Raw genomic sequence first — 57,671 nt, forward strand, 5'->3', positions numbered from 1 at the left:
ATCCAAACACATTCCCGACTAAGGAAGTGAGTACGTTAACCACCGATCCTTCTTCAAACAAATCAATCGGGTAGGCGACAAAAGCATAGAAGGCCGTATCGTCTCCTGGGACATCTTCAATGGCATAGGCGCGGCCTTTGTAATAGTCGAGATCGGTAAGCAAATCCGTCCATACCGTTGTCCATGTTCCTGTCGACGATTCCGCTGCTACGGCTGCGGCGGCTTCTTCTCTTGGTACTCCCGGTTGCGGTTCAATTTTGAAGCATGCGAGAAGGTCAGTGGCTGCGGGAATATATTCAGGCATCCAATAGGTTTCTCGATAATCCTTTACACCGGCTTGATAACTTTTCGCCATAACTATTTCCTTTCAGGTTCTGGGAGACAGGTTTCGCCATCCATTTCGTTGTTGTTTACATTCTTGTTTAAATTAATTCCCAAGTGAAATAGCAACTATTTATACCAATGATAAGTTTATTTATTACAGAGGTTCTGGTGGGTTTTGTTCAGTGCACCTTTCGGATAAGCGATTGTTTTAAATGATTAAATTATGATTGTTGCTTTCAATGAAAAGAGCTTTGCAACTGTAGGGTTAATGGGTTTAGTTTGTTGATTTTAAAAGGTCAAAGTGGTTATTGGTGGTGGTTATAAATAGTTCTTATTGTTGTGCGGCTTATTACTTATTGGTCTGCACTTACCTTTGCCTTTAACGTTGGATGAATCGATATATTTAAATGACCTTTAACTAGCAATAGTTTAATCACCAAAACAACAGATAAAAACAAAGGTCAGATTTATTTTTATTTTTTAATTACAGCGAGCAAGGAGATATATATGGCTTTGATCAGCTTAAGGCAATTACTCGATCACGCGGCAGAATACAGTTACGGCGTGCCAGCTTTTAATGTGAACAATATGGAGCAAGTACACGCCATTATGCAGGCTGCAGCCGCATGCGATAGCCCGGTCATTTTGCAGGCGTCGGCAGGGGCGAGAAGTTATGCGGGCGCCGGATTTCTTCGTCATCTTATGTTGGCTGCGGTTGAACAATGGCCAACGATTCCCGTTGTTGTTCATCAAGATCACGGCGCTTCTTTGGGCATTTGCCTTCAATCCATTCAGCAGGGTTTCACCTCAGTCATGATGGATGGGTCGCTATTGGAAGACATGAAAACTCCCGCAAGCTATGAATATAACGCTGACGTAACACGGAGAGTTGTTGAAATGTCCCACGCTGGTGGCGTTTCCGTGGAAGGAGAGTTGGGGTGTCTTGGCTCCCTAGAAACGGGCACGGCGGGTGAAGAAGATGGCTCCGGCGCTGAAGGCGTTCTCAACCATGAACAATTACTGACCGATCCCGAAGAGGCCGCAATGTTTGTTCGCCAGACTGGTGTTGATGCACTGGCGATCGCCATTGGTACTAGTCATGGCGCTTACAAATTTAGTCGTCCGCCAACAGGCGATATTTTAGCCATTGATCGGATTAAAGCGATACACGCCGTTATTCCCAACACGCACCTTGTCATGCACGGTTCATCGTCTGTTCCACAAGATTGGTTGGAAATCATCAATGAATTTGGCGGTGAAATGGGCGAAACCTATGGTGTTCCCGTGGCTGAAATTGTGGAAGGCATTAAACACGGTGTGCGGAAAGTGAACATTGATACTGATCTTCGAATGGCCAGTACTGGCGCGGTTCGTCGTTTTCTCGCCGAAAATCCAAGCAACTTTGACCCGAGAAAGTTTCTAGTCGCCGCCACAAAAGCGATGGAAGTGCTTTGTCATGAACGTTATGAAGCATTTGGTTGCGCAGGAATGGCATCGAAAATCACGTCAGTGGATCTCGAGGTCATGGCTTCAAGGTATGCAACGGGCGAACTCGACCCGCATTTTCATTGATCCATCAATGCATCCTGAAACAGCCAGTGTACCAAGGAGTGAAGCCATGTCAGTTAAACATCCGATCGTTGCCGTAACAGGATCTTCCGGTGCTGGAACATCCACGGTTAAGAATGCGATGGAACAAATTTTCCGTCGAAACCGATTCAACGCCGCCATTATAGAAGGCGACAGCTACCATCGATACGACAGAGTCGAAATGCGCGAACGTCTGAGACGTGCTTACGAAAAAGGTAAGAACTTGAGCCACTTCGGCTCAGATGGAAACGATTTTGAAGAACTAGAAAAAACCTTTAAGGCGTATTCAGAGTCTGGTTCTGCGCTGCGCCGTTACTACATTCACAATGAAGAAGAGTCACAAGCCCATAGCCAGAAAGTCGGCACCTTTACGCCTTGGAGTCCGATCCCCGAAGGGTCAGATTTACTTTTCTATGAAGGTCTTCATGGGGGTGTTGTCACTGAAAAAAGCAATGTCGCCCGTTATGTGGATCTGCTCATCGGGGTAGTGCCGATCGTGAATTTGGAGTGGATACAAAAAATTCACAGAGACACGCATGTTCGTGGCTACAGCCGTGAAGCGGTGACCGACACAATACTGCGCCGCATGCATGACTATGTGCATTTTATCACGCCGCAATTTTCTCTCACCGATGTCAATTTTCAACGTGTCCCCATGGTCGATACATCGAATCCTTTTATCGCACGAGACATACCGACGCTGGATGAAAGCATGGTGGTCATTCGATTCAGAGATCCGAAAAAAACAGGCGTGGATTTCACGCACTTGCTGAACATGGTTAACGGTTCATTTATGTCACGCCGAAACAACATTGTGGTTCCTGGCGGAAAGATGGGGCTGGCGATGGAATTGATCATGCAGCCATTGATTGAAGAGCTTGTGTTCAATGGATCAAATCGCGTGAGTGTCGCGACAACCCACGACAGATTTGCCAAGCGCGAACCTGCAGTTTAAGGAGCTGACCATGAGAAAAAGCATGACATTCACGCGCTTTATCATTGAAGAGCAACGAAGAATTCCTGAATCAACGGGGGAGTTTACCTTGCTGCTCAGTGCCATTGTCACTGCCTGCAAAGAAATCTCTGATGACGTGAATCGCGGGCAATTGATCAATGTTCTTGGCAGCGCAGAAACAGAAAACGTGCAGGGCGAAACGCAAAAGAAGCTCGACATCATTTCGAACGAGATCATGTTGCGCGCATTGGAATGGTCAGGGCACTTATCGGGTATGGCCTCGGAAGAAATGGAAGATGTGTATCCAATTCCATCTCGATTTCCAACAGGCAAGTATCTATTGGTGTTTGACCCGCTCGATGGCTCATCAAACACAGAAGTTAACGTTTCGATTGGTACCATCTTTTCAATATTGCGTTGCCCTGAAAATATTTCATCACCGACGGAAGAGCATTTTCTTCAACCCGGTGTTCGTCAGGTTTGTGCCGGTTATGTGCTTTATGGGCCTGCCACCAATTTGGTGCTGACAACCGGGCAAGGCGTTAATGGGTTCACGCTTGATCAAGACATCGGTGAATTCATTCTGACTCATCCCAAACTCAAAATCCCAGAATCGACCAGCGAGTTTGCTATCAATATGTCTAACCAACGCCACTGGGAACCCGCAGTTAAAAGGTACATTGATGAACTGGTTGCAGGAAAAGACGGCCCGCGAGAGCAAGATTTCAACACCCGCTGGGTCGCATCGATGGTGGCGGAAGTACATAGAATCCTCATGCGTGGCGGCATCTTTCTTTATCCTCGCGACAACAGAGAGAACGTCACAGAAGGAAGGTTGCGACTGCTTTATGAAGCCAACCCGATGAGCTTCATTATTGAACAGGCGGGTGGTTGTTCATCAACGGGTCGAGAACGCGTTATGGGAGTTTGTCCTGACAAACTCCATCAACGTATTCCCGTTGTATTGGGCGCGAAAAACGAAGTTGAACGTGTGCAGCGTTATCATGCTGAAATGGATCATGAAAGTGATGGCACTCCGCCATATCGACAAATCGCCAACTAACGTCGGCCTCGATCAAGTGATGCCTGATATCTCAAATTACGGGAGCCGAAATGATGACAGCGCAAAGGCAAGAAAAGGCCGAGCAGAGTAGGGAACATGTCGAACAGTTGATGGGTGTGCCACTAGGCACTGTTTGGACAATCCTTCGTGAACTGATCAGCCAAGCATCAAAAGACATCATGCTCCCCAAGTTTGGGTTACACCAATATCAACATGACGTTTCAGTAAAAGCAGATAAATCACTGGTGACCCTGGCAGACAAACAAATGCAGCATCATGTCATGGAAGCACTGTCGCGATACTTTCCATTGATCCCAATATTGGGTGAGGAACATTCTGAATCGGAACAGCATTCAGTGATTTCACAATTGGATAATGCCGCATGGGTACTGGATCCTATTGATGGCACGGGAAACTTTGCCGCCGGTATTCCGTATTTTTGTACGTCGCTTGCGTTGGTCGTCAAAGGCGAGGTGGTGCTGGGTATTGTTCACGACCCATGTAGAGATGAAACGTTTTTTGCGTTCAAAGGATACGGAGCGCATTTAAATGGTGAGCCATTGGCAGCGCAGAAGAATCCAGAGGACTTACTTTCTGACACCATGGCATTGGTCGACTTTAAACGATTACCGTCAGATTTGGTGGCAACACTGGTGACAGATCCGCCATACCGTTCGCAACGAAGTTTCGGCGCTAGTGCACTGGATTGGTGTTGGATTGCTACAAGCCGATGTCAGATCTACCTTCATGGCAGTCAAATGTTATGGGACTACGCAGCCGGTAAATTGATTTTGGAAGAAGCTGGCGGTGAGTCATCAACATTTGAAGAGAGCGAACCTCAAACCTTGAGTTTGATGCCACGTTCAGTCGTCGCAGCATGTGATCCACAGCGCTATAAAGCGTGGAAGGATTGGCTGCAAAGCCATCAAAACGCCTAACGTTTACACGAATGTGGTTGTGCATTGCCAAACAGAGATGATGAAAGGTCATCGTTGTATGTTATTAAAACAAATAGTGGTCATATTCATAGCAATGACTAAGCTAAAAGAATGATTGTGACGCCGTAACTTTTTATTTGTGTTGTGAATTCAGCATGATGCACCTGCGAATTGAGAACATTGAATGCGTGTAGACGCGTTGTTTTTGGGATGCATAGAGGGTTTAAGGTCGTGACTCTTAACGAATAGCTTGGGGTCTTGCTTAGTGAAGCTGATTCATGGTTCATAGATAAACACTTGGAAACGTCATTAAAATGCGAGAAGCGATCATCCGGCGTAGCTCAATCGCAAAGTTTATGTTCATGCTCCATGTTGTTTGAGCTAACCATGGAATCTATGAACGACATGGAGGTAGAACGGTACATAGTCGGCGCCCGTTTTATTTGTCGTGCGTTGTTATGGTTTCCGTGTTGTTGGCATCACGATGGGCACGTATCAATGCGTTTACGTGTACTGGCGTTCGGTTGTGGCCAAAGGAACAAGGTTGGGATCCTTCAACCAGAGAATATTGATGGATGGCAGAAATTGTCGCGGTAACAGCAAGCGACAAAATCGCCGAGCTATCGGCGATGCTCTAAAGATAATTGGTAGAGCCTGAAGAAGTTAATTGGAACTGTATTCCAATAGACTTCTTAAAGAACTAGTAATTATCTACTTTATGGTAAATAACCAATTACGTTCAATAGACTGATTTCAATGAAGAATGAGGGTAGTTAGAGACATGAAGGGCTGACATTTCATTCTCCTACATATCTTATTTAACATAATATACATAATGCGCACTGTGACATAGGGATTTAACAATACTTCATGATATTCCGATATTTAAGATTTGAAATTCTAACTATTTGTATTTATTGGCTATTACTGACTTCACTATGATTTATGTCACGCTTATTGGCCCACTTGTATCAATGGCTCAATACGGAGTTAATTTGCAATTGCTAATACTCTATGGCTTAAATTTGTTTAGCCGATTAAAAACACAATAATCAATCGGTAATAACATTTGTCAGTTGGCTAGAAATCAGAGGTAAGTCACATGGTACATGAGTCATTCTATTCACTTTATTGGCGGTCATTCGATTCAATCGATGAAGGCGCGGCCTATTTTCACGTTAAAAGGGTTACGATTTTGCGTTGGTTAAGTGGTGATTTCCACATTAACCCAATGGCTGAAAAGTTACTGTTAATCAGATCTCGGGGCTATCTACCTAACGATATGAACTGGGAAGGATTCAAAATCAACGAACATCGGGCCGTGATTATCACCCCTGAAGGCCGAGAATTTGCCCCTCGTGAATTGGATTGTTTTCCTATCTGGAAAGCCGAATATTACGCGTTGAGGGAAAAGTTCGGTCGTATTGAAGCCCCACCGCATAAACCCGCGGTAAATCCGATCGAACACTATCGCGGTGGACGACGGCAAAAAGCGGCGCCTTGGATACCTTCTAGAGATAAGTGATGTCAAAAAGCCCGTGCAATTCAACGGGCTTATTTGACAGCTTAGATATATAAGCCACAATGTGAATTTGTGATGTATATTAACAATTTAACATTATGCTCATTACTTACCCGTCTTTTTGTCCAAATAGTGTTGGAGCATTCCTCAAGCCAATATAGTATTTCAAATGGCAAATTTGCCTTATTATTTGGACTTTAAAATGCAGCTTTCCATTATCCCCAATACGCTCGAAGGATTTAATTTAAACGAGCTGACAACCATTCAGATTGATGAGCAGTTTTACTTTATTGGTGAAGAAGTAACCGCGGCTCTCGATTATGCAGATCGTAAGACGCCTATCGAAAGGTTAGACAACGAGGACAAATTACTTTCACCTTATCCCATCCGTGGGCACATGTATGTGCTTATCAGTGAAGCCGCTCTTTACCAGTTAGTATTTACAAGTCAAAAACCAAATGCTAGAAAGTTTCAGCGCTGGGTTACTAGTGAAGTTCTACCTGAAATTCGCAAGAATGGTTTTTATGGCAAGGTAAAACTGCCCGGCTTCGTTAATCGTTTCAACTTGAACTACGGTCGCGGTACTCCCGGTTATTTTTCTGTAATCAGCGAGCTATTTATCAGATTGTACGGTTCACTTGAAATGCTTGGCTATGCAATACCAGACCAAGCAAAAAATGGTAAAGATATTCGTCCCGACATTAGTGTAGGTAAGCTTTTTACTAGCTATCTAAAAGAGCATTACCCTGAGCACGTCGATAACTATAAGATGTATAGCCACTTATTTGGGAATGATCATTGTCGAGATGCAAAAGAGTATCCTAACGAAATGCTTCCAATATTCATTAAGTTTGTTGACCACGTTTGGGTTCCAAATAAAGCAGTTGAGTATTTCAAAGAAAAAGACCCTGTCGCTCTTGAATACCTGCCAAAACTACTAAGGTAGTCAATAAAAACAAGGGGTTAAATGTCCCCTACTTTCATTACCACTACTTTACATTTCTCTCAAGCTTTCTAATTCGGTCTTCTTGGTCTTCTTGAACTAACCTAATCCACCTCACATCTGTCTTTATAGCAGCGATCGTTGCAAGGCTTGAAGCGAGTCCGGTACCCAGCGATATCGCCAATGTTTCCATTATACCCACCCTACTTCCCCTTAAATTTGAACGCGAAGAATTCAAGCAGGTAACGCACCATTGACCGAAACCCAAACGTATCAACCACCACCGCGCCGACCACATACCAATAATATTCAGGCACGTTTTTTAATGCGTTAAAGCCCGCCTCTACATAGCTTGCATAATCAGGTATGAATGACAGCATCAAGGGCACGAAGACGACGAGCATAATAAATTCATCTTTCAAGCCGCGTTCTTTAATGCTCACCATGTCCAAATCAGCGGCCTTTTCATCCCCTGATTGTAAACGAGTCACCTTTGCGTCATGGCGGGCCTGCTCTAAATCATCTTTGCGTTTTAAAGCGTTGGCTTTATTGAGGCCGTGCTGCTTATAGGCGGACACGCCGCCATTTATCAAACTCAATAGCGCCGTGATCATGGATAAACCGTCCTGTCTAGTTCGACGTGTGGCCCATCTTTGAAGCTCACCCAATCACCGCCCCACTTTATCGCGATGCCCAACTCAAGCGCGGCTTGCTTAAAGGCTAATGATACTTGGGTGTAATAACTAAAACCCCATGTCACTTTCCCGTTTTCGTCGTAAACAACAAAATCTATGGCGTGGCCTGTTTGGTGGCGGCTTTTCTTCGAATACCCGTCTAGCTGGCTGGCTTTCTTTTTAAACAGTGCGTTTTGTTCTTCTGCCGTGCGTACGCCTGACGTGATGCCAAAATCAAACTGCGTTAATTGAATGGCTCGCTCAACGACGCGCACTAGGTCAGTGTGTACACCGCTCATTCGGTTTTTGCTGCGCGACGATAGATAGAAACGCTTTGCGGGTGTGGCTTGTGGTGTGGTTTCTTTCATGGCGTTGTTATCCTGAAAAAATAGCGATGACAAAAATGATTGTGTGTTGCTTGATGTGGGTTCAGGGCCAACCGTAGAAACGGGATCATTCTTCGCCCGCTGTATGGCCCAAAGTAAAACAGCGCCGCCGCCAACAATTAATGTGGTAGCGATTAGCTGCGCTTTCATCCTTCAAAATCCGGTAAGTTTTCTACTAATATTGCCCGCGCTTGATGGCGTTTTAGGCCAACTGCGCTAGGTACTGCCGTTCCTGTTTCTAGCTTACGAGTAATATAGAAATCAGTTTCCGCCAAATAACGTTTAGCAGCTGCTAGCCGCGAAACTGCTTTCAATTCTTCTTGAATGACGGAATCCAACACAAACTGACTACCACTCCAAACATACAAATGCGGGCTTTGTTGTATTTCATCGGTTAGCTCAACATCGAGAGAAATTAAATCAGGGTTAGTTTGAGGTGCATTGATTGAGATAATACGCCCTGTAACTTTTTCAATTTGAATGTGCATTACCTGACCTCTTTAAGCAGTGCGCGGGTTTTAAAAACGACTTTCATATCTACATCTAAACTCGTGACACGTAATACGTGAGCCCCTTTGGGTGTCACCAGCGTGAATTGTGGCGTGTTGTAGTACAATTGATGGCTATAAATCACTGAGTCGGTATATAGGCTATCGGAGATTAACACCCCGTTTTCGTCAAAAAATCGAACATTTACGCTTAAGTCTTCGACTGGTTTATCGACGTTGTACAGGCTAAACATGTAGTAGCCTTGTATGATTTCGACTGCCCCGCTTAAGGTGAATTCAACCCAGCGCCGCTCACCTTGTATATAAACAAACTCCCCCGACGAATGAGAAATGGTATCGAGTTCATAATTGGCGCTTTTGGTCGGGTTATTGATAGACAACATTAGACAAGCTCCCCCACATAAATCACGTCACCAATTGCCCCCGTCAAGGTCACTGTTTCGCGTGTGTTTATCGTGGTATCGCCACCCGCCCGAAGACGCAACACGCCTTGTATCACAACGTTTTCGCTGTTTTCGTCTGCCGCTTGCAGCACCAACGAACGGCGGTTTTCATCACTGTTAATAGTGAGTGTGTTTGATTCGAACGTGAGCGCCCCGCTCTCAATGGCCCGCAATGAAACGGGGACACTGTTTCGCGTTTCGACCACTCCCGACACCGTGACGGGTTCAAGCACTTCCGACACCTTAACGGGCGAGTCGATACTCGCAATACCAATGGTGTTTGCCCCGTTGATTTTTTGGGCGCGTGTGATCACCGGAATGTCTGTCACTTGAAACTCTATGGCCACGGTTTCACCGTGGTGATTGGCGATGGTTAACGTGTCGTAGTCGGACACATCGACCGTATCACCGCGCTCAATTTCAACAGGGCGCAAACTATCGCTTTGCAGTGTGACCGAGTCGGTCGCCTCTCGAATGATGAGATAGCGCCCATTTTGGCCCGCACTTACATCAACAGATTGGCCCTGTGAAAGCGTGTGTTTTTGTCTCATTTGCTGCCCCTCATCAAATAGGCCAGTGTGATAAATGTGCCAACAATTCCGACCATCAGAGAAACGTTTTTCAATAAATCATTATTGCTTTCTGTGTCGCCTGTTTGCTCCCGCGCTTTTGCGCCGTCTGCTAGGGCGATAGCCGATTTTGTGGTTTCGGTTTGTTGGCTGGCAATCGCTTTGATGGTGTCGATTGCGTGTTGACTATTTGCGGTGCTTTCTTCCATTGAGGCCGCGCCAAATGCTAAGGCGTTCTCTAATGTACCGTTGCTAAAGTCGAAAGCTTTATCAACTGTTGCGGCGGAGGCTTTAAGCGAATTAGTGAGCGCATCCTCGCCAAATTCAAACGCCCTATTGAATGTTTTTGTTGATGCTTCTAATGAATCCTTAACCGCTCCCTCATTGGCCTTTAACGCCAAACCGCTAAGGTGAAACGCTTCATCCGCCATGCCGCTTGCCACTTTTAATGCGCCGTGGTCGGTTACTGTGAGGTTAATATCTGACTCATTAACCCCTGAAATCATCACGCCGAGATTGTCACCGCTCGCCGCAGCGCTGCCGCTAACATTTGTCGTTTGTGTGATCGTTTGGCTGCTACTTGATGACGAGCTTTTTCCGCCCATATCCAAAAACCTTATTTGTAAAATGTGTTCATTGGGTTTTGTCTCTATTTCTCGAACGGGTAAGCCCAATTTTCGGGCAATGAATCGACACGCCCCGCGCTTTTTAAAATGCGCCCTGATTGAATCGTGCTTGAGATATTGAGCGTGTTGTATTGCCGCCATTGTGCCCGCTGCCATGTCGCCAGCTAATCCGACGACGACCAACTCTAAATCACCATTTTTTAGGCGTTCAGAGCGCAACAACATGTAAGTATTTTCAATACGAAATACATTTTCGTTGCCTGCGTTTATTTCACTCTCAACGTGAGCGCAGTGCTCACCGAGTGCATTTTCTAATTTTGGCCTAGCTTCCGCCCATGTAACGGGCAACAAATTACTTTTTCGAGAAAACATACAGCGCGGCGAGAACCATCGCGACAATCCCCCACCACGGCAAGCCCGTCGAGCTTCCCAACGAGATTGAGCCACCGTGAAAACCGCTACTATTAGTGGTGTATGACGTATTGCCAGACGTCGCGGGGCCCGCTTCACCTCCGGTTAAACCGCCGCCACCCGTTAACGATGTCAAACTACCGAGCATTTACACTGCCCCTTTATTTTTGAGTATCAAATAGCCCACGATTAATAGGGCAAGAACCGTGGCGGTTTTTTTCATACCGTCACTGATGCCCACCCCAAAAATACTGCCAAGCCCCAACCCGCCCAAACCAACTAAAAGTAATGGCATCGTCAACCCTTTTGACTAAAAGCAAACAACATGATCACCACTAACAACACCACGCCGCCACCAACGGCAAACAGCATGGTGTTATCTTTGGGTGCGACTGCCGTCGCCCCTTGAGGTGTGGTGACAGTGTTGCCGTGATTATCATAAACAGGGTGCGACGGTTGCTGTGTGGTATTGGGGTTCGCAGAGTTGTTGTAGCCAAAGGCGGCATTCAACCCGCCGAGACTTTCCCCGACAGACTCCAACCCCCCTGCACCTACATTCACGACGTCATCAAGAAAATCAACGCCGCTACTCCACACACTTGATGCGCCGTCTAGAACATCATCAAACCAACTCATACAATCCCCTTATTGGCCTTTGTTAGGAAAGACGATTTCAGGGCGCACGACTTTTACGGACTCCACCAAAATAGGAATTGACCCCGCCACGTCGTTTGTTGTGACCGAGAATTTCAATTCAGAGTTATGGTAGGTAGGAAAAAGCTCATCAACAGAGAAGCCGCGAACAATCGGATCAAAGTGGAAATATCCGTCTTGCGGGACGCGGTCATTTCTCATCGCGTTAGATTCTGCAATGAAGGTAGACGCTTCATATTCTTTGATGAAATCGCGGCTAATTTCCAAGTTACTGATCTGATCGTGTGCAAAGTGCATTCGACGAATGGCGATCAATTCACTTGATACAAGGTTGGTGAATTCGTTTACGCCTTGGGAGTTCGCGGGCATGGTTTGCGGTTTTAGCATCGGCACAACCAAACGAACAGGCTGCGCGTTAGATACATGCGCATGCACTTGAACGGTTAACGGTTCCGCGCCATCTGCCTTAGAGATAAATTGCACATCTAGGTGGATATTGTCGCCCTTTTCAGTAACAAGCGCGGTATAACGAACGCCGTTTTTGGTGCGGGCTGTAATATCGCTAAACGGGATAACAAAATAACGCTCAGTGTGTACGCGTCTTTTGTAACGCTCTAACATGCGCATTTCTTCACCCGTCAGAACGTAAATTTCTTCACCATTCAAATTCACCGATGCGCGGGTAATATCTGACGGGGCCGCATTCGTTTCTAGAATGAGTTCGTGATAGGTCGGGCCAATTGGGATTGGTAGCGTACCTTTTTGACCCCAAGACGCGCCCACCATTGAATTGAGTTTGATTGGTTTAATCATGACGACCCCTTAAAACCAGCTAGTATCGCCGTTGAGTTGCTTTTTCACCTGCTCAAGCGCAGACACATTGTTGATCGCAGCCATAACGATCAGCGCTAGCGCGACAGTCATTAGCATCGTTTTATGCTCTTTTTTCATACATCCTCGGTTTTTATATCAGGCGTATCGCCGTGTTTATTAACAAACCGAAACATGCGGGATAAATTGACAAAGAGATAGGCGGGTTAACCTATAGGTTGAACGGGTAACCTATAGGTTAAAATTGACTTGTCGCGGCTTTTTTTACCCCTGTTACACAATGAAGTGCCCCGCGTTCCGCGTTGCCGATACCGTCACTAATTAAGATATATTCGGCAATGGGTTTGCCTATCCGTTGCTTATTCATCTTTGCGGAAACTAATGACGCCACTTCATCGACGAGCAACGAGCGACGATCAGCGACCCACTTTGCATCATTGGTCGAGTTCATTGCTCCCACCCACCATGTGCTAGATTGGTCAGTGACGGTTTTGGGTACTTCTTGCCCTTTTTGAAATACGCTATGCACCACCAAACCAAATTGACGCCCGCCGCGCAGCAGCTCCCCCGCACGACCTTTTAATTTTCCCGATGTTTCCGCGCAAGATGCCAATTCTTCAATAATGGTGTGCAATGCGGGGGCATTTCCATTGCCCAAAGCCCACACAACAGAGGCGAAAAATTCCAATTCTTCAGAGGTTGCCCCCGACCTGGGCACATACGCCAATTTAAAAGGCGCTCCCTTTCGGCGCATCTGGGCCAGTGCTTTTAAAAACATGGCGCGTGACGATGTCGAATGACACATTTGCCCTTGAAACTTTTGTTCCGCATAGTTTCGATAAGGATCAAAAAACACCGCTTGCGCCCCCTTTGGAACAAGACCCATTAATTTCACGGCGGAGGTTTTCCCGCCGCCAGTGCCCGCCAAATATATAACGTGTTGCGCGTCTAATGCGGGATTGGAGTTAATAGGGTTAGGCAGCGACGGCAGCGAGGCTTTTTTCATTCTCTCTTTCCCATTTCTCTTGTTTCAACTCGACTAAATGCTGTTTTGAACCAAACACCAAACCAACGACGGCAAACACGAGCGTTGCCTCATGGACATAACCGCCAAACAGCTTCATTAATTCGCCGTCATTTTTATCTAGTACGGGCTGCGCAGCCTCAATCACGGCTGTTTTTCCCTGCTCATCAAAGCGAAATCTAACGCCCGCTAGTTGGCTCGTCACTTGCTCAACGAATGTAAAAGCCACATCTAGAAGCCCTCCAACAGCATCGCTACTGATTGCGCCCTCTTTGGGCTTGTCAGCTTCTATTGTTTCAATAGGCTTGGTTTCTTCATTTTTTAACTCATCAATGAACGGATCGAAATTACCCCACGGATCGCCGCTGTTAATGTCGGTTTGTTCAGTTTCATCCTGTTGCATGATTTACGCCCTCACTGTCGGCTTGTTCGGTTTCGGTTACTTTCGGTTTCTTAAACAGCATCGACAAGGCCAATACGATAAACAACAAACCGCCCGCAATGGCGAGTAACCGCCTTTTGTCGGTTGGGCGCTTTACTGGTTTGGTTTCGTCTAGCTGTGTTACTGGTTTTTGTTCGGTTTCAAATGCGGTTGATTCGGTTAACGGTTCGGTTAATAGTTCGGTTTCAATCGTTACACTTTCAGCGCTTTCAACCAATAACGGCGGGCTTTTCAGCGGTTTCACGTCTGCTTTTGATTCCGCTATATTTGCCTCAATGAATTGATGTATTTTTTTACTGATCGCACTGTTGCCGCATTCTGGGCAACGGTAATACATCAAACCCAAATTACGGCTATTTTTCGGCGGCTCACCTGTCGCGATAAGTTGCCCCTCACCGCATTGGTGGGCGGTTGCCGTTGATGCGCAAACAGGGCACGACAAGTGCCCTTTTACTGGATTTTCAAATTTTGGCATTGGTATCATCTTCATCAATGATGGTTAAAAGCTGCGCTCTGTCCGTTTCAATTCGACCACGAAGTTTTTGACGCGCAACGCCATTAAGCTTGTCTAGCTGCTCGATTTTCTCAAACAAATTAGCGGGCAAGCCCAACGCCTCAAGCGAAAAACTCCCTGTCATCATCATTGGCGCCACACGCTTGATCACATCTTTTGTATCAATGTTTTTCAGTTGGTCTACTTCCCGTTTGACTGAATTTGTGAGCATTTCTGCCGCATCCAGCGCGGCAATGTCGCGGTCACAATTTTCTAGTGATAGTGATTTCATTACTCACCCTTTCGATAAAATACGTTTGCACTGATATTGCACATAGTTAATGGCGCACCGTCTTTTACAAGCGTGTGCGCTTCCCCTTCACTAATTCGATAGAATCCGTGGTTTTCTAGGTGTTCATCAAAATAAGGTTGCTGAATATCAGGCGCAAAAAAACACACCTGTACTTTCCCTAACATGACGGTTTTATAAGGCCGCGCCTCTTCTCTTAGCTCAATTGCAATGGTCATTTAACTAAATCCTCATCGTCTGATTGCATGTATTCACGCAGTTCGCGCAACTCTTTTCTTACTTGTTTTAGCTCTGAATTGACGCCCTTAACCCACACGAGCAACAAGCGAAACGGCGACAACATACTCGCTAAATCATTTCGCGTTTTTGCTTGCCCAACTGCGCCGTCGATTTCATTCGTGATCTGCTCTAGTTTGCTTTTCGCCATAACTGTTTAGCTCCAGAAGTTCGGGAGTCCATCCCGTTTCATTTAACCAATCGATTCGAGACTCATGGATCAATTGGTTTTCGGTAAACCGTTCCGAAATATCACCGTATTTCGCTTTAATCTCTTGCCGCAGTGCCTCACATTCTTCTATGTCGTGACTGTTCATTACCCACCCACGATGCCCCACGGCCCATACTAGGAAACGGTCTAATTTTTCCTTAGCTCCATCACCGTCAAAATGCACTAGCGGGTGGTCTTTACTCACCATGCGCCCGCAATCATTTAATTTTTTGTCGGTCGCCTTCATCAACTCATCACAAGCCGATAAACGACTTTTTAATTTTCCGATGCGGCGTTCTATTTCGGATTCGGTGAGTTTTGTGGACTTACGGGTGATTTGAAGGGCTTTGGCACTGCCCGCAATTTTCTTTTTGGTCTTGCTGCGCAACTTCATAATGGGCATTCGCCATTTATCTAGTCTGTTGCGATATTCCGCGATAATTGCGCCCATGCAATCGGCATCAAAGGACGCTAAACATTCAAACGCGGGGGCGCGGCTGCACTGCGCAATCCCGTACCGGTTACCCCTGATTAATCCTTGCTCGCCGTTGTCACCTTTTGCCGCATAGCCCACCGCTTTAATGATGTAGCTCCCAGCGGCGCGGCTGTATTTCATGCGTTGAAGGTTGGCGAAACCATGCCCCCAAAGTGACTCAAGACGGGAGGCCCACGACCGAAATAATGGTTTATCAACTTTCCAATTCAATAAAACGTGAACGTGCGGGTTGGGTTCGCCGTCTTCATTAACCGGACACTCAGCGACCCATATGTAATGAAAATCACCTGTTTGCGGTTCGATGGTTTGCGTTTGATCGCCAATTGGACAAAAGGCGCGGCCTGACTCGGGATCATTCTCAGTTGAATAGTGATTGTGTGACCCTCTTTGATACATTTTTTTGGCACCATCGAGAAATCTGGAAACTTCACGGCCCACTGTGGTTTCTGGGGTTTCTTCATCCCCAGCAAAAAGCCTAGCGCGGCTTGCCGAGTCAAACGTCAGGGTTAAAAACGTCGTAAATCCGCCGTGCAGCGTGGCAACATAAGCTGCGCTTTCGAAAATTTTTCTAACGGCTTTTTGAGTCAGGTTTTCAGTGAGTCGAGCGCCCGACATTGGCGCAGGGGCATCTTGGGGGCGTGGCTGAACGAAAATACCAGCGCGATATTTTCCCGACCACGATTGGTGCAATATCCGGAAACTGCGCCCGCGTTCTGATAATTGATGCTTTCGATAGTGCTTGTAAGCGTCGTGGTGCGTCTCGGGCGGTTGGTCTGCAAAACTGAGGCCGATGGTTCCGCCGTTGGCTTTGTGTTGAAGGTGCTTAGCCTGATTTGCAATCAGGGTACGCCTTTCGTCTTCTTTCGACGGTGTCGGACTTTTGCACCCTTTGACAAGCCTAGTCTTTCCGTCGCTTTGCTCCGCCGCTGCGCGGGCTAGTTTGGTGGTTTCCATCGTTAGGCCGAAGCGATCACAATGAAGTGAATGCGCACGGCGTAACTTTGCGTTTTCATCATCAAACCATGATTGATGTGTTTCACCTTTGGGCGGAACACTTAAACGCTTAGATAAAACATCGCCGGAAACTAAAGTTCCGGCGATGAATCGAATGTCTTTAATGGTCAAAGTATCAGGGGCTTTCGCCCCTTCTACCATGACGCGTGGGGTGTCTGGGTTTAAGGCGTCCAACAGCGTAACCCCATGATTTGTATTTTCATTAGGGCAAATCTTGTTGCAGTCAAAACGCTTTCAGCAAAATCTATTGATCCTGTATCGCCGCTTTTAATGGCGATATCTAAATCAAGTTTGTTTGTGTTTAATTCGTTGTTGAGTAATAGAGCGGCCTCGCCAAGCGCGTTAGCTTCCGAAAAATATAGAGCTGACTTAATCATGCGCCCACACCTCGTGCTAACAGCGCACGTTTGGCGGCGATTTGAAAGCGGCGGCTGTATCGAAGGTCAGGACAACCAAACTTGCGATCAGGGTCTTTTTTAAGCCCCAAGTCAGCGCGAATTTTATCGATCCATTTTTGATGGTCTGTTTCGTGGTTCATATCTGCATCCCCATGCGATTAATGTCTCAGGGAAAGCGTATATCAACCGTTTGGCAGTATTCAACCGCGTGGCACTATGGCGATGATCATTTTGTCGCGCTAGAATTAACAAACTGAGCAATACAAGAGGGGATGGCATGAGTTACGTTACTGAGCTAATGGACAACGTTAAAGCAGCATGCAAACTGCCTTCCGACTATGCCCTAGCAAAAAAACTAGACGTTACCCCCGCCGCTGTATCAAAATGGCGTTTACACCGCTCATTTCCCGACTGGGACTCAGTTTTTAAGATGGCGGATTTGCTCCAACTCGACGATCAAAATGTCGTGTGCAAAATGCTAGAAGAAAAGAACGAAAACCCCCGCGTAATCAATGCCTTACGACAAGCCGAAGCTTCCTAAAAAACAGTTACCAGTTTATACATAATGCGCACTATGATTGTTGGAACTCTTTAGTAGTGTCATATCTGAGCCCATTAGAAATGTCATGCTCAACTAAGCCTTGGATCTTTTTCTCAGCAGAGTTTTGAGATGCGGCAGATATTTTAGGACTGAATGAGCGCCAGGTTCAACGATTGATGAATCGGCATCATGCTCGAAATAACCAGTTGCCTACCAATCTCGGTAAATTGGTTTTGAAGTTAGTTCGAGAAATATATTTGGACTTCTCCCCAACATTGGCAAAAGAGAAATTCAACAACCTACATCAATTATTAGTGACTGGTTTGGCTTAGTTTCTTTGAGGCTTGGTCGTCTCGCTGTCCGAAGAGTCAAAACCACAATCATTCGCCATAAATTGAAGTACTACAGAGCTTACACTGGGGTGGCTCTTTATGTAGCTTTTGATCTTGGATGTCCTGTTTTTAAATTTTCTCGCATGTTGTCTGATTCTTTAACGAACAACGCGTAGAGCGCACTATACTCCTTCAAAATATCGATCAGTTCGTTTAGGTCTTGTGGATCGCTAGGCGTAACAACATAAAGGTTACCTGATTTAACGCCATGAATATTTAATGAAGCATCCCAGAAAAATTCATATTTTGACAGCTTTTCCATAAGATCACTCAAACAGCCTAGCTTTGCTCCATCAAGTTCTACTTCATAACAATATGCCCAATTGAAAGTATTTAATTGGACATCCTCATTGTGTTGTTCACCGTCTTTATTCTCATAGGTTATTATGTAGTGGCCTTTTTCGGGAAGCGACGTATCTACTCTGGGATACTGTATAGCGCGGGAAAGCTCAAAGGATGAGCTAATATTTGTTCTCAATTCGACAACATCAGAATGCAAAGACATTGAAAGGATAGTAATAGCGACGCCTGATTTTAGCCAACGTTGTAATTCTATTTTACTATTAAAATGGTTAGTCCTAGCCATTAAAACCCCATTTGAACTTAAAAGCCCCTTTTAGAACGGGCTTTCGTAACCAAAGATTTTCACCCCCTAAAGGCGAGCTTATAGACTTCACAAAGCTTTAACCCGCACCGACACATCCACTCCCCGACTGTCTACTTGCTCAATCTCCTGCCAACCCAATTTTGCGTATAAGCCGCCGTCGAGTTGTTCGGTTTGAAGATGCAGTTGCTTCACACCTAAATGACGCGCCGAGGTGACGATTTGTTGAACCAAAGCACTGGCGATGTGTTGTCCGCGATATGGAGCATCAACATATACGCCCCCTATCCAATGTTCTTTATCTGGGTAGATACTCATTTCATGAAAGCGTAAGTGTGCAGCGCCAACGGGTGTTGTTCCATCCATGGCGATAACCAGGAGCGGAATTTTATCGATGTTTAAGTAGTCGCCGAGTTTTTGTGTGAAGTCTTCAAGCGACGCATTAGCAAGCGTGCCCCACTCGTTAAAGTACCAATTGGCGAGCGTTGGGATGAGTTCGGGTTTGTCTGCGAGAAAGACAAATTCTATGGGTTTAGTCATTTGCCACCGTCCAAGTCAGCGAGTTGGCGCTTGGATTTGATCCAAGAATACAGGCCATAGAAAATACCGCCGAGCGGCCAAATGATGATGGAAGTAGAAAGTGCCGCAATGAAACTTTGCTCTGTAAGCAGAGAGTTGATTAACGCATAGATAAACGCTGTCGGTAACCCCCAAAGCAACAAACCGAAAACGACGACATGCTTTGGGAGCCCCATTGCGATTTTTCTTTCAAGCTTTTCCCTATCTTGATGATTGGCCATGGCTACTTTTCTATTGATGCAAAAGACATTTATGCCTTGTGATGTTCCTCGTGAATAGTGGCTGCCACTATGGTTGCGAGTTCGGTCACAGACATTGAGGTGCTGTCGATTTCGAGGTCATATTGCAGGTGCAATGGCGATGTGGCGAATCCGTGTCTGACTTCGTCGATGGTGCGATCTTCACGCGAGCGTGTGCGACGTTCTAGCTCTGCCAATTCACAGTTCACGCCAACATAGAATCGTTCATGTTGCTCAAATGCCAGATCCATTTGCAGCGCACGGGTTGGCGTGGAAATCACGGCGTCAAAGATGACGCTGTTACCGGCTGTGACCAGGGCATCGACACACGCGAACGCCCCTTTCATCAAGGCATCAACGTCGACCGATTGCCAATCATTTTCTTGATTGCATCGCGTTAACACTGACGAAGGTAACGCATAAACCAGCGTGTCGATGGAGATGTATAACCAATTTTCTGGGAGTAACGTTTCTTGTAAAGCTTTCGAGAGCGTTGTTTTCCCCGCCCCAGATGGACCATCAAGTACAATAAGATTTGGGCGCATAGAATAGACTCGTTATTATGTTTTTAGTTGTATATATGATTTGCTCCTAACTGTTTATTTGAAAGAAATTACGCTTTAATCGCCGAAAAAGTGCGACTCATATCCATAATGTTTCACATGTGAGTCACTATTTGTGTGACTCAGGTCACTTTGTAGATTGGTATTCTTGGTAGGCATTGGCGGTGTTATCACCACAGTGATTATGTCGAAACGGCCAGTAAATAAAGAGAGTTTTTAAGGAATTATTTCAATCAAACATATAAGTTATAGTGCATTAAGAGGGTGTGTGTTTATAACCAATAAGTCTTATTTTGTTCATTGCTGGTAAACAATACAGGCAGATCACCTATATCCGCAGCGTCAATATCGACAATTGGTTTTGCGGTGACAATGTACCTTAATGGGCCGTTGAATGTAATAGAATCAAATGGATAACAGGTCACTAAGGTTAGCCTATTATCGGATGTGTTCTCTACCCATTGAACTTCTGACTCATGAGCAATGGCGACATTTGAAACTCGGTAGGTTCTTTGTAACCCTTCCTGAGTTTCTAGCTGTAACTCATCTCCTATTTTCGTTTGTGCCAACGATGAAAAGTGCGTGTCGTTGTGCCCGAAAATCACCACGTTACCCTTTTCATGCGGACGAGCCGTATTCATTTGTAACGTTGGACCGAACGCTAAGTTTCGCGCATTGGCACCGGCGAGCACCCATAAAGGCTCGTCTCCATTCATCGCTAAGGTCGCTGCAGGAAACGTATCCGCCCACGGCCATGGTGCTTGATTCTTCCCTGTCTCTTGCTGATTATCCCATGCATGAACAATAAGGAACTGTGCCAAATGTGCTTTCGCTTTAATGTACAAACCATTCGCCATCAGGATGCTGCCGCATAGAAATACGCTAGCAAGCATCAGTTTCCATAGGTTATTCGGCCAGATCCGAGCAAGAATAGTGTTCATCCTTATACTCCTACGTCATCGAATTGATGATTCGTGTTTCGACGCAACGGTGAAAGCAGCATCACCACCAAGCTTGCTAACATCATCAATACGCCCCCCCATAGAAGTACATCACTCCCAAGCCCACTTTGTAGCATCACGCCATTGTTTTTGGGTAAATGAGGGCGCACTTGGTGCGCTTTTGCTTTTTGCTCTAACGGGCGGCTTGGCGTTTTATCTATCGCCACCAGAGACGTGTGCTTGGTCACGATGTGATGAGTCAGCCCAAGATCGGTAATTTGATCTTCTTTTTCTTCTGCGCTAAGCAATGGGTTCAATGAAAGGCTTTCGATTTGTTGACGCGCCCACAACACGTTAAGGCCAGAGGCTTTAGCGTCTTCGTTTTTAGGGAGATCGATTTGGTATTCCCACGAATCTTGGTTGAGCAGTCCGTGCAAGTTCAGCGTTTCTGCTCCCTCGGGGATTTTGAATGCTTGAACAAGCGGCTGGGTTTGATACAAATCCGGGATAGGATTTGGCCAAGCATCAACCGGGCTTTCATCCTGCCATGTTATCGCGATATCTTGCATGATGGGTGCAGATAGCTTCTCAAATAGTGGCTTTAGCGCACTTTTCACTTCGGTGATATTACTGATAAACGTGTAAGTGCCCTTTCCACTGATGGCAGCTCGCTGCATCAAAGCGCTGTTTGGTGCAGAACCAATCCCTACGGTAAACAAGCGACGACTACCCAAATCTTGTTGAATGTAGCCATAAAGTTCATCTTCATTACCAATAGCACCGTCTGTGATGAACACCAGTTGATTAATGTGCTCTGGCATGGGTTCGGAGGCAAAAGCTAGCCCTAGCGCGGGGAGCATTTCCGTGCCGCCGTCGGCTTCGATCCCTTTAACCACTCGTGTCACCTTGGCAATGTTGGTGCTCGTTGCTTGTAACGGACTTGGCGATAGCACTTCTGCACTTTCATTGAAGACAATCAGATTAAAATAGTCTGACGGTTCCAAGGTATTCAGCGCATAAACAACAGCTTGTTTGGCTTGCTCCATCGATTCACCGTACATGGAGCCAGATACGTCCAAGATAAGGGTGATGTTCTGCGGCAATGTATTCACGTGTTGAGATTGCGGTGGCATTGCCATTAACAGCCCGTAGCGCTGACCTCTGTCTTCTTGCACAAACATGGCTGCAACAGGCATCGCCGTTGCCTTTGGTCTCCAAGTAAGAACGAAATCCTGATTGGCTATCTGCATGTCACTCAACGAGACAAAATAGCGGCTTTCCGATTGCTTATCGATGTTAAGCGAAGCGTTAGGACTATGAACACCTTCAATAGGCAGCCCCATATTGATGTCAGCATCCAATGTAAAATCAATGGCATCTTCTAGCATGGGGTCTCGATACTCTGTCGTGATTTCATTGGCATCTGACACTTGTTTGGTTGCTACCGCCCAACCATTTTGTAGCTCAGCCAACGGTTCTTGATTAACGCTACGCTCATCCGTTGCTGCTTCAAGTTGTGTTGCGTTTTCAGGTAAGCCTGGAATATAACGTTGAGTGAACGTGGTGGGAAAACGCAAGCTGAACTCGCCATCTTCGTAATGCACGGTTTCTTGATATTCGATTTCCACCACAATGGTTTCATTGGGGGCAATGTTGGCCACGTGCGTAGAAAACAAGTTAGTACGATGCTGCTCGATCAATGACGCTTTCTTGCCTTCGATTGCCGCTTGATTAAATGTTTTCCTCGCGTCTTGTTTCTTTTGGATTTCACCTTCAATGATGCGCTCGCCTACGCGAATGATAAGGTGGTCCACCGCTGCGTTTTGCGGCAAAGGAAAAAGGTATCGGGCGTGAACCCAATCGTCAGTCGGATTGGTGAAGTGCTGTTCTACTTTCACTCGATTCACCAATCCATTTATCACCATACTGGCATTGGTGGCGAGCTGTGGCGCTTGCGTCCACATTGAAGCCTCTGAACCTTCCATTTGTATATACAGACCACCTTCTTCTTCATTGGCAAGCACGACGCTTGGAAGAAGCAATATAAACAGCGCAGTCAGAAGCCAGTCAGAAAGTGGCGCTCTAAAGGTTAGCCTTGATAGTTTTACGGATAGCATCGCTGTGTCCTCACTCTTTTTGATAGACACAATTACATCAAATCAATCTGTCACTCACGGGGTGACATTCAGGCAAATAAAGACCAAATGTGGCAATATTGTGGCAATACAAACCTTAAAGTTATAGTGCTTTAACCCATATAAATATGAGTAAATAACTGAGCTACCGAGGTCTAAAGCATGGGTGGGAAACGAGCAAGAGTATTGATGAGAAGTGGCTGTCTTTATTCACCTTTCTATCAGTTCTATTCAAACTTAAAGGTATTTCCCCGAGAATTTTCTAACCCATGTGCTTCATTAGTCACTTGGTTGAAAAATAAGAGTAATTTACATGCCAGTCTTAACGACCAGTTCGGTATATCCCGTGTCAGCATCAAACTCTCGAGCAAATTGGTAAGACGGGAATACCAGAAGGCACACTTCGGCGGTGTGACTCACGATGGTGCCATCAAGCAAGTGTCCGCCCCATGCTCGCCCTTCTTCATCAGCCACTGAAATGTGCAGGTGAAGATGCTCAGGCGTTAATGTGCCAGACAATGACAGTATTTCGAAGCAAGCGTTCTTTTGGAAAACGGTAGTACTGTCTGCGAGGCGCATATTGAGAGACGATAAACAACCAACAACGGAAACAACGCATCCGGCTTGAATCTGATTAGCTTTAACGGCATCGAAGATGGATTGTTTTAAGTCAGCCCCTCGCGTTAATCGGAATGCGATGGGCTGAACGGATGATGACAGGATCACTTGAAAGACTTGTGAGGAAAAATGTTGCGAATGCGCTGCTGCACTTTGGAATCAATACCCTTTGAGAAAACCAACTTGGCAGGCTTGAAGCGATTACGGTAAACCTTCACCGTGCCATCAATCGGGGTTCGCTTGTTGATTTCAGTACAATCATGCAAGAAACCCTGAGGGATTTTACCTTTGGTTTTAACTAAGGTGCCGTTTTTGAACGAAATGAGAATGATTGGGCGGTCAATGGCGATAAACACAAACAACGCGATAAAACTACCCGCCAGAAAGTACTCCATGGATGTCACCTTACATATCTAACAAACTGCTTAAATCTTTCTTCAACGCATCCACTTTCTTGTTTGCGTTTTGTGACCGGTTTGCCTCTCCGATCAAATACTCAATGGTATCTGATAATGTGGCATCAAGTTCTTGCGCCTTGATTGACAGCTTTTCCCACACGCGGAAATCCAAGTCGATAGACTTTTTACGGGTATGTTCTTGTTCTGCATTGAAATGGCGCTTTCGCTTCGCGCGGATAGCTTGCTTGAGCTTGATATCAAGCTCTGGAGACATATGCTCACCAATCCATTCAATGACTTTGGTTGGCTCATGTTCGAGTGCAAGAAGCGATTTAACTGCTGCGTCGACTTCGCTGGTATCCACATAACGGGACACATTGAAGCCTTCTTTATGCTTCTTGACCAGATAGCTCCATTTCCATCCAGCTTCTAGATTTTCAAGTTGTTGATATTTCATATTTTTAATTATTTATTGTTGAGAGCGAAAATTATGTGAAATACAGTGACAGCGTAACAGTAGATTACTTTTTAATCAAATACTGCGTCGGTTATCTTATTGATATTTTCGTCGGCTAGCTCACAAAGTCAGCGAAGGACTACCCTAAACTTCGATTTAGTTTCTCGAATCATGACAAGCGCTTATCTTCGCTACTTTGCCGAGTGTTATTCATCTATAATGCCTCCATCGCAAACCCCCAAAGGTAGAAACCCAGACGTATGCAAGAAGTTACCTGGCAGTCCGTTGTTCCTCAGTTCTCTCACGTAGAGCAGCACATAGAAAACTATGCTTCGCTAGACGCCATTGCGCCCAGCGCCCTACAACCTCGACTGAAAGACAGCATTCAACGAACTGTTCACGAGTCGCGTTTCCCTCGCCTTTTGCTCGTCACTGCGCCTGATGTTCACGACTACTTTACCTTGGTAGAGAAAATGGTTGTTGACCACCTACCTCGCCCTGATATGCCCGTTGTTTTGGCAGAGAATTTTAATGAAACTCAACTGTTTGGCGCAGTTTATCCTAACCAGCAAGATGTGACAACGTCACATACTGTACGAGGTCTTCTTCATCAAGCCAACGGCGGTGTGCTGGTTATCTCGCTAACAGGTATCATTAGCCAACCTAATATTTGGAATCGCCTTAAGAGCGTTATCTCGACGAATACGCTTCATTGGCACTGTGCGAAAGCTGACACCTACTGCGATCTGCCCGCCCCTGAAGACGTTTCAGTGAGTGTGATCGTGATTGGTGACCGAAGCCTGATGGCTGATTTTGAATCTGGTGAGCCTGAATTGCACGGAATCAGCAGCTATTGCGAATACGAGCAAGATTTCCACGTTAATGCCGACAACATTGATGATTACTTGTCCGTGGTTAAAGGCTTTCAGCAGCAATTCGATGTGAAACCGCTAACCAATGGCGCAGTAAAGCGCTTCATGCAAGCCGGTGCGCGTTTTGCGGAAGATCAGGATCGTCTGCCTCTTTGCCCATTGTGGATTCAAACCATTTTGAGAGAAGCGGATTACCAATCGAACGAAGATGTGATTTCTGAATCCGATCTCGATGCGGCTATCTCTGCCAAATACTTCCGCGAATCCTATCTGCCCCTTCGCGCTGTTGATGACATCCATAAAGGTCAGGTCTTTATTGATACTGAAGGCGAACACATCGGTCAGGTCAACGGTTTAACCGTGATTGAAATGCCAGGCCATCCAATGGCTTATGGTGAACCTGCCCGCATTTCATGTGTGGTTCACTTTGGCGATGGCGACATTGCCGATGTTGAGCGCAAAGCAGAATTGGGCGGTAATATTCACGCGAAAGGCATGATGATCATGCAAGCCTTTGTTAGCGCCGCTTTGGATTTAGACGAGCCTTTGCCTTATTCGGCGTCGATTGTATTTGAGCAATCTTATTGCGAAGTCGACGGCGACAGCGCATCACTCGCCGAATTGTGTGCTTTTGTCAGTGCCCTTGCTCAGCAACCTATCAATCAAAGTATTGCGATCACCGGTGCTGTTGACCAATTTGGTCGCGTACAAGCGGTTGGCGGGATCAATGAGAAGATTGAAGGCTTCTACCACATCTGTGAGCACCGTGGCTTATCTGGCGAGCAAGGCGTTATCTTACCGATGACAAACCTTAACGCTCTGTGCCTCAGCAAAGACGTTACCGAAGCAATCCGTGATGGCAAGTTCCATATTTGGGCAGTCGAAAATGTCGAAGAAGCTTTCCCTCTTATCACCGGCATGCCATTTAGCGGCGAAGAAGGCGATGAAGAAACGGAAACCTTGTTGGATAAAATCGCGTTAAGAATCGATATGTTCCATCATGGTGAGCATCGTCACATATCACTAATTAATAGGTTAAAAAACTTATTCACCAAACACTGATCAGAGTTGTCTAGCGTACACGTGTACGCTAAAGTGCCTTTAACTTATTTAGGAGCTATGTAACGCCAATGAAACCGAACTCTTATGACCGTAATGACCTGATTGCCTCTAGCCAAGGTGAACTTTTTGGCCCTGGACGTCCTCAACTTCCAGCACCAAACATGCTGATGATGGATCGCATCTCAAACATCACCGACGAAGGTGGTGATTTTGGCAAAGGCTTCATCGTTGCGGAATTGGACATTACACCAAACCTTTGGTTCTTCGATTGCCACTTCCCTGGTGACCCAGTGATGCCAGGTTGTTTAGGTCTTGATGCTATGTGGCAACTCGTAGGCTTCTTCCTTGGTTGGATGGATGGCGAAGGTAAAGGCCGTGCACTAGGTGTAGGTGAAGTGAAGTTCACTGGTCAAATTCTGCCGACAGCTAAAAAAGTGACTTACGAAATTCAAATGAAGCGTGTTATCAACCGTAAATTGGTGATGGGCGTTGCAGATGGTCGCGTACTCGTAGATGGTAAAGAAATCTATGTCGCAAAAGATTTGAAAGTAGGTCTATTCAAAGACACCTCTTCTTTCTAATCTCCTTGCCATAATCGTCTTAAACCGCCCTCGTGGCGGTTTTTTTGTATCATCCAACCTCCCTTTCATTTTGCTACCGTTCATCTCACACGGTGTCTTATAGCCCTCGAAACAGGGACTCCCTCTACATGGTTAGGTATACCCATGATACTTTTTTCACAATGCCATTCAATTTAATTAGTTATAGTGCGTTAAGGGTTTAAATAAAAGCCCCGATAACGGGGCTGTCAAATGTGCATTAAAAGAAAAGTATTATTTCATCGACGACGCTTTTGTATCTCTGCCATCACGCCAACCTCCTAGCCATTGGCTGCGTGCGTCCGTGGCTTGATAAGGACATGTCTCAGAGGATCGACCGCTTACACCAGCTTGGTAGCCTTTCGCTTGTGCTCGCTCTAAACGATCTCGCTTCTGTCTTTTCATATTTCCGCCCTCTTATCCTTCGATAAACGATTCTTTACGGTACGGCTTCACTAACGTTACTCATTTGTGAATCGCACCATTTAAGAGTCAGGCATGGTCAATAAATAATCAAGTATGAACTAGCTCATCCAACAAAAATTTGTGAGGATGAGCCAAAAACAAACATTACTTTCTTTTTCTGAAAACGCCGCCTAAGCCAAGAAGAACAAGGCCTAGCACACCGATACTACCGCCGCTACGGGTGATAACGTTTTCTTCAACTGGACGAGGAGTAATATCGCCACCAGGCAAACGTGTCAATTTCACAGCCACCAGCTCTTCTTCGCTGTCACAAAGTGCATTTTGTGCCGTTGAACTATAGCCACCAGCACAATAGAACGCTGACGCTGCTATGTTGCCATTGTCTGCAATATCAAACGCTTCAGCGATACGGAAGTCATTGGCACCACCAGATCCATTGGTCAGATCATCAAGTAGCCAACCACGTTTTCCGTCAAAATCTGCACTTGCTGTGCCATGCGCATAAATATAACCACGCTGGCGACGCTCTCTATCTCGTGAACTCTCGATGTCGACTTTACCCACCAATTCACTATCGGTGTTTAATGCTGCGGCTGTCGCGTTATAGCCACTGAAGAACAATGAACTCTGCATAGTACCAAGTAAGGTTGTTTCTCCATCTTGGCTTATGAAGATGTTCTCTGAAAATGAACCACTATTTGAATTTATATACTTCGCCACACCAACAATCACACCAGCACTGTTGGTGCCAGTAGCCATGCTATAGCTGAAACGCTCACGTTGGTCTTCAAACCCTTTAATAGGTTCTATCTCCCAGCACTTTTCTACCGAAACACCATTTTTCAAATCACTAATACAGTTTGAAAACTCAGGTACAGGTATGAACTGAACCGCTCTCGCATAGAAGCGATTGTCGTCATAAGTAGAATAACCCACCAAATATGGCTTATTAGTGTCACCCCCTAGTAAAGCTGCGCTAAGGACACTTGCTTGAGCCGTGTCATCATCATGACCCGAAGTACCACTTGGGAAGTCACTAACAACCGTTACTGCGTTAATTGCGGTTGTTGGTTCGGCCGTGGTTAGCCATACTGCAGCTTGATTGGCAAATTGAACGTACTGACAAGCTCTATCTGCGTAGTCAACCGTATTTTGGCAGCTGAGCAAACTAGAAAGGGTTGCCGTTGCACCTTCAGGAACTTTTTCTGATTCACCTAGATCAGCCATATTGGCAACTGACGCTGAACCATAAGTGATGGTGACGCCTGCAGCCTCAATTAAACCATTCGCATTAGTTTGACCAATCGTTGGGATAACACCCGTCGCTGAAGCTGGAGGTAGTAGTTCAGCGTCATTGACAAAACCACGGCGAACAAATGCACGGGCATTGTATAAACCTGCATCATAGTATGGGCTGCTAGATGCACCTACAGGGGAGCCTGCATCAGTTAACGAGTTAACAACAACATTTGTGGAATCTGCATTAGGCATTCCTGAAGGAGCAGCACCAGAAACACCATCGCCAAATGGATTTACCGGGCTTCCAACAGTTGCCATACTGTTACTCGAGAAACCATCGGACCAAGCCTCAATTTCTTCTTTTAAACCGCCAACACATACACCAGCGTCAAAATCTGTGCTGTCGCAAACCTCACCTAGATCTTTCAATCCATACCATTTTTCAGCAGACCATGTATTGCATGTGCTGTAGCCAAGGTATCTGTCACAATAGAGATCTAAGTCATCACGACTATTGATAAAATGCTCTACATCTACCATGTAAGGTAGTTCTTCTGAATAGTTGAGCCCCACAGGGCCTTTCAACACTTCAACAGCAATTGTATTACCATCAGGAGAAATGGCTGTTGCCGCAGCGGTTTGACTTGCCGACGCATTGTCTACACGCTCGACAGAATACAGCGCTGCGTTTGCTGTAAGTGGTAAACCAGCCATCGCAAGTGCGACAGCTGAAAGTTTGAATTTGTTGAACTGCATTACTATTCCTTCTGCATCTCTTCGAGTTCTTCCCAACGCTCAAATGCCGTATCCAATTCAGCTTCAACCTCACTCAGTCGTTGCAAGATTGGTTGAGTCTCCTCGGGGCTTTTCTGGAAGAACGCAGGATCGTTCACCGATTCCTGTAACTGCGATATTTCATTTTCCAAGTTTTCAAGAAGTTGTGGAAGTGCTTCTAACTCTCTTTGCAACTTGTAAGACAGTTTTTTGGCGACTTTAACGCTTTCAGCTTGTTTTTTAGGCGCTTCTTCTTTTGAAATCTCTTTCTTGGTTTGAGGTTTATCGGCACCAATCGTTTGACGATAGTTTTCACGTTGCTGCATCGCATCATGATAACCACCCACAAACTTGTGAATGACACCCTCACCTTCAAACACCCAGCTATGCGTTACGGTGTTATCAACAAACTGACGATCGTGACTCACCAACAACAATGTACCCTGATAGTTGGCAAGCAATTCTTCCAAAAGTTCCAACGTTTCGATATCCAAATCGTTGGTTGGTTCATCGAGAACCAATAAGTTACATGGTTTAAGGAATATTCGCGCAAGCAGAAGACGGTTTTTCTCTCCGCCCGATAGCGCTTTTACTGGCGTACGCGCACGACGTGGGTGGAATAGGAAGTCTTGAAGGTAACCCAGTACGTGACGCTTACGTCCACCTACTTCAACTTCCATCTTGCCTTCCGCTAAGTTATCGACCACGGTTTTCTCTGGGTCGAGTTTCTCACGGTATTGGTCAAAATAAGCCACTTCGAGCTTAGTGCCGACATGGAACTTGCCAGTTTCGGAAGTCAGATTACCCAACATCAGTTTCAGCAAGGTACTTTTGCCACAACCATTAGGACCAATCAGCGCAATACGATCACCACGCATCACATTAAAGCTAAAGTCTTCAATTAAGTTCTTACCATCGAACTTAAAGCTGATGTCTTTCGCTTCAAATACAATTTTGCCGGACTTAACTGCTTCATCAACCATGATATTGGCATTACCCAACACTTCAACGCGCTCTGAACGTTCACGGCGAAGCTGTTTAAGGGCACGCACACGGCCTTCGTTACGCGTACGACGGGCTTTAATCCCCTGTCTAATCCACGTTTCTTCTTGGGCAAGTTTCTTATCAAACTCGGCGTTCTGATCAGCCTCTACGCGAAGAGCTTCTTCTTTACCTTCGAGATACTTTTCGTAATCGCCAGGCCATGAAGATAACTGACCACGGTCCAAGTCAACGATGCGCGTTGCCATAGAACGAATGAACGCACGGTCGTGCGAGATAAAGATAATCGAGCCTTTAAAGTCTTTGAGGAAGTTCTCTAGCCACAAGATAGTTGCAACGTCTAGGTGGTTAGTCGGTTCATCCAGAAGCAGAACATCAGGTTCACACACGAGCGCACGTGCTAGTGCAGCTTTACGCTGCCAACCACCTGACAATTCAGAGAGTTTCTTCGAACCATCCAGCTTTAGGGCATCTAGTACCATGGTTAGTTGGTTTTCGAAATGCCAAGCGCCGCTATGATCAAGTTGATCCTGCACTCTCGCTAATCGGTTGATGTTCTTCTCACTAGGGTCCGTTTCCATCAGACCGAGCAATTCGTGGTACTGCTTCAGTAGCGCCCCGGCTTCTGCCAAACCTTCAGAAACGTAGTCGACGACCGTTCCCTCCGCGTCGCGCGGAGGATCTTGCTCTAAACGAGAAACTTTCAAATCTTGTTGACGATTAATACTGCCGTCATCAAGTTGCACCGTACCGTGAATGACTTTCATTAAAGTCGATTTACCGGCGCCATTTCGACCGACGAGACACACGCGCTCATTAGGCTGCAATACGAATTCTGCGTGATCGAGTAAAGGATTGTCGCCATAAGCGAGCTGAGCGTTGGTGATGTTAATCAATGCCATGTTTAACTAACCATGTTGTTAAAGCGAAAGAATCAAAAGGCCAGTTCAGTTCTTCAATGACTGAACCGTCTTTGGTTTGAAATGAGATAACAGGAATAGTGACGCCGTAACGAGAAAACAGCGTGTCATCAAACGCAATGTCTATAACGTTCAAAGCAGCGGTTTTACCCGCTGCTTGATACAAAGCCATTGCCTCTTCACAAAGGTGACACCCTTCCGTGCTATAGAGGACTAAGGCCATTAACCTTCCTTGTGTGTAATAATCCAGCAGTTATGGATCTGCTTGTTACGTTCAAAATCCAACGGAATTGAACGATGCGTAATATTCTGCGCAGACAGACCAAGTTCGCTAAGTGCTTCAAGGTCCATCTTAAAGTTACGTTTATTGTTCGAGAACACGATCTCGCCGCCCTGACGTAATAGACGCTTAAGGTCAGACATCAGTTTGATGTGGTCACGCTGTACATCGAAGTTATCTTCCATTCGCTTAGAGTTCGAGAACGTCGGCGGATCGATGAAGATAAGATCATATTGGTTTTGCTCGCTCTCCAGCCATTTCAGGCAATCCGCATGAATGTAGTGATGTTGACGGCCCACTTTGCCATTCAACTTCATGTTACGTTCAGCCCAAGCAAGGTATGTCTTCGACATATCGACAGTCGTGGTTGATTTAGCCCCACCCACTGCAGCATGAACAGTCGCTGTACCTGTGTAAGCAAACAAGTTAAGGAAGTCTCTACCTTGTGCTTTCTCGCCAAGCATCTTGCGCGTATAGCGGTGATCGAGGAACAAACCGGTATCAAGGTAGTCTTGAAGGTTCACTTCCAGCGTGACGTTGTATTCAGTCACTTCGATGAAGCGCTTAGCTTCTCCCAGTTTCTGATACTGGTTCGTGCCTTTTTGCTTTTCACGTGTTTTCAAAATCACGTTATTCGCATTCACACCCGTTACAGCGATCGTTGCGCGAACCGTATCCATCAAACGGCGACGAGCCGTTTCTTCTGGAATGGTTTTAGGTGGCGCATATTCCTGAATCACAATGCTGTCGTTGTAGCGATCGATAGCCACGTTATAGTCAGGCAAATCGGAATCATATAGGCGGTAGCATTGAACACCCTGCTGTTTCGCCCACTTTTCCAACTTTTTAAGATTCTTGCGAAGACGGTTTGAAAACTCAGGCGCAACGTCTGGCTGGTTAACAACGCCTTCTGGTGACACTGTCACCTCACCACGTGCCGTGATTTGATAGGTTTTCATTTCACAATCAAGTGCGCCGTTACGCAGCTTGTAGGTGCTCTCAGCACGCATACGAATGCAGCTAAGTAACTCGTTAGAACCTGAATAGATAGATGCCACAGATCCTTTAAATTGCGTTTTAAGCTGTACACCCAATTGTTGATACAAAGCAATCAGCCCCGGAGTTGTCCCCAAGCGCTCACCGTATGGTGGGTTACAGATGATATGCCCTTCACCGAACCCTTCAGGGTTTTGCAAAGTACTCGCATCAGCTTCTTCAAATTGGATAAGACTACCAACACCCGCGCGGTTTGCGTTCGCTTTTGCCGTTTCAAGCACGCGACGGTCATTATCAAAGCCAAAGAAGCGTGTTTCACATTTCGCTGGGCCTTTCTTTGATAGGAAGGTCACTTCTGCGTGCACTTCCATCCACTCTTCACGATTGAATGATTTCAGTGATTCAAAGCCCCAACGCTTGCGCTTTAGGCCTGGTGCAACTTGAGCAGCAATCATAGCGGCTTCAATCAGCAGAGTTCCTGAACCACACATTGGGTCTAGTAGCGGTTTCTCTGGCGTCCAGCCACTTTTCATCACAAGCGCTGCAGCATTGGTTTCGCGCAGTGGTGCTGCACCTGCTTCAGTGCGGTAACCACGCTGATGCAAGCCGCTACCGACCATGTCGATACCAAGCAAGCCGTCTTCTCGAGATAAGCGCATGTGGATACGCAGATCAGGTTGCTCACGGTCGATACTTGGACGCTCGCGGTCTGCTTTGATGAAGCGATCGACAATGGCGTCTTTCACTTTCAACGCGCCATATTGGCTGTTACGGATTTCACGGTTTGTACCGTTGAAGTCGACAGCAATGCGCTTCTTCTCACTAAAGTATTCTGGCCAGTTAATGGCAGTAGCACCCAGATACAGGTCCATGTCATCACGTACAATGAACTCGCTTAGCACGAGAATGAAGCGTGATGCAGTGCGGCTCCATAGACAGCACTTGTAGAGGGTCTTCTCATCCGCTTTGAAGCGTACGCCCGCATTAACCGCTTTAACGCTGCTTGCGCCAAATTGTTCGAGTTCTTCTGCAAGCAGGTTTTCGAGTCCGCGAGAGGTGATAGCTAAATATTGATTCATGGAAATGTATTCTGAGGGATTTTGCGCGGGATTATACCTGATTTCGTGACGTAGCGCTCTATCCGGCAGGCATTTCTTTTCTTACTGATTTGGCGCTTTTACAGGGACAAAAAGCGTCTTCAGGATAAAGCGTGCTTTAACACATCCAATACCGTATTTCTGGTTATACACACTAAACCCTGCCCATAAAAACTGTTTCCACAAGGAAACACTGGCACGTAAGCCCCGCAGTGAAAGAAGTGGACAGCTAACTGTGCGATTTCACCACTCTATCCCAACAAATTTTGAACAATTAGTAAGCACACACTTATCCACATACCCTTTAAATATAAAGACCACTTACCGGTGTCATTACATCAAATTACCGTCATTGTTTCCCATCGGGAAGCCAATTTACATACTATAATCTGGTATATACCAGCCGTGTTATTTGGTGTAAATCCGCTTGTAAATGAGGAAGTCCTAGTCTGTTTGTTTCCATTTCTATTCGGTTTTTGACTATTTAATATGCAACTCGGCCAGAAATTTCCTGCGTATTGATAACGATTACGTGACAGAGATCACGTGATATTTTGAGTGGAAAGTCGTCATTTGGGGTGGGGATTCTCACATTTGCATATATATGAGACACGTTAACCTCGCGGGTCGTTACTTTTGGATAGAGGTAGCGTAAGCAAAATTGATGGGGCATTTGATGTGTGACTTGGCCTTTGCGTCAAACTATAGGGTTGCGAATGAGGGGATTTTGGCCTGATTGTTCGACGGTAAGCCCTATTGCATTTTGCTATAGAGAGAGTTTATCTAGCGTCCAATCAGCGTCGCTGTCATGTGCAAAGTGATACAGGGTTATGTTTGTTATCGACGTTTGTTATCGACACAAGCCGCACGTCATTTGGAGAGGTGTATACCCAAGTAGCCTAAAGATGCCCGAATATATCTGTGGATTAATGGGTTGCATCGACAAGGGAGTGCTGGGCGAAAAGACGCGAGGATTGGTAGGAAAAGAAAAGAGGCTGATAGAGAAATCTCTATCAGCCTACCAACGCATAATGACCACTGCCGCTATCGTATTGCTGTTGGTATATTGATAGCCGATCATTCATTACTTTTATAGCTTCACAGAACCGCATTTGTTTTGTGTCGGTCAGCGCCAATGGTGTCTCACCTGCATGCATACACAATGAAGCGATACCTGCATTTTCAATCACCAAAAAAGATTCACTGCCGTGCTCGGTTTTCAATGTCACAAGCGAGCCAGCTTCTGCGGCTGAGTACCCTTCTTGTTCCTGGAAAAACCAGCTTTTTGGTAGGAGCGGTTTATGGAAGCGATTTGCTGCCACTGCGTTCAAAACGAGTTCGGCCTTGCGAGGGCCAGATAGAGAAAGCGCATCTACTGCATCAAAATACGCTTGGAAAAGTGATGCGTCATCAACTGAAAATGGGGTTTCAGCAAACGCATCGGGGATGAGCTGTTTGCATTCGATGGCCACTTGGAAAACCATGTCTTCGCCCAAATCTAGCATCAATGCTTGTGCTTCATTATCGAAGTACCATTTCCATGCGTTATTTGGTTTCAACATCGTATTCGCTCCTGCGCTTGCAGAGAATCGGTCCGTGACCACTGAAAAAAAGGTGCTTTGGAGGAAGTGTAATCGGGTTGAGATAAAAAAAAAGGGGAAGTAATCTCCCCCTTTTCGTCCAATTCTTAATTATTTTGATTAAATATTTCTAACGATGTCTTTAACCAAACGTGGACCGTGGTAGATAAAACCAGAGTAAACTTGAACAAGCTCGGCACCTGCCATCATTTTCTCTTTAGCAGCCATCACGGAATCAACGCCACCCACACCAATGATTGGCAATTTACCATTGAGTTCTTGATGTAAACGGCGGATCACTTCGGTGCTCTTATTTTGAACAGGACGACCGCTCAACCCACCCGCTTCATGTGCGTGAGGCATTCCCTCAACCATGGTGCGATCTAATGTGGTGTTGGTGGCAATCACGCCATCAATATTATGGCGAACCAACGCGTCGGCAACTTGTACCAATTCGTCTTCGCTCATATCAGGTGCAATCTTGAGTGCAACCGGGACATACTTACCACGACTGGTGGCCAACTCCCCTTGGCGAACTTTCAATGCAGCAAGAAGATCATCAAGTGCATCGCCATATTGCAGCGAACGTAACCCTGGTGTATTCGGTGAGGAAATATTCACCGCGATATAACCTGCGTGGTCGTAGACCTTATCCATACAGATCAGATAATCGTCTTTACCGTTTTCTAATGGCGTATCTTTGTTCTTGCCAATGTTAATACCAATGATACCGTCGTATTTGGCTTTCTTAACATTTTCAACCAGCGCATCAACACCATGGTTATTGAAACCCATACGGTTAATGATACCTTCGGCAGGAATCACGCGGAAAAGACGTGGCTTGTCATTACCATCTTGCGCTTTAGGCGTTACCGTCCCTACTTCGATAGAGCCGAAACCCATCGCGCCAAATGCATCAATACATTCGCCGTTCTTATCTAAACCTGCTGCGAGTCCAACTGGGTTTTTGAAATGCAATCCCATGACCTGAACGGGACGAGGAGGTAAATTTTGACGATAAAAAATATCGAGAGGAGTACCAGTGAAGCGAGATAAATTCTTGATTGCCAGCTCATGAGCATGCTCTGGGTCTAACTGAAAAATTGCCGATCTGGCGAGGCGGTACATCATGTAACCTCCAAAAAAAAGCCCCGTATAAACGGGGCTGTATTATCAACACTTTGTCGATCTAATTCAAATTTAAAAGTGTAAGTTCCCGCAATGCAACGGAGAATTTAGCAAATTCGTGGGCTGAGCCTACTTTAAACTCGGCAACGATGCTTTCCCAACGTCCCAAACTGACTGCATGCTCAACCATCCAAGACTCAAGACCCAACTCAGCGCTCTCACCTTTTTTCATATCTTCTAGGATATGCGCGGTCAAAACACGTTGTTGCCAATCGAGATCTTCTCGGAACGAGGCACGGGCCAATGCTTGCCAATGGTTTTCCACCGGCTGATTGGTAATTTGTTTGAGGAACCAGTGCAGTGACAAGGTATCGCCCAATACAAAGTACAAACGCGCAACCACATCGAATGGCTTATTCATCTGCTCGGAGACTTGCGCCAGATCGAGACCAGCAAACAAGCTACTCAAACGGGCAACTTTGTCGGCGATAGCCTTCGGCACCCCAAGAACGATGTACTCTTCAGCTTGCTCTTCGTGCTCTTTGATTTCAGCCGGAACCAAATAGGTTTCTAAGTTCTCAGTTAAGTTCTTAACTGCAGGTTTATAGAACGCGACTTGATCCTCAATGCCCTTGCCTTTCATTGGATTACGAAGGATCCAACGCGATGCTCGACGAAGCATGCGACGACAGCGGTACATCACAGCGTATTGAATCTGCGCAGGCAATTGGTTATCGAGCGCACGAATATCTTCAAAGGTCTTGTCGAACTCGAAGACTTCATTGGCAATTGCATAAGCCGAAGCAATGTCACCGACACTCGCGCCCGTTTCATCTTGCATACGAGTGACGAAGTTAAAGCCCATCACGTTAGACATTTGGTTTGCCAACGTTGTAGCAATGATTTCACCACGTAGCGGGTGCGTTTCCATTGCTTCTCGATAGTTACGCTGTAACTCTTTCGGGAAGTAAGCGGGTAACATTTTGCCGAAGTGCGGGTCTTGGGTGATTTGCTCAACCACCAGCTGCTCTTTAAGCACCATTTTACCGTAGGCCACCAGCACCGCTACTTCGGGGCGAGTTAAACCTGTACCATGCAGTTGACGCTCTGCCAACGTTTCATCGTCAGGTAAATACTCTAATTGTCGATCAAGCTTGCCGTCTTTTTCCAAGTAATGGATAAAGCGAATTTGCTCTTTCAACAATGCCGCTTTTTGATTACTGGTAACAGAAATGGATTCGCTCTGACAATACGCATCGTCCAACACGATATCGCCGACTTCATCTTCCATACGTTCGAGTAATTCATTACGTTGTTTGTAGGTAAGATCCCCTGCTGCAACTAAACCATTGAGCAAGATCTTGATGTTCACTTCGTTATCCGAGCAATCAACGCCACCTACGTTATCAATGAAGTCAGTATTCACCAGACCGCCATTCATCGCGAATTCGATACGGCCTAGTTGGGTCATGCCCAAGTTACCGCCTTCACCGATGATTTTCGCACCTAGCTCATTACCGTTAAGGCGAAGACCATCATTGGCGCGGTCACCCACTTCGGTATGTGTTTCAGACTCAGATTTCACATAGGTGCCGATACCACCATTCCAAAGCAGATCCGTTTTTGATTTCAGGATCTGTTTGATCAACTCGTTTGGCGCCATTGATTGCTTACGCACGCCTAACATTTTCTGAATTTCCGGTGACAAATCGATAGATTTCGCTTTACGCGAGAAAATACCGCCCCCCTTAGAAATCAGTTTGGTGTTGTAGTCTTCCCAGCTCGAACGCGGAAGTTTGAACAAACGATCGCGTTCTACCCATGATTTTGCTGAATCCGGCGTTGGGTCAATAAAGATGTGGAGATGGTTAAACGCGGCTTGTAAGCGAATATGCTTAGACAGCAACATGCCATTACCAAACACATCGCCCGCCATATCGCCAATAGCGACACAGGTAAAGTCCGTTTCTTGGCAATCAATACCAATTTCTCGGAAGTGGCGTTTCACTGATTCCCAACCACCTTTCGCGGTGATACCCATAGCTTTATGGTCATAGCCATTAGAGCCACCGGACGCAAACGCATCACCCAGCCAGAAGTTATATTCTTCTGATACCGAGTTAGCAAGATCCGAGAATGTCGCCGTCCCTTTATCCGCAGCAACAACCAAATACGGGTCATCTTCATCGTGGCGCACCACATTGACTGGCGGCGTTAACTCGCCCTCAATGATGTTATCGGTGATATCCAATAAGCCGCGAATAAATATACGATAGCAACGCTGACCTTCTGCGAATATTTCATCACGTCCACTCAAAGAGTGTTGCTTCTTACAGACAAAACCGCCCTTGGCACCAACGGGAACGATAACGGTATTTTTCACCTGTTGCGCTTTCACCAAGCCAAGGACTTCGGTACGGAAATCTTCTTGACGATCCGACCAACGGAGACCACCACGTGCAACCTTACCGCCACGTAAGTGAACACCTTCAATGTCTGGTGAATAGACAAAGATTTCAAAGAAAGGAACCGGTTTTGGAATCTCTGGAATGTTCGATGGTTGCAGTTTCAAAGACAGATAATCTTTAAACTCACCCGTCACTTTGTCTTTCTGGAAATAGTTCGTACGCAAGGTCGCGAGGATCATTTCCATGTAGCGACGAATAATACGATCATCATCCAAGCTCTCTACATTCTCGAGCTCTTCTTCTATCTGACTGATTATTTTCGCCTGTTCTTTCTCGCTATTCTTTGACGGTTTGAAGCGAGTATTAAACAAGTTAACAAGATATTGAGCCAAATCTGCATGAGACGCTAAGGTGTCTTCAATATATGTTTGACTGAATGGGAATGCCACTTGACGCATATAGCGGGCATAAGAACGAAGTATGGTAACTTCTCGACCCGTCAATCCTGCATTTAGCACCAAACGGTTAAAGCCATCGCTTTCCAACCTTCCGTGCCAAATGGACGCGAAGGCATCTTGGAAACGATCGCGCGCTTCTGAAAGATCAAAGCCATTGCTTGCACTATGAAGCATCGAGAAATCGAGGATCCAGAACACATCACCGGTCGTCGTCGTTACCTTGTACGGTGATTCACCGATAACACGTAAGCCAAGGTTTTCTAGCATTGGCATTACATCAGACAAGTGAATCGCTTCGTCTTTTTGGAACAGTTTAAGACGGACAGCGCGAGACGTTGCAGGTTCTTCCTGTGGTCGGTAGAACAGCATATCCAGCTTATTGTCTTCACCTAGGTTTTCCAATCGCTCGATATCAGCCACAGCCGAACCCGGCAACATGGCTTCTTTGTATGAACGAGGGAAAGCACCAAGGTAACGTTTTGCAATTGGCGTACCGCTATTCTCACCAAAATTTGCAATGACAGATTCTTGTAGACGATCATCCCAAGAAGACGCGGCTTCAGTCAGGTTCTGCTCCAATTTCTTCACATCAATATCAAAGTTGTTGTTATCAACACGCACAATGTAATGAGTTCTGGCTAACGGGCTTTCAGAGAAGAACGTATTGAATTCAACTTCCTGTTCCGAGCCAAAGTAGTTCTTCAAAATACGTTGAGCCGCGATACGGAACTCAGTGTTATAGCGTTCACGCGCTACATACACCATGCACGAAAAGAATCGTCCGAACGGGTCACGTCGTACAAATATTCGCAACATATCGCGATCTTGCACCTGCACGATGCCCATACCAATGTCGAGCATTTCTGCTTCAGACGCTTGGAACAGTTCATCACGAGGAAAGTTTTCTATGATGTTAGCGAGGGCTTTCCACGAATGCGATCCTTGGTAGTAACCACTGATCTCAAGGATCCGCTGCACTTTATTTCGCAGCACGGGGATCGCATTGGTCGCTTGGTTATATGCAGCAGATGCATAAAGACCGTGAAAACGGTGTTCACCGACCACATTGCCTTTCTTATCAAAACTCTTAAGGCCGATGTAATCCATATATGCCGGACGGTGAACGCGAGACTTGCTGCTGCCTTTATTAATGATCAGCAGTTCTTTGCGGAGCGCTGTTGCGCGTGCCGACTCTGGCATCGCAGACAGCTTAATGCCTGGTCGTTTAAGATCTAGCTTCTTCGCCAAACCCAAACCTTGTTCATCAGAGGCTTTAAGTTCGTGGTCACCTTCTATGGCATTCAGCTCATAATACTTGTAACCCATAAACGTGAAATTGTGAGAGCCAATCCATTGGAGAAACTCAACCGCTTCATCTTGACGTTCTTTGTCGACAGGCGGCTTATCTTTCTTAAGCGCTGCAATCAATTCCTGCATTTTGGCTTGCATCGGTTGCCAATCATTAACGATAAGCGCTACATCGTTGAGCGTTTCTGTTAATTCAGCTTCCAGTGCGGCCATTTCTTTCTTGCTGGTCATGCGGTCGATTTCTAGATGGAAGACGGTTTGACGAACCCCCTTCTCACCAGCAAGCTCGACAACATTTCCACCACTGTCTTTTAATACATGCAACGGCCCATTGAGCATGAGGTGCGAAGCAATATCTAGACGATTCAAAGCCATGCGAACTGAATCGACCAAGAAAGGCGCATCCGGCGTAACAATTTCAACGATCGTATGTGTTGACTGCCAGCCATTGCCACTCAGTGTAGGGTTGAATACCTTTACAAAGATCTTATCTTGTTCGAACGTATTTAGATGATGCCACAGGCTGATAACAGCGCCGTAGAGGTCGGATTCATTCCTTTCCTGTAAATCATCATCTGAGATGGGACCCAAAATCCTTTTTGCCAAAGTTTCTACGAGTGGTTGTTGTTTCTTGTCCAGTTTTTCACCAATGAGGTGATAAACTTTTTCAAGCAACACCGGCACAATAGGGTCACGCGCGGTCATGGTTTACTCCATATATTTTTTATGTAATCGCTATGAGTATAGAAGTTAATTAGTCTTTGCGACGTATGGAGTAGTTTACGACTTAGTTAATAAATTCGTTACATCAAATAACGTTAATTGGATTCGAGTTTTTGGATATGTGATTGCCGTACGGTTTACGCTATTTGTTCAAGAGATTTAAAACGATTGGCGCCATCAATAATGAGACGAAAGTTCCCTTTTAAGCCTCTTTGAGTAAGGTATGGACGTAGTCGCGATGCAGGCAGTTGCAGTGTTAACCCTTTGTCTGTTCTCACGACAACGGTAGAAGCAGCGCCAGCATAATGTTGCAGAAAGACATGGTATGAGATATCCAAAGTAAATAAATAGACATTCGCGTTCATAAAAAAAGCCGTCTCCTGTGTGACGGCTTTAAATTACTTATTCCTGCGATTTTATCAAGTGCAGTCTTTACACTTCGAGTGCTTTATTGATTTTCTCGTAGAGATCTTTAGCAAGGTTATCTAACGATGCCAGTCGTTCGAGTTGAGCACGCATCAATGACTGACGATCACGATCAAAGCGCTTAAATTTCAGCAAAGGATCTATAAGTCTTGACGCCACTTGAGGGTTAGATTCATTTAGTTGAATCAAAATGTCAGACAAGAACTGATAACCAGCCCCGTCTTTTGCGTGGAAATGAACAGGGTTGTTGTTACAGAACGCCCCAATCAAAGAACGCGTGCGGTTTGGGTTCTTCAAGCTGAATGCAGGATGAGACATTTGCGCTTTCACATTGTCCAATGCCCCTTCCGATGGATTGCATCCTTGAAGCAGGAACCATTTATCCATAACCAAACCATCATGCTGCCATTTGTCACTAAAAGCCGCCATGACTGCATCGCGACTTGTTAGTTCTGCATGAGTTGCTGCAGCAAGTGCAGATGCAGTGTCGGTCATGTTGTTTGCGTTTTCAAAATGAGCCGACACCAAACCATTGCCGTTCTCAGTAAGAGCCAAATATCCCAAACACACGTTACGAAGACTGCGTTTGCCAATCGCTTCATGCGTGATGCGATAAGTAGGCTGATTCAATGAATAGTAGATAGCACTCAGTTCATCAGCCAGTGCAGTTGAAAGACTCAGTTTGATGGCATCACGTACTTGGTGAATCGCATCCACATCAACAACGTCGAACCAACCACCGATTTCATTTTCACTCGGCAGTGTCATGACTTCAGCGATAAGCGCTACATCAAGTTCCTCACTCAACAATACACCGCGGAATGCATCGACCACTTCTTCAGGGAAAATGACGCTTTCGCCGGCTTGAACACGAGCAACATTGGTCTTGATGTGTTTAGCCAACAGCATCTGCCCTGCATCCCAACGCGCAAACTCATTACGAGCATGCACCATTAAGAAGGCCAGCTCTTCATCTGAGTATTCATAGTTAAGTGTTACAGGCGCAGAAAACTCTCTAAGCATTGAGATAACGGGTTGCTCTTCCACATTATCAAACACAAAGGTTTGTTCTGCTTCTGTAACGCGAAGAACATTATCCACACTTGAACCGTTACGTTGTAACTCTATAACGTGTCCATCTGCCGCGTAGAATTCAACATCGAATGGAATAAGCAGTGGCTGCTTCTCTTTTTGATCCGCCGTGGCTGGAGTGTGTTGTTTCACAGTGAGAGACAGTGTTTTAGCGGTCGCGTCAAAATCACTGGTAACCGTTAACTCGGGAGTGCCCGATTGGCTGTACCATAAACGGAATTGCGTCAAATCTGCGTCTGAAGCATCTTCCATCGCCTTAACGAAGTCTTCGCAAGTCGCTGCGGTACCATCATGACGTTCGAAATACAGTTTCATACCACGCTGGAAGTTTTCTTCGCCCAGTAAGGTGTGCATCATTCGGATGACTTCACTCCCCTTTTCATACACAGTTAGCGTGTAGAAGTTATTCATTTCAATAACTTTTTCAGGACGAATTGGGTGAGCCATTGGGCTGCGATCTTCTGCAAACTGAGGACCACGAACAATACGAACATTATTAATACGATTCACCGCACGAGAACCAAGATCAGAAGAAAACTCCTGATCACGGAAAACCGTCAACCCTTCTTTAAGGCTCAATTGGAACCAATCACGACACGTGACACGGTTACCTGTCCAGTTGTGAAAGTACTCATGGCCAATAACGGCTTCAATACCCAGGTAATCTGTATCTGTTGCTGTATCTGAGTTAGCCAAAACATACTTGGAGTTAAAGACATTCAAGCCTTTGTTCTCCATGGCACCCATATTGAAGAAATCAACGGCGACGATCATGTAAATATCAAGATCGTATTCAAGATCAAAACGATCCTCATCCCACTTCATTGAATTCTTCAACGACGTCATCGCATGTTCAGCGCGATTCAAGTTGCCCTTGTCTACAAAAATATCTAGCGCGACATCTCGACCGCTTCGGGTTTTGAAGTTGTCGCTCAACAAATCGAAGTCACCCGCGACTAGCGCAAACAAGTAACTCGGTTTTGCATACGGGTCTTCCCACTGAACCCAGTGGCGACCATCCCCCAATTCGCCAGCATCAACTTTATTACCGTTACTGAGTAGAAAAGGAAACGCCGCTTTATCCGCAGTGATTTTGGTCGTGAACTTAGCGAGAACATCAGGTCTATCGAGGTAATAAGTAATACGGCGGAAACCCTCGGCTTCACATTGCGTGCAGTACGCGCCATCGGACAGGTAAAGACCTTCTAACGATGTGTTAGCCGCGGCATCAATGTGGGTTTCAATTTCTAAGTCAAACTCACTTGGCAATTGCGATAGATGCAGACCTTCAGCCGTTTCTTCATAATGCGCCCATGCCTGTCCATTGATTTCTACGCGTTGCAGTGACAGCGCATCGCCATCTAAAAACATAGAATCTGCGCCAGTAACCAACTGCGTGACTCGGCTTTTCGCGATAACACGAGTCGATGATGCTTGAAGATCAAAATCCAAGTCGATATGCGTGATCGTAAAGTCAGGAGCTTTGTAATCTTTACGGTACTTGGCCTGAGGTTGTTGCGTCATGTCAGATTCCTTTTATTGCATAACGAATATCAGCTCGGCAGTTAAATACGCCAAGCTTCTGTTAGATTTTCGGAGTAATCTTCTAAGATACTCACTAACACTGCCTATTGCTATAGCTTCACTGTGCACTGAATAACCAAACGCGCTAGCTTGATAATAAAAAACAGATCGAGATCTGATTATCAATAGGTTGACTACATAGCCCCGTTTGGCGTTAAATTTGCACCCTTAAATATAAACTGCCTGGACCAACTAGGCGAGAATTGCCGCGACCACGCGAACACCCAATTCAGAGGTACTTTTTCAGGCATGCAAACGCCCATTATTTCGTCATTGCTAGACACGGATGCCTACAAGTTAAATATGCAGCAAGCTATTTATCATCACTACCCTGATGTGATCGCTTCTGCCGAATTTCATTGCCGCAGCAATGAAAGTCTTTCTGCATTAAAAGAGAGAATTGAATCTGAAATTGAAGCCTTATCCGCTTTACACTTTACCTCTGATGAACTTGATTACCTTTCTATACTAGGCTTGTATCAATCTGATTATCTAGAATTTTTATCGTCCTTTACATTAAACAAGGACCAAGTAACCGTTTCGATTTCAGACAATCAGTTGGCAATACATATCGAAGGGAAATGGCTTGATATCATCCTTTGGGAAGTGCCACTTCTCGCAATAATCTGCGAGTTACGTTGTCACGAAAAATACCCAAATTCTGGGCCAGAAGACGCCGTTAATCTATTGAAGTCAAAACTCGCTTCCCTGTCTGTGGCTGACACCAACAAGGGATTTCAGTTCGTTGATTTCGGAACCCGTCGTCGCTTTTCCAAAGCCGTTCATCACGCCATCGTTGATCACCTCGTGCACCACTCTGCTCATTTTGGTGGCACATCAAACTTGCTGTTGGCTATGCAATATGGAATTCCCGCAGTAGGAACGCAAGCGCATGAATGGTTCCAAGCTCACCAGCAACTGACCGGTGACTTGGCGGATTCACAGCAATTGGCCCTGAATCGGTGGCTGCAAGAATATCCAAACACCCTAGGGATCGCGCTCACTGACTGCATTAACATGGATGCCTTCTTGAAGGATTTCACTCCTCATTTAAGTCATCAGTTTTCGGGACTTCGTCATGACAGCGGCGATCCGATTGCATGGGGTGAAAAAGCCATTGCGCATTACGAGAGCTTAAGCATCAACCCGATGGAAAAAACGCTTATTTTTTCTGATGGACTTACGATTGATAAGGCTCTAAATATACACCAGCATTTTTGTGGACGAATCAACACGTCGTTTGGTATCGGTACTCAGTTAACCTGCCACCTACCCGACGTTGAAACGTTGAACATAGTTATCAAACTGGTCTCGTGCAACGGAAAACCCGTGGCTAAAATTTCGGATGAACCCGGCAAATCAATCTGTCGTGACAACGAATATCTTGATGCACTGAGAAAGGCATTCAATATCTGATTATCTGACGACTTTCATCAAAAAGGGCGCTAACCATAGCGCCCTTTTTTATTTATCCTGTCGCTTGTTAAATTCCAAACAACTATTTCCAAACAACTAAACCTAAACAACCTGAAGATGCAGGATTCAGCGAGCTTTACTCCAATTGACGTCGAAGCACCGCTTCCATTCCAAATTGTGTATTGGTCAGTGTCAATGTGTTGGAATCCAGTTCAAACTGAGAGTCTTGTTGCCCGCCTCGGTAAATCAAAACCAGATGATCGTTTTCTAAGAAGTACACACCACGGTGTGTAACCTGTTGCCCCTGCTTACCCGACACGCGAACAGAAAACAAAAAGTCTGGACGTAGCATCAGAGCAAGTCCATCAACACGCTCGTCTACATCCTTGCCGCCAATCTCGTCGCTAAACCACGCTCCCGATAAATTGTGTGGCAAAATTTTTGTGAACTTAGCGCCTTTCAACATTAACTGGTTATGACTGAGTTTATATTCGTGATGTTGTGAATCACCGAAGTCGTCGTTCAGAACCAAGGTGTTTTCATCTAAATCGTAAAAGCCTTCAGCTTCCTCCACATTTCCATCGCTTTTGAGAAGCTTCACATCGAAACGATAATCCGACCCAAATGAAATGTTGATGGCTTTGTAGGAAGTTTCTTCGCCGGTGTTGTCTTGCTGCTGATCAGGACTGAACCAATACCAATCTCCGATCAGTAACGGAAAATCAAACTGGGTGAGGTCTTGCGCTTTCACTGGTATCGACACAGAGATAACGACAATAATTAGGCTTATCCACTTACTCATCCGCTTCCCCTTAATTTGATTACGCATTAATAATTTTAGACGCATATCACTATAAGGGGCGGGTTTATTCTGAGTTTTGAGAATGTATAAGCCAAACACTTTCAACAGACTTGTTCAGAAGGACTTTGTTGTCTGATAGACATAGACACAGTGTTGAACTTAAAACGTTGTCGCTATGCGTTGAAAATCCGCAACAAAACACAGAGCCAGAAAAACTCTCTACTTACGAGTCTGTATCTGAGGTTGTGTTGGTTTTTGCTGTGCTGTGTGGAACGATAAAAAAAGCGGGCTAAACGCCCGCTTCTATATATTGGTATCTGGTTGATAGACTAGCTATTCAGCTTCTTCGCAAGATCAAGCGTGATTAACGTCGCTTCATCGAGGTAAGCATCCGGCTCTTCATAATCTTTTGGAACATCGTCCAACGTTTTGAAGACAGGTTTACCCAACTGAGTTTGACGTTCATTCAAGCGCGTCAGACGTTTTACATCAGATTCTTCTTGCTCTTTGATTCGCACTTTTTCACTCAAAGAAATCGTATTGATGTCTTTCAGTGATTGGTACTCTTCAATGTCACTCAATATAAATGCAAACTCAGGGTCTGCGTTAATACGAGCCTGATGTGCTTTGTCCAATTTAGACAATGCGCCTTTGAAATCTCCAACTGTTTTATAAGCTGCTGGGGCAATGCTATCCCAAGGAAGTGCATTGTCTTCAACACTCTCACCTGTTTCAGCAGGATCAATGGCGGTTGGGAATGGAATGTCTGGCACTACACCAAGGTGTTGCGTACTGCCGCCGTTAATGCGGTAGAATTTTTGGATAGTGTATTGAACATGACCCAACGGCTTATCAGGGAAATCATAAATCTTCTGCAGAGAACGGTGTTGCTGAACCGTACCCTTACCAAAAGATTGCTCACCCAAAATGACAGCACGGCCATAATCTTGAAGAGCAGCAGCAAAGATTTCAGACGCCGACGCAGAATGACGGTTAATCAACGCAGTGAGCGGGCCATCATAGTAAATGGCATTGTCATTATCGCTGTTAACTTTTACTCGACCGTAAGTATCACGTACTTGTACAACTGGACCGCTTTGAATAAACAAACCCGTCAATGCAGACGCTTCACTCAGCGCACCACCACCGTTGTTTCGAAGATCAACGACAATACCGCTAACGTTTTCTTTCTTCAGATTCGCAATTTCTTTTTTGGTATCTTCAGCAAGACCCACATAGAAACTCGGTACCGAAATCACGCCTACTTTAGAACCCGCCTGATCAATCACTTCTGATTTCACTGCACGATCTTCAAGTCGGATTTTGTCTCGCACCAAAGTGACATTGTAACTTTTTGCGTTAGCACCTTCAGGAAGTATTTGAAGTTGAACTTCACTGCCCTTTGGTCCTTTGATCAACTGAACAACGTCATCCAGTCTCCAGCCAATAACATCAATAACCTGTTCAGTTCCTTGAGCCACACCGATAATACGGTCGCCCGGAGAAAGCTTTTTAGATTTTGACGCTGGTCCACCCGCAACAAGAGAACGAATGACCGTAAAATCATCTTCGACTTGCAGCACAGCACCGATACCCTCAAGAGACAAATTCATCTCTGATTGGAATTGTTCAGCGTTGCGTGGTGAAAGGTAGCTAGTGTGAGGATCGACTTCACGAGAAAAAGCGTTCAAGTAAACTTGAAACACATCTTCGCTTTTCGTTTGGGTCAGACGTTTAATGGCACTGTTATAACGCTTAGACAACGTTTCCTGAATTTCAGGCCACGTTTTTCCCGCCAATTTTAGATTCAATGCATCATTTTTTACGCGTTTGCGCCAAAGCTCATTAAGCTCGTCGGTGTTTTTTGCCCAAGGCTCTTCGCTTCGGTCAATCAACATATCTTCATCTGCGTCAAACGTAATTTCATTATCGAGCAGAGAAAGCGCGTATTGATAGCGTTCAAAACGCTTCTTCAATGACGTATTGAAAATGTCGTATGCCGCTGTCGTATCACCAGAACGAAGTTGTTCATCAATGTTAGTACGCCACTTCGACAGAGCGTCTACCTCTACTTGCGTGAGGAATAAACGATTGAAGTCTAATGTTTCGAGATAACGGTCAAAGACCTGAGAGGAAAAGTCGTCATCCAGCGTGAACTGTTTGTAATGCGATTTTTCAAAACTGTTGGTTATCCGCATACTTGCGGCTTTATGCTGAGGTTCTGAAACCAGCGTAGGTAACTCAGCAGTGTCGTAACTGGCCTCTAGGGCATGAGTGGATGCTGCCAGCATCAAACTGGCAGCAATCACGGAAAAGCGGAATCGACCTATCATGCGTCGAGGTATCTCCTTTACGAACTGAGGTGCTCCGCTTTTACTAGCATGGTTAAACCATTGCTCAAACGAACGCGAACCTCGTCCTTGTTGAGTTCTACAATCGTAGCAGGCATGTTGCCATTGCCCATGTTAACGTTAACGTCTTTACCTACGACAATATCTTCAGCCTTGAGTTCACGACGTGGCTCAACTGGCTTCTTAACAAGCTTAGTATTCTTTGCCTTGGCTGGTCGAGAATTTGCTTGGTTAGCTGTTGATTTATTTGATTTTGGCGCTCTTTTCTCTTTTGCGTTGGCTTTTTTATCGCCATTTTTCGCAGCTTGCTCTTTACGACGTTCTGCAGCGCGAGCTTTGCTTTCTGCCAATGCAGTTTGAGCATGGTCAACATGCTCTTGCTCTAGCTCACCACAATCGTTGCCGTCAAGATCAACACGAATAGCGCCAGCTTTAACGCCGTAAAGGTAACGCCAGGAAGAGGTATATTGGCGAAGTGCCGCACGAAGTTGAGTTTTACTGACTTTAGCATCATCAGCAAGACGTTCAGCCAAGTCTTGGAATATGCCTATTTTCAGTGGACGCGCTTCACCTTCAAGGGTAAAGCACTTCGGGAAACGTTCAGCGATATAGGCGATAACTTGCTTGCTGTTAGCTAATTTTTCAGTGTTTTCCATTTTTCTTCCTGTCTCTTAGCGCAATGGCGACAACAGAGATCATGTACGAGTTAACAAATTTAGTGCTGCGTATTATAGATACCTGTGCCTGAAAAACCACAGAGAACCTTAAATTTAGAGGTGTTTTTGCAATTCATTGACCAATAAAGTGAGTCCGGTTTCATCATCGCGATCAAATCTTGCATTTTTTGGCGAATCTATGTCCAAAACGCCCAATAACTTCTCACCTTGATATAAGGGTAAAACAATTTCTGAGTTACTTGCTGCATCACATGCGATATGACCTTCAAAAAGGTGGACGTCATCAATCCTTTCTACACGTTTATTGCTGAATGCACTTCCACATACGCCTCTCCCATAGGGAATTCTCACACAGGCCGTTTTCCCTTGAAATGGACCCAGAACAAGTTCGCTCCCATCATCAAGGTAAAAGCCGGCCCAATTGATGTCTTCTAGCGATTGAAACAGAAGTGCACTGACATTTGCGAGGTTAGCAATGAGATTTGGTTCATTTTCAACAAGCGATACAGCTTGTCGGGCAAGTAGTGCATAGAATTCTTCTTTATTGTCCATTTATGATGTTATCCGTTATGTGCAGAATGACTAAGATAAAACCCATTGCGAAAGTGTTCAATAACGGCACCTTGCCTATGCTTTACGTTGACATTAGTCAGTCGCTAAGAGAAAGCCGAATTTTATCAAAAAATACGTGTTCTTAAGTAACAGATTGATTAAGATGCACATTTGCAAAAGTGCCTGAATTCGTCCATTTTTCGAAAATGTCAGTGAACTCAGCGCTCACGAAGTATCCCAAGGATCGGGGCTCGATATAAACACCCCAGAATGCGTGGTGTTAGGTATAACACTACATCCATGCTTATTTAGGGTAACTCGAACCACCAAAGGGGAATAGACCGCCATGCGCGTGCTTAAGTGCACATCCTGTGATTTGTTACTGCAACAAATCCCCACACAGCGTGGGTTCAGTGCTTGCTGCCCAACATGCGGCTCTCGTGTAATCAAAAACTCATCACTGAGTCGTTCGGGTGAGATTGCTATTACACTGGCAGCGCTTGCTCTATTTTTACCCGCCCAGCTATTCCCACTTATCTCAATTGATCTATTCGGTGTGACACTTCATACCACGGTCACCAGCGGCGGTATCTTGCTGCTTAATACCTTTCCTTTTGTCGGCATATTGGTGATTGCGACAACCGCCATCGCCCCTTTGGTATTTTTGATCGCTATTCTTGTCGCGAACCTTGCCTTAAAGGCTAAACACGTTCGCTCTCTTTATATAGCGACTTATCTACTTAAGGTTGTTAAGCATTGGGTAATGATTGACGTCTTTCTGGTCAGTCTTGCCGTTGCGGGGTTTAAGGTCATAGAGATTGCCGAGCTTTCGGTTGGTCCTGCCTTGCTGAGCTTTGTGCTTCTTCAAGTGTTAATGGCTTACCTACTCTCTCGCGTGTCTCCTGCTCGCTATTGGGAGGCGTTGAGTGAAAATAATGAAGCACTTCAAGACATCGACCTTAATGACGCTGACACAGAGTCCGTTATCCGCTGCCACCATTGTGGGTTAACGCAGCAATCTGACCACACTCACTGCAAGCGATGTACCGCTAAACTAGAAAAGCGTACCTTTCAAAGCCTGCAAAAAACGTGGGCATCGCTGCTCGCCGCCATCGTGTTTATCTTTCCTGCCAACTTCTATCCGATATCTGTATTACTCAGTAACGGTAAACGATTTGAAGATACGATTTTTTCAGGCGTGGCAGGTCTCATCAAACAAGGAATGTATGGCATTGCCATCATTATTTTTACTGCCAGTATTATCGTTCCCGTCGCTAAGATTATCGGCCTTCTATACATTTTGATTTGTATTCATTTGAAAGTTGATTCTGGTCGCGGACAGCGTATGAAAATGTACCGTTTCGTCAAATGGATAGGCAAATGGTCAATGATGGATCTCTGCGTCATTGCTATCATGGTTTCTCTGATTGATCGCGGTAATCTACTAGATTTTACTCCTGGGCCCGGCGCTATTGCCTTCGGATTGGTTGTGGTGTTAACCATGATTTCCGCTGGTAGCCTCGATTCTCGACTTATTTGGGACAAGCATGAGCAACGTTGAAGACTCTCAAGTGACCACACCTCAACTCAAAAAAGATAGAAGTATTTCTCCTCTTTGGATTTTTACCGCTCTGGCCTTCTTACTTGCAGGCTGGTTGCTATACAAATCTGTCAATGAAGCAGGCGAACGCATTCAAATTTACTTCACCGATGCACAAGGTATCGAAGCGGGCAGAACCGCTATTCGTTACCAAGGCTTGGAAGTCGGTATCATTAGAAAGATCACTCTTTCAGACGATTTAAAAAGCATCTCTGCCGAAGCTGAAATTTACCCTGAAGCCACTAAAATCCTTCGCCAAAACACGGTGTTTTGGGTTGTAAGGCCAAAAGCCTCCATCACCGGCATTTCTGGGTTAGACACATTAGTTTCAGGTAATTATATCGCTGTTCAACCGGGTAGCGGTGATGTTCGCAGTACGTTTGTAGCTGCCGAAGAACCCCCCGTCAATATCTCTGAAGACGGTAACTTACACATCCAACTTCAAGCGCCTGACTTGGGTTCACTAAGCATTGGCTCTGGCATTTACTTTAAAAAAATCCGCGTTGGTGAAGTAGTTGACTATCGCCTTACGTCTGACAAGCAAGGCGTGACACTGTCACTAAGCATTAAGAAAGAATATGCCAAATTAGTGATGAAAACGTCGAAGTTCTGGAATGTCAGTGGTGTGAGTGCAGAAATCGGCTTAAATGGCGTCGATATCAACGTAGAAAACCTTGCATCGGTTTTGGCTGGTGGTATTGCCTTTGATTCACCTCAAGACGCCGAACTTGCCGTCCCGCTTGATACATTCCCCTTGCATCGTTCCATCAACGACACCGATCGTGGCGTGCCAATTTCGATCGTACTTCCTAATAATCATGGAATCACCAACCCTCACTCCCCTATTGTTTATCAAGGGTTGGAGATTGGCCGTCTCAATGGTATCGACTTTAATAACTCGTTCTCTGGCACGGTGGCGAAAGCCAATATCAATCCTTCAATGGCGTGGACGCTTACCTCAGGTTCTCAATTCATCATTAATGCACCTGAAATCTCATTGGGCGGCGTCAAGAACATCGGCAACTTGGTCACTGGCAACACGCTCTCAATTCAGCCTGGCGATGGTGAGAAAACGCGAGACTTCACTGCTGAAACCACGCAAACCCTTCTTGCTAATGATCCTCAAGCGTTGACCCTTACACTCAACGCAGAGAACATTTGGGGGCTTAAGAAAGGCACCAAACTCATCTATCGCGGTATCCCAGTGGGTTTTGTTCATGACACGCACTTAGATCAGAATGATGTTTCAATCAGCCTTGTGATCGATCCAAGCTACAAGCACCTTGTGAAGAGTCAATCCAGATTCTATGTATTAGGTGGAGTGAGCGGGCAAATCAATGCTGAAGGCATTGAATTCAGCGTGCCTGCGTTCTCGCAAATGGTGGAGAAAACCATTGGCTTTACGAGTGAAGGTGACGATAAAGTCCAATCAGAGTACACGCTGTTTGGCTCAGAGATCCTTGCTCGCAATGCTAAAAAGGCTTTAAAAGGGTTTAAGCGCATTACACTCATTGCGAGTAAACTGCCATCGGTGTCAGAAGGCAGCCCGGTGATGTACAAGAACTTTAACGTAGGTAAGGTCGAACGCTTCGAACTCACCAAACAGCAAGTACGTGTTACGGTTCAAATCGATAACCGTTACCACCATTTGATCACACCAAACTCAGTGTTTTGGAACCATTCTGGTGTGGATATCAAAGCGGGCTTATCCGGTGTGAAAATTGATACGGGCTCATTCAAATCGATGATCGCCGGTGGCATTTCGTTTGGTGAGATAAAAGGAATAGACAACAAAATTGGCAACAATTGGAAGCTCTATGACAGTTTTACCGACGCGCAAAACTATGGTGTCAAACTGACGTTTACCGCTGACAATGCAATTGGCCTTTCTTCAGGCAGCAAAATTCGATACCAAGGTGTGGATGTTGGTGAAATCACCAAGCTCTCTCCAGCCTTTCAAGATGACGGTGTGATGATCAATGCGACCATCTACCCTGAATTTTCGGAGCAGCTCGCGCGCGCAACCAGCTATTTTTGGGTAGCTCAGCCTTCTCTTAGTCTGACTAAAACCGAGAACTTAGATTCGTTGTTTGGCGCATATATTTCCGTGGTACCCGGTAAAGGTGCAAAACGTCAGTCATTCCAACTGCACAAGTCGGCTGAATACGCTGGCGGTTTAACATTGGTACTGGAAAGCGAGAACCGAGGCTCAGTCTCGATTGGCGCCCCTATCCTATTCCGTGACTTCGAAGTCGGTGCAGTAACAGACGTGACCTTGGGCCGCTTTGCCGATCGTGTGTTAATTGAAGTGAAGATCAGTGATGACTACAAACACCTTGTTAGAAACAACACGGTATTTTGGAATCAGTCCGGTGTTGATGTGTCAATTGGCCTAACGGGTGCTAACGTTCGTGCTGGTTCATTAGATAGCATCCTGAAAGGCGGTATTGCCTTCGCCACGCCTGAAGGTGAGAAACTCGCTAACCCAGCAAGAACCGATCAACACTTCTTGCTTCATAAGACGCCTAAACCAGAATGGACCTCTTGGCGTACCGCTATTCCGTATTTCTGATCACGAAATAGTCCCCAAACTGCCCCATAAGGCGCGAATCATTCTGGTTTCGCGCCTTTTTCTCTTCTGAACATCGCTTCATCTGGTTTCTACAGCACTTTCCTTTTACACTTCCCCGTTCAGAAACCCCATAGAGAGACCGTTCCGGTGCATCCAAATATCGACATGCCAGCATTGTTCTTAGCACAAATAGAGCAAATCCTGCCTTCCCATCTTTCCATGACAGACTTTGTGGCTGCCTGTCAGCGACCATTACGTCGAAGTATTCGCGTTAATACACTTAAAACGTCAGTAGAAGATTTTAAGGTCAGAGCGGCAGAAAAAGGCTGGACGTTAACACCTGTACCTTGGTGTGACACAGGCTTCTGGATCGATGAAGATGAGAATGAAGTCGTTCCGCTTGGTAATACTGCTGAACACATGGCTGGGCTTTTCTATATTCAAGAAGCGAGCTCCATGCTTCCTGTGACCGCGCTAATGGAAAACAACCAAGGTGAATGGGAACGTTTACTCGATATGGCTGCGGCGCCTGGCTCTAAAACCACTCAGATTGCCGCTGCTGTTGGCAACGCCGGACTATTGGTCGCGAACGAGTACTCAGCCAGCCGCGTTAAAGTACTGCACGCTAACTTGCTGCGTTGCGGCGTACATAACGTTGCACTGACTAAGTACGACGGTCGCGTATTTGGCGAATGGCTACCAGAAACGTTCGATGCCATATTGCTTGATGCCCCTTGCTCTGGCGAAGGAACCATTCGCAAAGACGCCGATGCATTTGCAAATTGGAGTCTAGAAGCGGTCAATGACATCGCTAACACACAAAAAGACTTAATCGTTAGTGCGTTTCAAGCTCTGAAAGCTGGCGGTACACTCGTGTATTCAACCTGCACATTGAGTCACGAAGAGAACCAAGACGTTTGCCATTTTCTAAAGCAAACCTTTGGTGATGCCGTTGAGTTTGAATCACTCAGCACACTGTTTGATGGTGCAGATGCTGCTTGCACCGAAGAAGGCTTTCTTCACGTTTTCCCACAAATCTTCGACAGCGAAGGTTTCTTTGTCGCTCGCCTTCGCAAAACACAAAGCGTTGGCAGTGAGATGATCAAAAAGCGCCCACGCAAGTTCCCGTTCCAAAAAGCCAATCCAAAAGATGCTGACGCCGTTCAAGCTTCACTGAAAGCAACATTAGGCATTGAGGTTCCTGACTCATCAAACGTTTGGTTGCGCGAAAAAGAAGTGTGGATCTTCCCAGCCGCAGTGGAATCAATCCTGCCGGAAATTAAGTTCGACCGTATTGGCCTTAAGCTCGCGGAGTCTCACAAAAATGGATACCGCTGGCAGCATGAAACCATTATGGCGCTCGCGAACGGCTCCGAGCCTTTGTGTGTGAATCTATCGGCACAAGATGCTAAAGAGTGGTACATGGGAAGAGACATTCGTCCAGAGAACCTAACAGGGAAAGGTGAAGTGATTGTGTGCTACCGAAATCAACCTATCGGTATCGGTAAATGGGTCGGAAATAGGATCAAAAATGGCCTTCCTAGAGAGCTAGTTAGAGACGTTAATTTATTCATTGCTTAACTGATGCTAAAAGTCTTAATGATGCTACAACGTTTATGCCTTGCACCGACTAACTTTTAAAAGGTTATTAATCTCCATTTAAACCAGTTAGCGCAAGGCTCTAACGAGCCATTCCCCTAAGCTCGGAACAGGAATCGTTCCGAGCTCTTTTTTTGCTTTTTGTTTGAAGAAAAACACTCGCCTAGCAGCAAAAAAACAGCTTTCAGTGATTCAACTCATTGCCGATAGTCGCCCCAATATATCGCACATACAAAAAAAGCTGCCAGGGCAGCTTTTTTCGATTTAGAACGGGTTACTTGATAAGGTAAATGCCGTCTTTTTCGATGCGAATTCGACGTTCTTTGTACAAGCTACCAATGGTCTTCTTGAAGGTCGCTTTACTGGTGCGGAAAATTTCGAATATTTCAGTTGGGCTGCTCTTATCAGTTACCGGTAAGAAGCCATCTTTCAACTCTAAGCTACGAATCACTTTGTCAGCCAAATCATCAACCTTGCCTTTGCCAAGCTTTTGAAGTGACAAGTCAATTTTGCCATCTTCACGAATCTGCTTAACAAATGCTTTCAGTGACTTACCAACGAAGAGCTTTCCGAACGCTTCGGTTTTGAAAATCAAACCTGAGTGAGCATCGTTGATCGCACATTTGTAACCAAGGTCAGTCTGCTCGACAACAGTCACATGAACTTGCTCACCCACTTTGTATCTCGCCGGTGTTTTATCAAGGAACTTGTTGAACTTGGTTGTTCCCACAATTCGACCAGACGCATTGTCCATGTACAAGTAAACAAGATACGAGTGGTTTTCTTGCATCTTCATTCGTTGTTCACTGAACGGAACCAACAGATCTTTTGGTAGGCCCCAATTCAGAAACGCGCCAACCGGTGTCGTGCTTATGCAGTTAAGCTTCGCAAACTGCCCCACGCTCGCCAATGGCTTTTCAGTGGTGGCGATAATTTCATCTTGTGAATCAAAATAGATGAACACCTCAAGCTCATCGCCCAGTCGCGTGCCTTTCGGGACATAACGCTTAGGCAGCAAGATATTGCCATAGTCTTCACCACCATCGACGAATACGCCGAAATCTACTTCTTTGACCACGGTAAGAGTGTTCAACTGACCAATTTTAATCATTGAGGTTTTGCTCATCTATTTTAACTACCGCGCAGTATACGAGATTTATTGCTTTGACGGTTGTAGTAATTTAAAAACCCGCACTTAATTGGCTTTTTATTGCTCATTCCCATTGGCGGGTTGAGCTCATATACCCAAACAACTTGAAGATGCAAGATTCAGCGAGCTTGACTGACGTTATGATCAAGGCGTCACTTTGCCGATGTAAATAGAACCAGAAACAGAAACGCCACGTTTAACGTGGCGTTGAGACTTTATATCTTTTCTACCCAACAACCTGAAGATGCAGGGTTAATTGACTTTTACTGATACACCAACGGCACATTAGCCGCTTCAGCTAGTTCGACAATGGCACTATCCTCTTGCTGCGCGAGCACTTGGATAGGCTTTTCGGCCAACTGAGTTTTACGGATCGTATCCAAGATCAAACTGCGTACTGCTTCATTGT

The 57,671-nt window shown here is 45.6% G+C and carries 59 protein-coding genes (2 of these 59 only partly in view); 13 read left to right on the forward strand and 46 right to left on the reverse strand.

Annotated elements, in window-relative coordinates; genetic code table 11:
* Positions 1–355, reverse strand: the beginning of a protein-coding gene (locus Q365_RS0123005) for a form I ribulose bisphosphate carboxylase large subunit (RefSeq protein ID WP_028025568.1). Its footprint begins 1,064 nt before the window's first position; 355 of the gene's 1,419 nt are visible here — the first part of the coding sequence; its start codon is at positions 353–355; its stop codon lies off the left edge, out of view.
* Positions 356–831: 476 nt separating this feature from the next.
* On the opposite strand from Q365_RS0123005, the gene fba reads away from it, so the two are divergent.
* From fba to Q365_RS0123035, 6 genes are all read left to right on the forward strand, one after another.
* Positions 832–1,896, forward strand: coding sequence for a class II fructose-bisphosphate aldolase (fba, locus tag Q365_RS0123010; protein WP_028025569.1), 1,065 nt, complete (start codon positions 832–834; stop codon positions 1,894–1,896).
* A gap of 46 nt (positions 1,897–1,942) precedes the next feature.
* Positions 1,943–2,869 carry a phosphoribulokinase gene (locus Q365_RS0123015; protein WP_028025570.1) on the forward strand — a complete coding sequence of 309 codons (927 nt, stop codon included), beginning with the start codon at positions 1,943–1,945 and terminating at the stop codon, positions 2,867–2,869.
* Between the two features lie 10 nt (positions 2,870–2,879).
* Positions 2,880–3,932, forward strand: coding sequence for a class 1 fructose-bisphosphatase (locus Q365_RS0123020; protein ID WP_028025571.1), 1,053 nt, complete (start codon positions 2,880–2,882; stop codon positions 3,930–3,932).
* Positions 3,933–3,982: 50 nt separating this feature from the next.
* Entirely contained in the window at positions 3,983–4,870 is an 888-nt protein-coding gene (locus Q365_RS0123025; protein WP_155859043.1) for an inositol monophosphatase family protein, read from the forward strand.
* Positions 4,871–5,972: 1,102 nt separating this feature from the next.
* Complete coding sequence (locus Q365_RS0123030) at positions 5,973–6,395, forward strand: DUF3653 domain-containing protein (RefSeq protein WP_028025573.1); 423 nt, start codon at positions 5,973–5,975, stop codon at positions 6,393–6,395.
* A 199-nt stretch (positions 6,396–6,594) separates the two neighbouring features.
* On the forward strand, positions 6,595–7,338 hold the full coding sequence (locus tag Q365_RS0123035) for a BRO-N domain-containing protein (protein WP_051563864.1): 744 nt from the start codon (positions 6,595–6,597) through the stop codon (positions 7,336–7,338).
* Between the two features lie 200 nt (positions 7,339–7,538).
* On the opposite strand, the gene Q365_RS0123045 is transcribed toward Q365_RS0123035, so the two are convergent.
* The 20 genes from Q365_RS0123045 to Q365_RS26840 form a co-directional block, all read right to left on the reverse strand.
* Entirely contained in the window at positions 7,539–7,949 is a 411-nt protein-coding gene (locus Q365_RS0123045) for a hypothetical protein (RefSeq protein ID WP_028025575.1), read from the reverse strand.
* Positions 7,946–8,377 (reverse strand): M15 family metallopeptidase, encoded by a 432-nt coding sequence (locus tag Q365_RS0123050; protein WP_028025576.1) that lies wholly within the window; start codon positions 8,375–8,377, stop codon positions 7,946–7,948. The genes Q365_RS0123045 and Q365_RS0123050 overlap by 4 nt, the downstream gene beginning before the upstream one ends.
* 164 nt (positions 8,378–8,541) lie before the next feature.
* Complete coding sequence (locus Q365_RS0123055; RefSeq protein WP_028025577.1) at positions 8,542–8,883, reverse strand: hypothetical protein; 342 nt, start codon at positions 8,881–8,883, stop codon at positions 8,542–8,544.
* Positions 8,883–9,287: a hypothetical protein gene (locus Q365_RS0123060; protein ID WP_028025578.1), complete on the reverse strand. Its 405-nt coding sequence runs from the start codon at positions 9,285–9,287 to the stop codon at positions 8,883–8,885. Before Q365_RS0123060 ends, Q365_RS0123055 begins: the two co-directional genes overlap by 1 nt.
* A complete protein-coding gene (locus tag Q365_RS0123065) occupies positions 9,287–9,898 on the reverse strand; it encodes a hypothetical protein (protein ID WP_028025579.1) in 612 nt (203 codons plus the stop codon). The genes Q365_RS0123060 and Q365_RS0123065 overlap by 1 nt, the downstream gene beginning before the upstream one ends.
* Complete coding sequence (locus Q365_RS0123070; RefSeq protein WP_028025580.1) at positions 9,895–10,914, reverse strand: hypothetical protein; 1,020 nt, start codon at positions 10,912–10,914, stop codon at positions 9,895–9,897. The genes Q365_RS0123065 and Q365_RS0123070 overlap by 4 nt, the downstream gene beginning before the upstream one ends.
* On the reverse strand, positions 10,895–11,101 hold the full coding sequence (locus tag Q365_RS0123075) for a hypothetical protein (protein ID WP_028025581.1): 207 nt from the start codon (positions 11,099–11,101) through the stop codon (positions 10,895–10,897). Before Q365_RS0123075 ends, Q365_RS0123070 begins: the two co-directional genes overlap by 20 nt.
* Positions 11,102–11,248 carry a hypothetical protein gene (locus Q365_RS27035; protein WP_169737859.1) on the reverse strand — a complete coding sequence of 49 codons (147 nt, stop codon included), beginning with the start codon at positions 11,246–11,248 and terminating at the stop codon, positions 11,102–11,104.
* 2 nt (positions 11,249–11,250) lie between these two features.
* A complete protein-coding gene (locus Q365_RS0123085) occupies positions 11,251–11,589 on the reverse strand; it encodes a hypothetical protein (RefSeq protein ID WP_051563855.1) in 339 nt (112 codons plus the stop codon).
* A gap of 9 nt (positions 11,590–11,598) precedes the next feature.
* Positions 11,599–12,420: a major capsid protein P2 gene (locus Q365_RS0123090; protein ID WP_028025583.1), complete on the reverse strand. Its 822-nt coding sequence runs from the start codon at positions 12,418–12,420 to the stop codon at positions 11,599–11,601.
* A 9-nt stretch (positions 12,421–12,429) separates the two neighbouring features.
* On the reverse strand, positions 12,430–12,558 hold the full coding sequence (locus tag Q365_RS27360; protein WP_028025584.1) for a hypothetical protein: 129 nt from the start codon (positions 12,556–12,558) through the stop codon (positions 12,430–12,432).
* Positions 12,559–12,676: 118 nt separating this feature from the next.
* Positions 12,677–13,444 carry a hypothetical protein gene (locus Q365_RS0123100; protein ID WP_028025585.1) on the reverse strand — a complete coding sequence of 256 codons (768 nt, stop codon included), beginning with the start codon at positions 13,442–13,444 and terminating at the stop codon, positions 12,677–12,679.
* A complete protein-coding gene (locus Q365_RS0123105; protein ID WP_028025586.1) occupies positions 13,413–13,865 on the reverse strand; it encodes a hypothetical protein in 453 nt (150 codons plus the stop codon). The genes Q365_RS0123100 and Q365_RS0123105 overlap by 32 nt, the downstream gene beginning before the upstream one ends.
* The gene (locus Q365_RS27080; protein WP_028025587.1) at positions 13,852–14,379 is read right to left on the reverse strand and encodes a hypothetical protein; all 528 of its coding nucleotides are present in this window, start codon (positions 14,377–14,379) and stop codon (positions 13,852–13,854) included. Before Q365_RS27080 ends, Q365_RS0123105 begins: the two co-directional genes overlap by 14 nt.
* The gene (locus Q365_RS0123115; protein WP_028025588.1) at positions 14,366–14,689 is read right to left on the reverse strand and encodes a hypothetical protein; all 324 of its coding nucleotides are present in this window, start codon (positions 14,687–14,689) and stop codon (positions 14,366–14,368) included. Before Q365_RS0123115 ends, Q365_RS27080 begins: the two co-directional genes overlap by 14 nt.
* Positions 14,689–14,925: a hypothetical protein gene (locus tag Q365_RS0123120; protein ID WP_028025589.1), complete on the reverse strand. Its 237-nt coding sequence runs from the start codon at positions 14,923–14,925 to the stop codon at positions 14,689–14,691. Before Q365_RS0123120 ends, Q365_RS0123115 begins: the two co-directional genes overlap by 1 nt.
* Entirely contained in the window at positions 14,922–15,134 is a 213-nt protein-coding gene (locus Q365_RS0123125; RefSeq protein WP_028025590.1) for a hypothetical protein, read from the reverse strand. Before Q365_RS0123125 ends, Q365_RS0123120 begins: the two co-directional genes overlap by 4 nt.
* Positions 15,100–16,815 carry a rolling circle replication-associated protein gene (locus Q365_RS26005; RefSeq protein WP_155859044.1) on the reverse strand — a complete coding sequence of 572 codons (1,716 nt, stop codon included), beginning with the start codon at positions 16,813–16,815 and terminating at the stop codon, positions 15,100–15,102. Before Q365_RS26005 ends, Q365_RS0123125 begins: the two co-directional genes overlap by 35 nt.
* A gap of 50 nt (positions 16,816–16,865) precedes the next feature.
* Complete coding sequence (locus Q365_RS0123135; protein ID WP_028025591.1) at positions 16,866–17,081, reverse strand: hypothetical protein; 216 nt, start codon at positions 17,079–17,081, stop codon at positions 16,866–16,868.
* Positions 17,078–17,242: a hypothetical protein gene (locus tag Q365_RS26840; RefSeq protein ID WP_155859045.1), complete on the reverse strand. Its 165-nt coding sequence runs from the start codon at positions 17,240–17,242 to the stop codon at positions 17,078–17,080. The genes Q365_RS0123135 and Q365_RS26840 overlap by 4 nt, the downstream gene beginning before the upstream one ends.
* Positions 17,243–17,379: 137 nt before the next feature.
* Here Q365_RS26840 and Q365_RS0123145 point away from each other — a divergent pair, with 137 nt between their 5' ends.
* Positions 17,380–17,643 carry a helix-turn-helix domain-containing protein gene (locus Q365_RS0123145; protein ID WP_028025592.1) on the forward strand — a complete coding sequence of 88 codons (264 nt, stop codon included), beginning with the start codon at positions 17,380–17,382 and terminating at the stop codon, positions 17,641–17,643.
* A 429-nt stretch (positions 17,644–18,072) separates the two neighbouring features.
* On the opposite strand, the gene Q365_RS0123150 is transcribed toward Q365_RS0123145, so the two are convergent.
* The 9 genes from Q365_RS0123150 to matP form a co-directional block, all read right to left on the reverse strand.
* Positions 18,073–18,621, reverse strand: coding sequence for a hypothetical protein (locus Q365_RS0123150; RefSeq protein ID WP_028025593.1), 549 nt, complete (start codon positions 18,619–18,621; stop codon positions 18,073–18,075).
* Positions 18,622–18,708: 87 nt separating this feature from the next.
* On the reverse strand, positions 18,709–19,179 hold the full coding sequence (locus tag Q365_RS0123155) for a GNAT family N-acetyltransferase (RefSeq protein ID WP_245621601.1): 471 nt from the start codon (positions 19,177–19,179) through the stop codon (positions 18,709–18,711).
* Complete coding sequence (locus tag Q365_RS26010) at positions 19,176–19,439, reverse strand: hypothetical protein (RefSeq protein ID WP_035025625.1); 264 nt, start codon at positions 19,437–19,439, stop codon at positions 19,176–19,178. Before Q365_RS26010 ends, Q365_RS0123155 begins: the two co-directional genes overlap by 4 nt.
* 29 nt (positions 19,440–19,468) lie before the next feature.
* Positions 19,469–20,002, reverse strand: coding sequence for a phosphotransferase-like protein (locus Q365_RS0123165; protein WP_028025595.1), 534 nt, complete (start codon positions 20,000–20,002; stop codon positions 19,469–19,471).
* A gap of 290 nt (positions 20,003–20,292) precedes the next feature.
* Positions 20,293–20,961, reverse strand: a complete 669-nt coding sequence (locus Q365_RS0123170; protein WP_035025629.1) for a class GN sortase — start codon at positions 20,959–20,961, stop codon at positions 20,293–20,295.
* Between the two features lie 2 nt (positions 20,962–20,963).
* Complete coding sequence (locus tag Q365_RS0123175; RefSeq protein WP_028025597.1) at positions 20,964–23,078, reverse strand: marine proteobacterial sortase target protein; 2,115 nt, start codon at positions 23,076–23,078, stop codon at positions 20,964–20,966.
* A 327-nt stretch (positions 23,079–23,405) separates the two neighbouring features.
* Positions 23,406–23,816, reverse strand: a complete 411-nt coding sequence (locus tag Q365_RS0123180) for a PPC domain-containing DNA-binding protein (RefSeq protein ID WP_028025598.1) — start codon at positions 23,814–23,816, stop codon at positions 23,406–23,408.
* A gap of 2 nt (positions 23,817–23,818) precedes the next feature.
* Entirely contained in the window at positions 23,819–24,109 is a 291-nt protein-coding gene (locus tag Q365_RS0123185) for a DUF3634 family protein (RefSeq protein WP_028025599.1), read from the reverse strand.
* 10 nt (positions 24,110–24,119) lie between these two features.
* Positions 24,120–24,569 carry a macrodomain Ter protein MatP gene (gene matP / locus Q365_RS0123190; RefSeq protein ID WP_028025600.1) on the reverse strand — a complete coding sequence of 150 codons (450 nt, stop codon included), beginning with the start codon at positions 24,567–24,569 and terminating at the stop codon, positions 24,120–24,122.
* Between the two features lie 260 nt (positions 24,570–24,829).
* Here matP and Q365_RS0123195 point away from each other — a divergent pair, with 260 nt between their 5' ends.
* Both Q365_RS0123195 and fabA read left to right on the forward strand, forming a co-directional pair.
* Positions 24,830–26,503, forward strand: coding sequence for an AAA family ATPase (locus Q365_RS0123195; protein WP_028025601.1), 1,674 nt, complete (start codon positions 24,830–24,832; stop codon positions 26,501–26,503).
* A gap of 68 nt (positions 26,504–26,571) precedes the next feature.
* A complete protein-coding gene (fabA, locus tag Q365_RS0123200; RefSeq protein WP_028025602.1) occupies positions 26,572–27,084 on the forward strand; it encodes a bifunctional 3-hydroxydecanoyl-ACP dehydratase/trans-2-decenoyl-ACP isomerase in 513 nt (170 codons plus the stop codon).
* 252 nt (positions 27,085–27,336) lie between these two features.
* Here fabA and rmf read toward each other — a convergent pair whose 3' ends face one another.
* From rmf to pepN, 10 genes are all read right to left on the reverse strand, one after another.
* Positions 27,337–27,507: a ribosome modulation factor gene (gene rmf / locus Q365_RS0123205; protein WP_028025603.1), complete on the reverse strand. Its 171-nt coding sequence runs from the start codon at positions 27,505–27,507 to the stop codon at positions 27,337–27,339.
* A 165-nt stretch (positions 27,508–27,672) separates the two neighbouring features.
* Positions 27,673–29,523 (reverse strand): DUF3466 family protein, encoded by a 1,851-nt coding sequence (locus Q365_RS0123210; RefSeq protein WP_028025604.1) that lies wholly within the window; start codon positions 29,521–29,523, stop codon positions 27,673–27,675.
* Positions 29,524–29,525: 2 nt separating this feature from the next.
* Positions 29,526–31,445, reverse strand: coding sequence for an ATP-binding cassette ATPase Uup (gene uup / locus Q365_RS0123215; protein ID WP_028025605.1), 1,920 nt, complete (start codon positions 31,443–31,445; stop codon positions 29,526–29,528).
* Positions 31,432–31,686, reverse strand: a complete 255-nt coding sequence (locus tag Q365_RS0123220; protein ID WP_028025606.1) for a glutaredoxin family protein — start codon at positions 31,684–31,686, stop codon at positions 31,432–31,434. Before Q365_RS0123220 ends, uup begins: the two co-directional genes overlap by 14 nt.
* Complete coding sequence (gene rlmKL / locus Q365_RS0123225) at positions 31,686–33,818, reverse strand: bifunctional 23S rRNA (guanine(2069)-N(7))-methyltransferase RlmK/23S rRNA (guanine(2445)-N(2))-methyltransferase RlmL (RefSeq protein WP_028025607.1); 2,133 nt, start codon at positions 33,816–33,818, stop codon at positions 31,686–31,688. Before rlmKL ends, Q365_RS0123220 begins: the two co-directional genes overlap by 1 nt.
* A 1,031-nt stretch (positions 33,819–34,849) precedes the next feature.
* On the reverse strand, positions 34,850–35,398 hold the full coding sequence (locus tag Q365_RS0123230) for a cell division protein ZapC (RefSeq protein ID WP_028025608.1): 549 nt from the start codon (positions 35,396–35,398) through the stop codon (positions 34,850–34,852).
* Positions 35,399–35,536: 138 nt separating this feature from the next.
* On the reverse strand, positions 35,537–36,547 hold the full coding sequence (gene pyrD / locus Q365_RS0123235; RefSeq protein WP_028025609.1) for a quinone-dependent dihydroorotate dehydrogenase: 1,011 nt from the start codon (positions 36,545–36,547) through the stop codon (positions 35,537–35,539).
* A 58-nt stretch (positions 36,548–36,605) separates the two neighbouring features.
* Entirely contained in the window at positions 36,606–41,423 is a 4,818-nt protein-coding gene (locus tag Q365_RS0123240) for an NAD-glutamate dehydrogenase (protein ID WP_028025610.1), read from the reverse strand.
* A gap of 155 nt (positions 41,424–41,578) precedes the next feature.
* Entirely contained in the window at positions 41,579–41,806 is a 228-nt protein-coding gene (locus Q365_RS0123245; RefSeq protein ID WP_028025611.1) for a DUF2835 domain-containing protein, read from the reverse strand.
* Positions 41,807–41,873: 67 nt separating this feature from the next.
* The gene (pepN, locus tag Q365_RS0123250; RefSeq protein ID WP_028025612.1) at positions 41,874–44,483 is read right to left on the reverse strand and encodes an aminopeptidase N; all 2,610 of its coding nucleotides are present in this window, start codon (positions 44,481–44,483) and stop codon (positions 41,874–41,876) included.
* Positions 44,484–44,792: 309 nt separating this feature from the next.
* Between pepN and pncB the strand changes: the two genes are divergently transcribed.
* Positions 44,793–45,959, forward strand: coding sequence for a nicotinate phosphoribosyltransferase (gene pncB / locus Q365_RS0123255; RefSeq protein ID WP_028025613.1), 1,167 nt, complete (start codon positions 44,793–44,795; stop codon positions 45,957–45,959).
* Between the two features lie 136 nt (positions 45,960–46,095).
* Here pncB and Q365_RS0123260 read toward each other — a convergent pair whose 3' ends face one another.
* From Q365_RS0123260 to Q365_RS0123275, 4 genes are all read right to left on the reverse strand, one after another.
* On the reverse strand, positions 46,096–46,761 hold the full coding sequence (locus tag Q365_RS0123260; protein WP_028025614.1) for a hypothetical protein: 666 nt from the start codon (positions 46,759–46,761) through the stop codon (positions 46,096–46,098).
* A 329-nt stretch (positions 46,762–47,090) separates the two neighbouring features.
* On the reverse strand, positions 47,091–49,094 hold the full coding sequence (prc, locus tag Q365_RS0123265) for a carboxy terminal-processing peptidase (RefSeq protein ID WP_028025615.1): 2,004 nt from the start codon (positions 49,092–49,094) through the stop codon (positions 47,091–47,093).
* A gap of 17 nt (positions 49,095–49,111) precedes the next feature.
* A complete protein-coding gene (gene proQ / locus Q365_RS0123270) occupies positions 49,112–49,768 on the reverse strand; it encodes an RNA chaperone ProQ (protein WP_028025616.1) in 657 nt (218 codons plus the stop codon).
* 114 nt (positions 49,769–49,882) lie between these two features.
* On the reverse strand, positions 49,883–50,341 hold the full coding sequence (locus Q365_RS0123275; RefSeq protein WP_028025617.1) for a GAF domain-containing protein: 459 nt from the start codon (positions 50,339–50,341) through the stop codon (positions 49,883–49,885).
* A 346-nt stretch (positions 50,342–50,687) separates the two neighbouring features.
* Between Q365_RS0123275 and Q365_RS0123280 the strand changes: the two genes are divergently transcribed.
* The 3 genes from Q365_RS0123280 (at position 50,688) to rsmF (ending at position 56,094) form a co-directional block, all read left to right on the forward strand.
* Complete coding sequence (locus Q365_RS0123280; RefSeq protein WP_028025618.1) at positions 50,688–51,902, forward strand: paraquat-inducible protein A; 1,215 nt, start codon at positions 50,688–50,690, stop codon at positions 51,900–51,902.
* Positions 51,889–54,513: an MlaD family protein gene (locus Q365_RS0123285; RefSeq protein WP_028025619.1), complete on the forward strand. Its 2,625-nt coding sequence runs from the start codon at positions 51,889–51,891 to the stop codon at positions 54,511–54,513. Before Q365_RS0123280 ends, Q365_RS0123285 begins: the two co-directional genes overlap by 14 nt.
* 147 nt (positions 54,514–54,660) lie before the next feature.
* A complete protein-coding gene (rsmF, locus tag Q365_RS0123290; protein WP_028025620.1) occupies positions 54,661–56,094 on the forward strand; it encodes a 16S rRNA (cytosine(1407)-C(5))-methyltransferase RsmF in 1,434 nt (477 codons plus the stop codon).
* A 292-nt stretch (positions 56,095–56,386) separates the two neighbouring features.
* On the opposite strand, the gene Q365_RS0123295 is transcribed toward rsmF, so the two are convergent.
* Both Q365_RS0123295 and Q365_RS0123300 read right to left on the reverse strand, forming a co-directional pair.
* A complete protein-coding gene (locus Q365_RS0123295) occupies positions 56,387–57,223 on the reverse strand; it encodes a CvfB family protein (protein ID WP_028025621.1) in 837 nt (278 codons plus the stop codon).
* 302 nt (positions 57,224–57,525) lie between these two features.
* On the reverse strand, positions 57,526–57,671 hold the 3' end of the coding sequence (locus Q365_RS0123300) for a putative PEP-binding protein (RefSeq protein WP_028025622.1). Its footprint extends 658 nt past the window's final position; the window shows 146 of its 804 coding nt (coding positions 659–804); its start codon lies off the right edge, out of view; the stop codon is at positions 57,526–57,528.

This window comes from Enterovibrio calviensis DSM 14347 (assembly GCF_000621165.1).
Lineage (GTDB): Bacteria > Pseudomonadota > Gammaproteobacteria > Enterobacterales > Vibrionaceae > Enterovibrio > Enterovibrio calviensis.

Excerpts from the sequence above, each read along its gene's own strand:
- pyrD (WP_028025609.1), bottom strand. The coding sequence starts at position 36,547 with ATGATGTACCGCCTCGCCAGATCGGCAATTTTTCAGTTAGACCCAGAG.
- Q365_RS0123240 (WP_028025610.1), bottom strand. The coding sequence starts at position 41,423 with ATGACCGCGCGTGACCCTATTGTGCCGGTGTTGCTTGAAAAAGTTTAT.
- Q365_RS0123295 (WP_028025621.1), bottom strand. The coding sequence starts at position 57,223 with ATGATTAAAATTGGTCAGTTGAACACTCTTACCGTGGTCAAAGAAGTA.
- Q365_RS0123185 (WP_028025599.1), bottom strand. The coding sequence starts at position 24,109 with ATGGAGTACTTTCTGGCGGGTAGTTTTATCGCGTTGTTTGTGTTTATC.
- Q365_RS0123155 (WP_245621601.1), bottom strand. The coding sequence starts at position 19,179 with ATGACTAAACCCATAGAATTTGTCTTTCTCGCAGACAAACCCGAACTC.
- Q365_RS0123170 (WP_035025629.1), bottom strand. The coding sequence starts at position 20,961 with ATGAACACTATTCTTGCTCGGATCTGGCCGAATAACCTATGGAAACTG.
- Q365_RS27360 (WP_028025584.1), bottom strand. The coding sequence starts at position 12,558 with ATGAAAAAAGAGCATAAAACGATGCTAATGACTGTCGCGCTAGCGCTG.
- Q365_RS0123285 (WP_028025619.1), top strand. The coding sequence starts at position 51,889 with ATGAGCAACGTTGAAGACTCTCAAGTGACCACACCTCAACTCAAAAAA.
- Q365_RS0123045 (WP_028025575.1), bottom strand. The coding sequence starts at position 7,949 with ATGATCACGGCGCTATTGAGTTTGATAAATGGCGGCGTGTCCGCCTAT.
- Q365_RS0123230 (WP_028025608.1), bottom strand. The coding sequence starts at position 35,398 with ATGTTGAAACCAAATAACGCATGGAAATGGTACTTCGATAATGAAGCA.
- Q365_RS0123245 (WP_028025611.1), bottom strand. The coding sequence starts at position 41,806 with ATGAACGCGAATGTCTATTTATTTACTTTGGATATCTCATACCATGTC.
- Q365_RS0123025 (WP_155859043.1), top strand. The coding sequence starts at position 3,983 with ATGATGACAGCGCAAAGGCAAGAAAAGGCCGAGCAGAGTAGGGAACAT.
- proQ (WP_028025616.1), bottom strand. The coding sequence starts at position 49,768 with ATGGAAAACACTGAAAAATTAGCTAACAGCAAGCAAGTTATCGCCTAT.
- Q365_RS26840 (WP_155859045.1), bottom strand. The coding sequence starts at position 17,242 with ATGAACCACGAAACAGACCATCAAAAATGGATCGATAAAATTCGCGCT.
- Q365_RS0123050 (WP_028025576.1), bottom strand. The coding sequence starts at position 8,377 with ATGAAAGAAACCACACCACAAGCCACACCCGCAAAGCGTTTCTATCTA.
- Q365_RS0123165 (WP_028025595.1), bottom strand. The coding sequence starts at position 20,002 with ATGCGCCCAAATCTTATTGTACTTGATGGTCCATCTGGGGCGGGGAAA.
- Q365_RS0123085 (WP_051563855.1), bottom strand. The coding sequence starts at position 11,589 with ATGAGTTGGTTTGATGATGTTCTAGACGGCGCATCAAGTGTGTGGAGT.
- fabA (WP_028025602.1), top strand. The coding sequence starts at position 26,572 with ATGAAACCGAACTCTTATGACCGTAATGACCTGATTGCCTCTAGCCAA.
- pncB (WP_028025613.1), top strand. The coding sequence starts at position 44,793 with ATGCAAACGCCCATTATTTCGTCATTGCTAGACACGGATGCCTACAAG.
- Q365_RS0123060 (WP_028025578.1), bottom strand. The coding sequence starts at position 9,287 with ATGTTGTCTATCAATAACCCGACCAAAAGCGCCAATTATGAACTCGAT.
- Q365_RS0123100 (WP_028025585.1), bottom strand. The coding sequence starts at position 13,444 with ATGAAAAAAGCCTCGCTGCCGTCGCTGCCTAACCCTATTAACTCCAAT.
- Q365_RS0123070 (WP_028025580.1), bottom strand. The coding sequence starts at position 10,914 with ATGTTTTCTCGAAAAAGTAATTTGTTGCCCGTTACATGGGCGGAAGCT.
- prc (WP_028025615.1), bottom strand. The coding sequence starts at position 49,094 with ATGATAGGTCGATTCCGCTTTTCCGTGATTGCTGCCAGTTTGATGCTG.
- Q365_RS0123055 (WP_028025577.1), bottom strand. The coding sequence starts at position 8,883 with ATGCACATTCAAATTGAAAAAGTTACAGGGCGTATTATCTCAATCAAT.
- uup (WP_028025605.1), bottom strand. The coding sequence starts at position 31,445 with ATGGCATTGATTAACATCACCAACGCTCAGCTCGCTTATGGCGACAAT.
- Q365_RS0123175 (WP_028025597.1), bottom strand. The coding sequence starts at position 23,078 with ATGCTATCCGTAAAACTATCAAGGCTAACCTTTAGAGCGCCACTTTCT.
- Q365_RS0123280 (WP_028025618.1), top strand. The coding sequence starts at position 50,688 with ATGCGCGTGCTTAAGTGCACATCCTGTGATTTGTTACTGCAACAAATC.
- Q365_RS0123015 (WP_028025570.1), top strand. The coding sequence starts at position 1,943 with ATGTCAGTTAAACATCCGATCGTTGCCGTAACAGGATCTTCCGGTGCT.
- Q365_RS0123075 (WP_028025581.1), bottom strand. The coding sequence starts at position 11,101 with ATGCTCGGTAGTTTGACATCGTTAACGGGTGGCGGCGGTTTAACCGGA.
- Q365_RS0123125 (WP_028025590.1), bottom strand. The coding sequence starts at position 15,134 with ATGGCGAAAAGCAAACTAGAGCAGATCACGAATGAAATCGACGGCGCA.
- Q365_RS27035 (WP_169737859.1), bottom strand. The coding sequence starts at position 11,248 with ATGCCATTACTTTTAGTTGGTTTGGGCGGGTTGGGGCTTGGCAGTATT.
- Q365_RS0123145 (WP_028025592.1), top strand. The coding sequence starts at position 17,380 with ATGAGTTACGTTACTGAGCTAATGGACAACGTTAAAGCAGCATGCAAA.
- Q365_RS0123275 (WP_028025617.1), bottom strand. The coding sequence starts at position 50,341 with ATGGACAATAAAGAAGAATTCTATGCACTACTTGCCCGACAAGCTGTA.
- Q365_RS26010 (WP_035025625.1), bottom strand. The coding sequence starts at position 19,439 with ATGGCCAATCATCAAGATAGGGAAAAGCTTGAAAGAAAAATCGCAATG.
- Q365_RS0123195 (WP_028025601.1), top strand. The coding sequence starts at position 24,830 with ATGCAAGAAGTTACCTGGCAGTCCGTTGTTCCTCAGTTCTCTCACGTA.
- pepN (WP_028025612.1), bottom strand. The coding sequence starts at position 44,483 with ATGACGCAACAACCTCAGGCCAAGTACCGTAAAGATTACAAAGCTCCT.
- rmf (WP_028025603.1), bottom strand. The coding sequence starts at position 27,507 with ATGAAAAGACAGAAGCGAGATCGTTTAGAGCGAGCACAAGCGAAAGGC.
- Q365_RS0123260 (WP_028025614.1), bottom strand. The coding sequence starts at position 46,761 with ATGAGTAAGTGGATAAGCCTAATTATTGTCGTTATCTCTGTGTCGATA.
- Q365_RS0123105 (WP_028025586.1), bottom strand. The coding sequence starts at position 13,865 with ATGCAACAGGATGAAACTGAACAAACCGACATTAACAGCGGCGATCCG.
- Q365_RS0123210 (WP_028025604.1), bottom strand. The coding sequence starts at position 29,523 with ATGCAGTTCAACAAATTCAAACTTTCAGCTGTCGCACTTGCGATGGCT.
- Q365_RS0123220 (WP_028025606.1), bottom strand. The coding sequence starts at position 31,686 with ATGGCCTTAGTCCTCTATAGCACGGAAGGGTGTCACCTTTGTGAAGAG.
- Q365_RS0123135 (WP_028025591.1), bottom strand. The coding sequence starts at position 17,081 with ATGATTAAGTCAGCTCTATATTTTTCGGAAGCTAACGCGCTTGGCGAG.
- Q365_RS0123035 (WP_051563864.1), top strand. The coding sequence starts at position 6,595 with ATGCAGCTTTCCATTATCCCCAATACGCTCGAAGGATTTAATTTAAAC.
- Q365_RS0123020 (WP_028025571.1), top strand. The coding sequence starts at position 2,880 with ATGAGAAAAAGCATGACATTCACGCGCTTTATCATTGAAGAGCAACGA.
- fba (WP_028025569.1), top strand. The coding sequence starts at position 832 with ATGGCTTTGATCAGCTTAAGGCAATTACTCGATCACGCGGCAGAATAC.
- Q365_RS27080 (WP_028025587.1), bottom strand. The coding sequence starts at position 14,379 with ATGCCAAAATTTGAAAATCCAGTAAAAGGGCACTTGTCGTGCCCTGTT.
- rlmKL (WP_028025607.1), bottom strand. The coding sequence starts at position 33,818 with ATGAATCAATATTTAGCTATCACCTCTCGCGGACTCGAAAACCTGCTT.
- matP (WP_028025600.1), bottom strand. The coding sequence starts at position 24,569 with ATGAAATATCAACAACTTGAAAATCTAGAAGCTGGATGGAAATGGAGC.
- Q365_RS0123065 (WP_028025579.1), bottom strand. The coding sequence starts at position 9,898 with ATGAGACAAAAACACACGCTTTCACAGGGCCAATCTGTTGATGTAAGT.
- Q365_RS0123090 (WP_028025583.1), bottom strand. The coding sequence starts at position 12,420 with ATGATTAAACCAATCAAACTCAATTCAATGGTGGGCGCGTCTTGGGGT.
- Q365_RS0123030 (WP_028025573.1), top strand. The coding sequence starts at position 5,973 with ATGGTACATGAGTCATTCTATTCACTTTATTGGCGGTCATTCGATTCA.
- Q365_RS0123115 (WP_028025588.1), bottom strand. The coding sequence starts at position 14,689 with ATGAAATCACTATCACTAGAAAATTGTGACCGCGACATTGCCGCGCTG.
- Q365_RS0123120 (WP_028025589.1), bottom strand. The coding sequence starts at position 14,925 with ATGACCATTGCAATTGAGCTAAGAGAAGAGGCGCGGCCTTATAAAACC.
- Q365_RS0123150 (WP_028025593.1), bottom strand. The coding sequence starts at position 18,621 with ATGGCTAGGACTAACCATTTTAATAGTAAAATAGAATTACAACGTTGG.